61 protein-coding genes and 11 pseudogenes (2 of these 72 cut by a window edge) are annotated in these 56106 nt (G+C 66.6%); 35 read left to right on the forward strand and 37 right to left on the reverse strand.

The window, feature by feature from the left end; translation table 11 throughout:
- Positions 1–233: the 5' portion of a hypothetical protein gene (locus GNX96_RS66970; protein WP_279578958.1), read on the reverse strand. Its footprint begins 76 nt before the window's first position; 233 of the gene's 309 nt are visible here — the first part of the coding sequence; the start codon lies at positions 231–233; the stop codon falls past the left edge of the window.
- A 155-nt stretch (positions 234–388) separates the two neighbouring features.
- Here GNX96_RS66970 and GNX96_RS66975 point away from each other — a divergent pair, with 155 nt between their 5' ends.
- The 4 genes from GNX96_RS66975 to GNX96_RS00910 all read left to right on the forward strand — a co-directional run bounded on the left by GNX96_RS66975 (position 389) and on the right by GNX96_RS00910 (position 2446).
- Entirely contained in the window at positions 389–1120 is a 732-nt protein-coding gene (locus tag GNX96_RS66975) for a M1 family aminopeptidase (RefSeq protein WP_279578959.1), read from the forward strand.
- A 140-nt stretch (positions 1121–1260) separates the two neighbouring features.
- Complete coding sequence (locus tag GNX96_RS00900) at positions 1261–1704, forward strand: hypothetical protein (protein WP_163566634.1); 444 nt, start codon at positions 1261–1263, stop codon at positions 1702–1704.
- 28 nt (positions 1705–1732) lie between these two features.
- Positions 1733–2065, forward strand: coding sequence for a hypothetical protein (locus tag GNX96_RS00905; protein WP_163566635.1), 333 nt, complete (start codon positions 1733–1735; stop codon positions 2063–2065).
- Between the two features lie 69 nt (positions 2066–2134).
- The gene (locus GNX96_RS00910; protein ID WP_163566636.1) at positions 2135–2446 is read left to right on the forward strand and encodes a hypothetical protein; all 312 of its coding nucleotides are present in this window, start codon (positions 2135–2137) and stop codon (positions 2444–2446) included.
- 83 nt (positions 2447–2529) lie between these two features.
- On the opposite strand, the gene GNX96_RS00915 is transcribed toward GNX96_RS00910, so the two are convergent.
- The 6 genes and pseudogenes from GNX96_RS00915 to GNX96_RS47620 all read right to left on the reverse strand — a co-directional run.
- The gene (locus GNX96_RS00915; protein ID WP_163566637.1) at positions 2530–3501 is read right to left on the reverse strand and encodes a DUF222 domain-containing protein; all 972 of its coding nucleotides are present in this window, start codon (positions 3499–3501) and stop codon (positions 2530–2532) included.
- Positions 3502–3526: 25 nt separating this feature from the next.
- Entirely contained in the window at positions 3527–3793 is a 267-nt protein-coding gene (locus GNX96_RS00920; protein WP_163566638.1) for a hypothetical protein, read from the reverse strand.
- A gap of 476 nt (positions 3794–4269) precedes the next feature.
- Positions 4270–4767: a tetratricopeptide repeat protein gene (locus GNX96_RS47610; RefSeq protein ID WP_390623872.1), complete on the reverse strand. Its 498-nt coding sequence runs from the start codon at positions 4765–4767 to the stop codon at positions 4270–4272.
- Positions 4656–5069 (reverse strand): annotated as a pseudogene (locus tag GNX96_RS62060) (tetratricopeptide repeat protein); the annotation flags it as partial. The pseudogene GNX96_RS62060 and the gene GNX96_RS47610, both read right to left, overlap by 112 nt.
- A gap of 620 nt (positions 5070–5689) precedes the next feature.
- Positions 5690–6019 (reverse strand): annotated as a pseudogene (locus GNX96_RS62065) (AfsR/SARP family transcriptional regulator); the annotation flags it as partial.
- 340 nt (positions 6020–6359) lie between these two features.
- Positions 6360–7055: pseudogene (locus GNX96_RS47620) on the reverse strand (AfsR/SARP family transcriptional regulator); the annotation flags it as partial.
- Between the two features lie 353 nt (positions 7056–7408).
- On the opposite strand from GNX96_RS47620, the gene GNX96_RS00945 reads away from it, so the two are divergent.
- A complete protein-coding gene (locus GNX96_RS00945; protein WP_163566640.1) occupies positions 7409–7684 on the forward strand; it encodes a hypothetical protein in 276 nt (91 codons plus the stop codon).
- 366 nt (positions 7685–8050) lie between these two features.
- Here the strand turns inward: GNX96_RS00945 and GNX96_RS47625 are convergent, their stop codons facing one another.
- Entirely contained in the window at positions 8051–8308 is a 258-nt protein-coding gene (locus tag GNX96_RS47625) for a hypothetical protein (RefSeq protein ID WP_279578961.1), read from the reverse strand.
- A gap of 86 nt (positions 8309–8394) precedes the next feature.
- Between GNX96_RS47625 and GNX96_RS00950 the strand changes: the two are divergent.
- From GNX96_RS00950 to GNX96_RS00980, 8 genes and pseudogenes are all read left to right on the forward strand, one after another.
- Positions 8395–9078, forward strand: a pseudogene (locus GNX96_RS00950) (Ca2+-dependent phosphoinositide-specific phospholipase C); the annotation flags it as partial.
- Positions 9079–10566: 1488 nt separating this feature from the next.
- A complete protein-coding gene (locus tag GNX96_RS00955) occupies positions 10567–11277 on the forward strand; it encodes a TetR family transcriptional regulator (RefSeq protein WP_163566641.1) in 711 nt (236 codons plus the stop codon).
- 24 nt (positions 11278–11301) lie between these two features.
- Positions 11302–11733, forward strand: a complete 432-nt coding sequence (locus GNX96_RS47630; RefSeq protein WP_279578962.1) for a hypothetical protein — start codon at positions 11302–11304, stop codon at positions 11731–11733.
- Positions 11618–12472: a cytochrome P450 gene (locus GNX96_RS00960; protein WP_279578963.1), complete on the forward strand. Its 855-nt coding sequence runs from the start codon at positions 11618–11620 to the stop codon at positions 12470–12472. Before GNX96_RS47630 ends, GNX96_RS00960 begins: the two co-directional genes overlap by 116 nt.
- A gap of 75 nt (positions 12473–12547) precedes the next feature.
- A complete protein-coding gene (locus GNX96_RS00965; protein ID WP_163566642.1) occupies positions 12548–13096 on the forward strand; it encodes a hypothetical protein in 549 nt (182 codons plus the stop codon).
- Complete coding sequence (locus GNX96_RS00970; RefSeq protein ID WP_163566643.1) at positions 13087–13356, forward strand: CPBP family intramembrane glutamic endopeptidase; 270 nt, start codon at positions 13087–13089, stop codon at positions 13354–13356. The genes GNX96_RS00965 and GNX96_RS00970 overlap by 10 nt, the downstream gene beginning before the upstream one ends.
- Positions 13357–13439: 83 nt before the next feature.
- Positions 13440–15112 (forward strand): annotated as a pseudogene (locus GNX96_RS00975) (FAD-dependent oxidoreductase).
- A gap of 34 nt (positions 15113–15146) precedes the next feature.
- A pseudogene (locus tag GNX96_RS00980) lies at positions 15147–16590 on the forward strand (ATP-binding protein).
- Between the two features lie 19 nt (positions 16591–16609).
- Here the strand turns inward: GNX96_RS00980 and GNX96_RS00985 are convergent.
- The 8 genes and pseudogenes from GNX96_RS00985 to GNX96_RS01020 form a co-directional block, all read right to left on the reverse strand.
- The gene (locus GNX96_RS00985) at positions 16610–17893 is read right to left on the reverse strand and encodes a lanthionine synthetase C family protein (RefSeq protein ID WP_279578964.1); all 1284 of its coding nucleotides are present in this window, start codon (positions 17891–17893) and stop codon (positions 16610–16612) included.
- Positions 17890–18363: pseudogene (locus GNX96_RS47635) on the reverse strand (thiopeptide-type bacteriocin biosynthesis protein); the annotation flags it as partial. The pseudogene GNX96_RS47635 and the gene GNX96_RS00985, both read right to left, overlap by 4 nt.
- A 68-nt stretch (positions 18364–18431) precedes the next feature.
- Positions 18432–18833 (reverse strand): annotated as a pseudogene (locus GNX96_RS62070) (thiopeptide-type bacteriocin biosynthesis protein); the annotation flags it as partial.
- A gap of 131 nt (positions 18834–18964) precedes the next feature.
- Positions 18965–19687: pseudogene (locus GNX96_RS62075) on the reverse strand (lantibiotic dehydratase); the annotation flags it as partial.
- Positions 19578–21014, reverse strand: a pseudogene (locus tag GNX96_RS01005) (lantibiotic dehydratase family protein); the annotation flags it as partial. The pseudogenes GNX96_RS62075 and GNX96_RS01005, both read right to left, overlap by 110 nt.
- Before the next feature lie 286 nt (positions 21015–21300).
- Complete coding sequence (locus GNX96_RS01010; protein WP_163566649.1) at positions 21301–21597, reverse strand: PASTA domain-containing protein; 297 nt, start codon at positions 21595–21597, stop codon at positions 21301–21303.
- Positions 21570–22553 (reverse strand): protein kinase domain-containing protein, encoded by a 984-nt coding sequence (locus GNX96_RS01015; RefSeq protein ID WP_163566650.1) that lies wholly within the window; start codon positions 22551–22553, stop codon positions 21570–21572. The genes GNX96_RS01010 and GNX96_RS01015 overlap by 28 nt, the downstream gene beginning before the upstream one ends.
- Complete coding sequence (locus GNX96_RS01020; RefSeq protein ID WP_163566651.1) at positions 22550–22978, reverse strand: protein kinase domain-containing protein; 429 nt, start codon at positions 22976–22978, stop codon at positions 22550–22552. The genes GNX96_RS01015 and GNX96_RS01020 overlap by 4 nt, the downstream gene beginning before the upstream one ends.
- 280 nt (positions 22979–23258) lie before the next feature.
- Here GNX96_RS01020 and GNX96_RS01030 point away from each other — a divergent pair, with 280 nt between their 5' ends.
- Positions 23259–24248, forward strand: a complete 990-nt coding sequence (locus tag GNX96_RS01030; RefSeq protein WP_279578966.1) for a hypothetical protein — start codon at positions 23259–23261, stop codon at positions 24246–24248.
- Positions 24249–24357: 109 nt separating this feature from the next.
- On the opposite strand, the gene GNX96_RS47640 is transcribed toward GNX96_RS01030, so the two are convergent.
- Positions 24358–24717, reverse strand: coding sequence for a hypothetical protein (locus GNX96_RS47640; protein WP_279578967.1), 360 nt, complete (start codon positions 24715–24717; stop codon positions 24358–24360).
- Position 24718: 1 nt separating this feature from the next.
- On the opposite strand from GNX96_RS47640, the gene GNX96_RS47645 reads away from it, so the two are divergent.
- The 3 genes from GNX96_RS47645 to GNX96_RS47655 are packed head-to-tail and all read left to right on the forward strand — an operon-like array spanning position 24719 to position 25555.
- Positions 24719–24841 carry a hypothetical protein gene (locus GNX96_RS47645; protein WP_279578968.1) on the forward strand — a complete coding sequence of 41 codons (123 nt, stop codon included), beginning with the start codon at positions 24719–24721 and terminating at the stop codon, positions 24839–24841.
- A 15-nt stretch (positions 24842–24856) separates the two neighbouring features.
- Positions 24857–24991, forward strand: coding sequence for a hypothetical protein (locus GNX96_RS47650; RefSeq protein ID WP_279578969.1), 135 nt, complete (start codon positions 24857–24859; stop codon positions 24989–24991).
- 15 nt (positions 24992–25006) lie between these two features.
- Positions 25007–25555, forward strand: a complete 549-nt coding sequence (locus tag GNX96_RS47655) for a hypothetical protein (RefSeq protein ID WP_279578970.1) — start codon at positions 25007–25009, stop codon at positions 25553–25555.
- Positions 25556–25663: 108 nt separating this feature from the next.
- Here the strand turns inward: GNX96_RS47655 and GNX96_RS01040 are convergent, their stop codons facing one another.
- Complete coding sequence (locus tag GNX96_RS01040; protein WP_279578971.1) at positions 25664–26680, reverse strand: LacI family DNA-binding transcriptional regulator; 1017 nt, start codon at positions 26678–26680, stop codon at positions 25664–25666.
- 223 nt (positions 26681–26903) lie between these two features.
- Here GNX96_RS01040 and GNX96_RS47660 point away from each other — a divergent pair, with 223 nt between their 5' ends.
- The 13 genes from GNX96_RS47660 (at position 26904) to GNX96_RS01080 (ending at position 34473) form a co-directional block, all read left to right on the forward strand.
- Positions 26904–27071: a hypothetical protein gene (locus GNX96_RS47660; RefSeq protein ID WP_279578972.1), complete on the forward strand. Its 168-nt coding sequence runs from the start codon at positions 26904–26906 to the stop codon at positions 27069–27071.
- Complete coding sequence (locus tag GNX96_RS01045) at positions 27025–28203, forward strand: extracellular solute-binding protein (protein ID WP_279578973.1); 1179 nt, start codon at positions 27025–27027, stop codon at positions 28201–28203. The genes GNX96_RS47660 and GNX96_RS01045 overlap by 47 nt, the downstream gene beginning before the upstream one ends.
- 3 nt (positions 28204–28206) lie before the next feature.
- On the forward strand, positions 28207–29157 hold the full coding sequence (locus GNX96_RS01050) for a carbohydrate ABC transporter permease (RefSeq protein ID WP_279578974.1): 951 nt from the start codon (positions 28207–28209) through the stop codon (positions 29155–29157).
- A gap of 41 nt (positions 29158–29198) precedes the next feature.
- Positions 29199–29618, forward strand: coding sequence for a carbohydrate ABC transporter permease (locus GNX96_RS47665; protein ID WP_279578975.1), 420 nt, complete (start codon positions 29199–29201; stop codon positions 29616–29618).
- Positions 29615–30004 (forward strand): carbohydrate ABC transporter permease, encoded by a 390-nt coding sequence (locus tag GNX96_RS47670; RefSeq protein WP_279578976.1) that lies wholly within the window; start codon positions 29615–29617, stop codon positions 30002–30004. Before GNX96_RS47665 ends, GNX96_RS47670 begins: the two co-directional genes overlap by 4 nt.
- A gap of 375 nt (positions 30005–30379) precedes the next feature.
- On the forward strand, positions 30380–30652 hold the full coding sequence (locus tag GNX96_RS47675; RefSeq protein ID WP_279578977.1) for an NAD(P)-binding protein: 273 nt from the start codon (positions 30380–30382) through the stop codon (positions 30650–30652).
- A complete protein-coding gene (locus GNX96_RS01060) occupies positions 30622–31761 on the forward strand; it encodes a Rossmann-fold NAD(P)-binding domain-containing protein (RefSeq protein WP_279578978.1) in 1140 nt (379 codons plus the stop codon). The genes GNX96_RS47675 and GNX96_RS01060 overlap by 31 nt, the downstream gene beginning before the upstream one ends.
- Positions 31746–31946, forward strand: a complete 201-nt coding sequence (locus GNX96_RS47680; RefSeq protein WP_279579050.1) for a hypothetical protein — start codon at positions 31746–31748, stop codon at positions 31944–31946. The genes GNX96_RS01060 and GNX96_RS47680 overlap by 16 nt, the downstream gene beginning before the upstream one ends.
- Positions 31931–32056 carry a GMC oxidoreductase gene (locus GNX96_RS47685; RefSeq protein ID WP_279579044.1) on the forward strand — a complete coding sequence of 42 codons (126 nt, stop codon included), beginning with the start codon at positions 31931–31933 and terminating at the stop codon, positions 32054–32056. Before GNX96_RS47680 ends, GNX96_RS47685 begins: the two co-directional genes overlap by 16 nt.
- Positions 32053–33213: a patatin-like phospholipase family protein gene (locus GNX96_RS01065; RefSeq protein WP_163566654.1), complete on the forward strand. Its 1161-nt coding sequence runs from the start codon at positions 32053–32055 to the stop codon at positions 33211–33213. The genes GNX96_RS47685 and GNX96_RS01065 overlap by 4 nt, the downstream gene beginning before the upstream one ends.
- Positions 33174–33683 (forward strand): hypothetical protein, encoded by a 510-nt coding sequence (locus GNX96_RS01070; protein ID WP_163566655.1) that lies wholly within the window; start codon positions 33174–33176, stop codon positions 33681–33683. The genes GNX96_RS01065 and GNX96_RS01070 overlap by 40 nt, the downstream gene beginning before the upstream one ends.
- Positions 33565–34164 (forward strand): hypothetical protein, encoded by a 600-nt coding sequence (locus GNX96_RS01075; RefSeq protein WP_163566656.1) that lies wholly within the window; start codon positions 33565–33567, stop codon positions 34162–34164. Before GNX96_RS01070 ends, GNX96_RS01075 begins: the two co-directional genes overlap by 119 nt.
- A 66-nt stretch (positions 34165–34230) precedes the next feature.
- Positions 34231–34473, forward strand: coding sequence for a hypothetical protein (locus GNX96_RS01080; protein WP_163566657.1), 243 nt, complete (start codon positions 34231–34233; stop codon positions 34471–34473).
- Here GNX96_RS01080 and GNX96_RS01085 read toward each other — a convergent pair.
- Positions 34442–37210 (reverse strand): helix-turn-helix transcriptional regulator, encoded by a 2769-nt coding sequence (locus tag GNX96_RS01085; RefSeq protein ID WP_163566658.1) that lies wholly within the window; start codon positions 37208–37210, stop codon positions 34442–34444. The genes GNX96_RS01080 and GNX96_RS01085 overlap by 32 nt on opposite strands.
- A gap of 262 nt (positions 37211–37472) precedes the next feature.
- On the opposite strand from GNX96_RS01085, the gene GNX96_RS01090 reads away from it, so the two are divergent.
- On the forward strand, positions 37473–38045 hold the full coding sequence (locus tag GNX96_RS01090) for an RNA polymerase sigma factor (RefSeq protein WP_163566659.1): 573 nt from the start codon (positions 37473–37475) through the stop codon (positions 38043–38045).
- 192 nt (positions 38046–38237) lie between these two features.
- Here the strand turns inward: GNX96_RS01090 and GNX96_RS47690 are convergent, their stop codons facing one another.
- Positions 38238–38630, reverse strand: a complete 393-nt coding sequence (locus tag GNX96_RS47690) for a hypothetical protein (RefSeq protein ID WP_279578979.1) — start codon at positions 38628–38630, stop codon at positions 38238–38240.
- A gap of 166 nt (positions 38631–38796) precedes the next feature.
- Here GNX96_RS47690 and GNX96_RS01100 point away from each other — a divergent pair, with 166 nt between their 5' ends.
- Positions 38797–39009, forward strand: coding sequence for a hypothetical protein (locus GNX96_RS01100; protein ID WP_163566661.1), 213 nt, complete (start codon positions 38797–38799; stop codon positions 39007–39009).
- Positions 39010–39022: 13 nt separating this feature from the next.
- Here the strand turns inward: GNX96_RS01100 and GNX96_RS47695 are convergent, their stop codons facing one another.
- The 4 genes from GNX96_RS47695 to GNX96_RS01120 form a co-directional block, all read right to left on the reverse strand.
- On the reverse strand, positions 39023–39952 hold the full coding sequence (locus GNX96_RS47695) for a hypothetical protein (protein WP_279578980.1): 930 nt from the start codon (positions 39950–39952) through the stop codon (positions 39023–39025).
- Between the two features lie 823 nt (positions 39953–40775).
- Positions 40776–41705: a hypothetical protein gene (locus tag GNX96_RS01110; protein ID WP_163566662.1), complete on the reverse strand. Its 930-nt coding sequence runs from the start codon at positions 41703–41705 to the stop codon at positions 40776–40778.
- A 552-nt stretch (positions 41706–42257) separates the two neighbouring features.
- A complete protein-coding gene (locus GNX96_RS01115) occupies positions 42258–43046 on the reverse strand; it encodes a hypothetical protein (RefSeq protein ID WP_163566663.1) in 789 nt (262 codons plus the stop codon).
- A 101-nt stretch (positions 43047–43147) separates the two neighbouring features.
- On the reverse strand, positions 43148–43468 hold the full coding sequence (locus tag GNX96_RS01120) for a hypothetical protein (RefSeq protein WP_163566664.1): 321 nt from the start codon (positions 43466–43468) through the stop codon (positions 43148–43150).
- Positions 43469–43561: 93 nt separating this feature from the next.
- On the opposite strand from GNX96_RS01120, the gene GNX96_RS01125 reads away from it, so the two are divergent.
- The 3 genes from GNX96_RS01125 (at position 43562) to GNX96_RS01135 (ending at position 45996) form a co-directional block, all read left to right on the forward strand.
- Positions 43562–43969 carry an MGMT family protein gene (locus GNX96_RS01125; protein WP_452124452.1) on the forward strand — a complete coding sequence of 136 codons (408 nt, stop codon included), beginning with the start codon at positions 43562–43564 and terminating at the stop codon, positions 43967–43969.
- Positions 43970–44092: 123 nt separating this feature from the next.
- A complete protein-coding gene (locus tag GNX96_RS47700; RefSeq protein ID WP_279578981.1) occupies positions 44093–44647 on the forward strand; it encodes a hypothetical protein in 555 nt (184 codons plus the stop codon).
- Positions 44648–45099: 452 nt separating this feature from the next.
- Entirely contained in the window at positions 45100–45996 is an 897-nt protein-coding gene (locus GNX96_RS01135) for a LacI family DNA-binding transcriptional regulator (protein WP_279578982.1), read from the forward strand.
- A gap of 133 nt (positions 45997–46129) precedes the next feature.
- On the opposite strand, the pseudogene GNX96_RS01140 reads toward GNX96_RS01135, so the two are convergent.
- The 13 genes and pseudogenes from GNX96_RS01140 to GNX96_RS66985 form a co-directional block, all read right to left on the reverse strand.
- Positions 46130–46776, reverse strand: a pseudogene (locus GNX96_RS01140) (polysaccharide lyase family 7 protein).
- 126 nt (positions 46777–46902) lie between these two features.
- Positions 46903–47907, reverse strand: a complete 1005-nt coding sequence (locus GNX96_RS01145) for a heparinase II/III domain-containing protein (protein WP_279578984.1) — start codon at positions 47905–47907, stop codon at positions 46903–46905.
- Positions 47876–48877: a DUF4962 domain-containing protein gene (locus GNX96_RS01150; RefSeq protein WP_163566666.1), complete on the reverse strand. Its 1002-nt coding sequence runs from the start codon at positions 48875–48877 to the stop codon at positions 47876–47878. Before GNX96_RS01150 ends, GNX96_RS01145 begins: the two co-directional genes overlap by 32 nt.
- 67 nt (positions 48878–48944) lie before the next feature.
- Positions 48945–49958: a heparinase II/III domain-containing protein gene (locus tag GNX96_RS01155; protein WP_279578985.1), complete on the reverse strand. Its 1014-nt coding sequence runs from the start codon at positions 49956–49958 to the stop codon at positions 48945–48947.
- Positions 49959–50118: 160 nt separating this feature from the next.
- Entirely contained in the window at positions 50119–50334 is a 216-nt protein-coding gene (locus GNX96_RS01160; protein ID WP_163566668.1) for a hypothetical protein, read from the reverse strand.
- Positions 50301–51425 (reverse strand): SDR family NAD(P)-dependent oxidoreductase, encoded by a 1125-nt coding sequence (locus GNX96_RS66980; protein WP_279578986.1) that lies wholly within the window; start codon positions 51423–51425, stop codon positions 50301–50303. Before GNX96_RS66980 ends, GNX96_RS01160 begins: the two co-directional genes overlap by 34 nt.
- A 77-nt stretch (positions 51426–51502) precedes the next feature.
- The gene (locus tag GNX96_RS01175; protein ID WP_279578987.1) at positions 51503–52144 is read right to left on the reverse strand and encodes a carbohydrate ABC transporter permease; all 642 of its coding nucleotides are present in this window, start codon (positions 52142–52144) and stop codon (positions 51503–51505) included.
- Positions 52062–52310: an ABC transporter permease family protein gene (locus GNX96_RS47705; protein ID WP_279578988.1), complete on the reverse strand. Its 249-nt coding sequence runs from the start codon at positions 52308–52310 to the stop codon at positions 52062–52064. Before GNX96_RS47705 ends, GNX96_RS01175 begins: the two co-directional genes overlap by 83 nt.
- Positions 52307–53236 carry a carbohydrate ABC transporter permease gene (locus GNX96_RS01180; RefSeq protein ID WP_279578989.1) on the reverse strand — a complete coding sequence of 310 codons (930 nt, stop codon included), beginning with the start codon at positions 53234–53236 and terminating at the stop codon, positions 52307–52309. Before GNX96_RS01180 ends, GNX96_RS47705 begins: the two co-directional genes overlap by 4 nt.
- Complete coding sequence (locus GNX96_RS01185; protein ID WP_163566670.1) at positions 53233–54537, reverse strand: ABC transporter substrate-binding protein; 1305 nt, start codon at positions 54535–54537, stop codon at positions 53233–53235. Before GNX96_RS01185 ends, GNX96_RS01180 begins: the two co-directional genes overlap by 4 nt.
- A 247-nt stretch (positions 54538–54784) precedes the next feature.
- Entirely contained in the window at positions 54785–55051 is a 267-nt protein-coding gene (locus tag GNX96_RS01190) for a hypothetical protein (RefSeq protein ID WP_163566671.1), read from the reverse strand.
- A 43-nt stretch (positions 55052–55094) separates the two neighbouring features.
- Positions 55095–55448: a YciI family protein gene (locus tag GNX96_RS01195; protein ID WP_279579045.1), complete on the reverse strand. Its 354-nt coding sequence runs from the start codon at positions 55446–55448 to the stop codon at positions 55095–55097.
- A 45-nt stretch (positions 55449–55493) separates the two neighbouring features.
- A protein-coding gene (locus GNX96_RS66985) for a sigma factor (RefSeq protein WP_279578990.1) crosses the window boundary here: on the reverse strand, positions 55494–56106 show its 3' end. It continues 1622 nt past the right edge of the window; the window shows 613 of its 2235 coding nt (coding positions 1623–2235); its start codon lies beyond the right edge, outside the window; its stop codon occupies positions 55494–55496.

The following is a 56106-nucleotide window of genomic DNA, read 5'->3' on the forward strand; positions in this document are numbered from 1 at the left end:
GACCGCGTCGCGGTCGACGGCCGGGCCGCGAAATTCACTCGTACCGGGGGAAAAACTGCACATCCGCCGGCTCGCCCGGTGCCGGTCAACACCCGTTTCCAGGTCGACATTCGGTACGCCGGCAATCCCGCACCGGTGCCTGGCCGATGGGGGGACATCGGCTGGGACGAACTCACCAACGGATCTTTGGTGGCCAGCCAGCCCATTGGCGCGCCGTCGTGGTTTCCGTGCAACGACCACCCCAGTGACCGGGCCAGCTATCGGATCGCGGTGACGACGGACTCGCCGTATTCGGTGCAGGTAACGGGAAACCTGGTGTCGCGGCGGCGCGCGCGCGAGCACCACCACGTGGACGTACGAGCGACCGGAGCCGACTCCGTCCTACCTCATGAGTGTCCAAATTGGACAGTACGACGAGGTGTCGCTCGCGACCTCGCCGGTGCGCCAGCGGGCCGCTGTGCCGGCCCGGCTGCGCAAGCCTTTCGGTCGGGATTTTGGCCGACAGGAACAGATCATGAAGACGCTGGAGGGGTATTTCGGGCCGTACCCGTTCGGGGAGTACGTGGTGGTTGTTACCGACGACGCCCTGGACGACCCGATAGAGGCGCAGGGGATGTCGATTTTTGGCGCCAATCACGTGGATGGGCGGCGGACGTACGAACGACTGGCAGTTCACGAGCTGGCGCACCAGTGGTTCGGCAACAGTCTGACGGTGGCCGACTGGCGGCAGATCTGGCTGAACGAGGGCTTTGCCACCTACGCGGAGTGGCTCTGGTCCGAGGCGACCGGCGGCCGGTCCGCGGCGGCTCATGCCGGTGAATGGTACGACCGGCTTTCGGCCGGCCCGAACGACATTCTGGTCGCGGACCCGGGCGTTGACCGGATGTTCGATCCGCAGCTGTACAAACGCGGGGGCCTGACCCTGCACGCGCTGCGCCAGCGGCTCGGCGACGACCGTTTTTTCCCACTCGTACGCGACTGGGCCACCATGCGCCGGCACAGCCCAGTCACCACCGAACAGTTCACCACCTTCACCGAGGCGCATGCGGGCGAGTCACTGACCGACCTCTTCGCCGCCTGGCTGTGGACCAAACCGCTGCCCCTCTTCCCAGCTAGGTGACGAAAGTAAGCTGAGTTGTCAGCCTTTTGTCATGAATTCCTGGCTTTTCGGTAAGAAGTCTTGTCAGTCATGATTTGCCGGGTGAAAATCTGCGTGCCCACTCGGGTGAAATTCCCCGCGTACCTGTGGAGGACCAAGGTATGAAGGCAACGCCCCGCGTTCGTACGGCCGTAGTGGCGGCCCTGCTCGGCACCACCTGCCTGCTCAGCACCGGCATCGCGGCGCAGGCCGCCCCGGCTGGTGACCCCGGCTGCGGCTCGCCCGGCGACGCGCAGCAGGTCGACTACAAGCCGGTGTATTCGACGGTCAATGACGATGTCGCCAACGTCTACCTGTTTTACAGCCCTTCGACCAAATGTGTGATGGGTCGGGTCACCGGCGTGTACGAGCACGGAGAGGCGCCGGAGATCTGGCTCGACCGTGGCAGTCCCTCGAACTACACCGGGATGCTGGGCAAGGCCAGCATCATCTCGCCCAGCAATGTCGCGCAAACCGGCTGGTTCAACGACAACGGCGTGGTGGCGAGGGCCTGTGGTACGTCCGGTCCGGACGATCACGACATCACGTGCACGAAGTGGTACTAGTGTCCTGCCCCTTGGGTAGCCTGGAGATATGCACAACCGGCTGACCCTTCAGGTGCGTACACCGCCGGAGTCCCGTTGGACCGGTGTCGAGCTGCGGGTGCTGGTGGACGGGCGCGACGTGGTCGCCGACGTTTTCGAGGCGGGGCCGAACGGTGACCCGGACGAGCTGCTCGGGCCGCTGGCGCCCGAGCGGCTCTCGCGCGAGGTGCAGCTGGCCGAGGCGGACTGCACGGAGGGCTGCTGCGGCGCGATTTACGTCAGTGTCAAACGCGATGGCGACGACGTGGTCTGGGATGGCTGGCGGAACCCGGACGCGGTCGGCGTCGAGATCGGGCCGTTCCGCTTCGACGCCGAGCAGTAGTACGGCGCCGAGCTGGCCCGGGCCAACGGCGAGCGTGGCTGGGAGTGGCCCGGTCGTACGATCGCGCGCTTGGTTCGACAGGCGCTGGGCGACGACCCGGATGTGTTGGGGGAGTGGAACAGCAGCGTCGATTTCCTGCAGAGCCGGCCGTCCAGCCGGGCGGAGATCGAGCTGGTGTTCACCTCGCCGCCAGCCGAGACAGTCACCGAGTTCTACCGGATTTTCGAGCGAGCGATGGAACACCGGCAGTTCCGCCTCCGGCTGCCCGTTTCCGATGAACCGGTGATGGACCAGGCGCAGGGGATCGTGGATGCTCTCAGCGGGTCGGATCCCCGAGAACGAGCCGAAATCTGTGGCGGCTACGGCAACTCGATCATGTGACGACAGACGTCGGCCCGGGGAGCTGCGATGCGCCGATACCGAAACCTGCTGACAACCTGGGGTTCGTTGGAGAGTTGGTGCCGTTAGAACGGTGGTGGTGGGTATTCGTCGTTGGGTGTGACGTCGTACGTTCGTCCGGTGGGGCTGGTCCACAGGAATCGTCCTGGTGTGGGTTGGGTGACGGTCCAGCCGTGTTCTTTGATGTCGTTGTGGAATTTGCAGGCTGGTCCGGCGCTGTCGTACGCGGTCTTCCCTTCCGGATCGCGGAAAGGGATGGTGTGGTCGAACTCGCAGGTCGCCGCTGGCCTGTTGCAGGCGGGTCCGCAGCATCGCTGGTCGCGGGCGTTCACCAGGTCCCGTAGCGCCTTGGTGGGGCGGTAGCGCGTACGGCCGTGGTCGATCACGACACCGCTGACGGGGTCGGTGAGGATTCGGTACCATTCGCTGTTTTCGTCGCCGGCGAGTTCGCGTGCGCGTTGCGCGGTCATGGGGCCGTAGCCACTCAGGATGGCTGGGTTGTCGTCCAATCCCATGAGGGTGCTGGCGTCGACGCGGAGTTCGATTTTGGTGCGTACGTTGCTCGGCACACCCAGACAAAGGTCGGTAAGAGCGTCGGCGCGGAGCGCGTCCATGGTGCGGGACTCGTCTTTGGCTTTAAGCTTGCGAGCGATCGCGTCGATAAGACGGTAGATCGCCTCCGCTGATTCGGCGGGCAGGAACGCGCCCAGCAGAGCCATCCCGTCTTCGCAGGGTTGTTTTTCTACTCGCCTCTCGGAGACCAGTTTCTTGCGGCGGGCTTCGGCGGCGGCGGGGTCGATTTTGATGACCTCCCGGCGGGCCCGGTCTCGGATCGATCGAGGGGTCTTGGAGTCGGCGCCGGGTAGGACCTTTTCTTCGACTTTGCGGGCGTCTTCGGGTGAGAGGTGGCTGACCTGGTCCGCGAACGTGAACGCTTTACGCAAGTCGAGGTCACCGTGAGACATTCCCGCCATGGTGCCCGGCAGCTCATGGACCAGTTGGTACGCCAAATTCAACCGCTTCTGAGCCGCTGACACGCTCCACGTGAGCGAGGCGGCGATTTCACCGGCCGCGTATTTGGAGAATGGTGCGCCGACGGCGGGGGGGCGGGGCGTTGGTGAAGCGGTCCATGAACCGCATCTGCATCGCCTGCGTATACGAAATCACCTTATCCAAGGTTTCGATCGCGGCCAGCGCGGTGTCCGCGTCGGCTCGGCCGTACCGGTCGAGTTCCTCCAGCATTTGCAGAGGAACCCAGCTGGGTGGCATGGTGCGCCATGGCTGTTTGTTTGGGTCGGTGAATTCCGGTCGCCTTCGTTTTCTGCTCATGACCCGATTTTACCGGCTGCCACCGACAGTCTGGTCGCCGATTTTGTTTCTGTGGATAAGAAATAGGCCAGCGGAATGTCCTTGTTGATAACTCCTATTCAAGACGCGCGCTCTGGCTCGATACCCAACGTTGCTTGTTCGGGCACTGGTAGTATTTTGTTCTGCTTCGTAGGATTTGGTGGCAGGTATGACATGCGCCGGCCCACGTGGCGAGGATGTGCTGGATTTCTCGTATTATGGATCGCCCGGCCCACAGTACGGGATCTGGCGAGCCGTTGGTGCGTAGGTGGTGGCTGGGCGTATGAAACGGGGGGCGACGCCACCGCGCTCGAACCGCGAAACGGTAGCAGAATGTGGTTCTTGCGACCCTCGCGCGCCACCGGATTCGCACCCGTCACGCCCGTCGCCAAGGCTGGGCGTCGAAGAAACCATCGCCTCCTCCATGGCGTTTGTTGTCCACTACGACACGGCCTGGTTCAAGGGACCTGCAGCTTCTTTCGCAGGGTGGCTTGCAGCTCGAAGGCGCGCGGATGATCGCCCAGCTCGGCCATCAGCACCTGGGCATCAGCCAGGAAGCGCGCCGCCAGTTGCGGATGGCGGGCGGCGCCCAGGGTGCGGGCGATCTCGAGCAACGCAAGGGCCTCCCAGCGCTTGCTGTCGAGGGCCCGAAAGAGTCCGAGGGTCCGACGGAAGCACCGGATGGCCTGGGTGTACTGGCCGCTCGCGGCGTAGGCGAGACCCAGGTTGTACAGGCTGGACGCGGTGGCGTCCCGCTCGCCGAATTCCTGGAGATCATCACGTCGGCGCGGCGGTGGTACTCCAGGGTTCCTTGATGGTCGCCGGCTCCGGCGCAGGCCACCCCGAGGTTGTCCAGATTCTGCGCGACACCACGGCGGTAGCCTGACTTCCTGCTGAGCTCGAGTGCGACGAGACCGATCCGCTGACCTTGCTCGTACTCGCCCAGATGCGAGCAGGTGAGCCCCAGGTTCCCCAACGCCATCGCCTCTCCCGGCACGTTGAAGACCTCCCGGAAGCACTCGACGGACTTCTCGTAACAGGCCCGTGCCTGCTCCCAGCCGCCCTGGTCGAGGTGGATGCAGCCGAGCGAGTTGAGGGTGTAGCCGGCGCCGACTCGGTCCTCCACCGAGCGGGCCGCATGCAGCGCCGCCTCCAGGAGCTCAATGCCCTCCCGCCACGGGATCCGGCGGTCCAGGAAGGTGACCATCGAGATAGCGATCCGCCATGCGTGGGAGGCCCAGCCGCGGGCCCCGCCCATCGGGAGACCGAGCACAGCGTGTCGTACTCCCGCTCGAACCAGGCCATCGCCGCACTCTGGTCGCCGAATTCGGGCACCGGCATCGTCGGCTCGTACGGCTCGACGAAGGCGCGCCGCCGGTGCGGGGTCAGCATCCGGTCGGCGGCCACCGTGGCATGCAGATACCAGTCGCAGACCCGGCCGACGGCGCTGTGCAGCTCGGTGAAGCTGTCGTGCTGGCGTGCCTGGTCGGCGGCGTACAGCCGGATCAGGTCGTGCAGCTCGTACCGGTCCGGGCGGCGCTGTTCGACCATGTGCGCGGCGACCAGCCGGTCCAGCGCCTCCTTGGCCTGCCGCACCGGCAGGTCGGCCAGCGCGGCGGCGACCTCGGCGCCGAACTCGTTCGGTGGATGCAGGCCCAGTCGCCGGAACATCCCGGCGGCTACCGGGTCCAGCGCCTGGTACGACCACGCGAGCGCGGCCCGCAGGTCCGTGTGCGGGTCTCCTTCGGAACCCGCGCCGAGGGCGTCCAGCCGCTCCTTCTCGTCGGCCAGCGCGTCAGCCACCGCACCGATCGAGTCGGCGCGTTGCACCCGCTCGGCGACCACTGCCAGGGCCAGCGGCAGACCATCACATAGCCGGGTCAGCTCCGCGGCCGCCGCCGGCTCGGCGTCCACCCGCTCCGGCCCGACGATGGTGCCCAACAGGGCGACCGCCTCCGGCGTGCCAAGGCGCTCCAGCGTGACCCGGTGTGCGCCGTCCCGGATCGACAGCGCGCGCAACTGGTTGCGGCTGGTGACCACTACCAGGCTGCCGGCACTGGGGATCAGTGGCCGGACCTGGGCCGCGTCGCGGGCGTTGTCCAGCAGCACTAGCGCCCGGCGGCCGGCGAGGCTGCTGCGCAGCAGGGCCGAGCGCTCGTCGAGGTCGGCCGGGATCCTTTCGGTGGCCACCCCGAGCGCCCGGAGCACGATTTCCAACGCCGCCGCCGGCTGAACCGGGTCGGCTCGAGTAGCCGCGCAGGTTCAGGTACACCTGCACGTCCGGGTACCGGTCTTTCACGCGGTACGCCCAGTGCACCGCCAGCGTGGTTTTGCCGGTGCCGGGGGCGCCGTCGATGGCCACGATGGTGGTGGTCGGGTGACTGGCTGACTGGCCGTCGGTGAGCAGCTCGTCCAACGCTGCCAGCTCGCGGTCCCGGCCGCTGAACTTGGCGTTGTCGTACGGCAGCTGGTGTGGCCCGGTAGGGAGCTCGCCAGCCGCCGTGGTCTCGGCGGACCCGTTGTCCCGCAGCACGAACAGGTGGGCGCGTTGCAGTTCCTCGCACGGGTCGAGGCCGATCTCCTCGCTCAGCGCCGCCCTGATCTGCTGGTACGTGGTGAGCGCGTCGGCCCGGCGGCCGGCGGCGTGCAGTACCAGGATCAGCCGGCACCACAGAGACTCGCGGAGCGGGTACGTCTGGGTGAGCTTGCGCAGCTCGGTGATCAGGGCGCTGGACGGTCCGCGCGCCAGTTCCAGGTCGATTCGCCGCTCGGTCGCGGTGAGCCACTCCTCGGCCAACGCCGGCACCACGTCGTGGTCCAGCCACGGCGAGTCGATGCCGGTGAACGGCTGGCCACGCCACAGGTTCAGCGCCTCCAGCAACATGCTCAGCTCACCTTCGGCCGAAGCGGTCTGCCGCGAATCCTGGACCAGCTCGCGGAAGCGATGCAGGTCGACCCGCGCCGCCGGGACCCCCAGCCGATAGCCGATCCCGAGGCAGGTCAGGATCGTGTCCGGGCCCAGCACCTGGCGCAGCCGCGCCACGTACGTGGTCAGCGCCGAGCGCGCCTTGGCCGGCTGCCGGTCACCCCAGAGATGCTCGGCAAGGGTCGCGATCGGCACCGGTTCGCCACCGGCCAGCAGGATCAGTGCGAGCAGCGTTCGCAGATGCCCCACAGGCACTGTCAGCTCGCCATCCGTCGACTTGACCTGCCACGGTCCCAGCACTGCGAAATCGATTTCCACGCAAACCCTCTCTCGTATTGCCCAGTCTGCCAGGGCGTGCGATCAACTATCGGGCCGTACGGCCTCCAGCTGATCCGAAATCGCCATGCTTACGATCAAAAGCTATTGGCGGACAAGAGTGCTAATTCCAGGTGGATGCGCGGCGATGCGTTCTGGTGAAATTTGGCAAAAATCTCACCAGAGTGTCGTGCCGAGGTATTCGCCTACGCGGCGACCTGGACTCCTCATCCCATTTGACTGATCGATGACATCGATCTGAGGTCGATCAGTCAGTCTCGTCGATTACGTTCGACAGGCCATCCCATTTTATTGCATCGCGGGATTGTGCCCACTCCTACTCCGAGGGAAGTCTTGTGAACCTCAAAAGCAAACTCATCGTCACCGCCGGTTGTGCTTTCGCCGTGGCCGGTGTCCTTGCCGCGGCGCCGGTCGCGGCTCAGGCGGCATCGTCCCTACCGTCAGTGGTCGCCGCGCCCGCGTCGAACGGCTGGCATGCGGAAGGCCCACCCACCGACGCGCTCACCTGCGAAGAGAACGCCAACTGGTACGAGGACAACGGTGCTCGCGCAACCCGGTGCGACAGTGTCGGCAACGGCCTGTACCAGCTTTGGGCATTGATCGACAACTGATCACCTGGCGATGTTCTGTTGGCCATGGCCAAAATCGGTTTTGTGATGGTCATGCGGCAGACTGAATCTATACACGGCACCGTGATGCCGAGTGTCCGGCAGTCAGTTTCTTTGGCGGCCTTGCCTTCTCCGGCGCAGTGACGCTCGGCGTCGAGTGCCGCACAATGTCCCGCAGTCGGCGTCGAGTGCGGGACATTGTGCCGCGGTCGACGAACCGCCGCCGCGGGTGGGATGCCGGTGAGGCACGCCTGCCAGGTCACGTTGGCCACTTAGTTCAAGTATCTGAAAAGGCCACCCATCTGGACGTCCGCTTTAGTCCACTTCGCCATGTGCACTTCACGGGGACGCAATCTCCTTGGCACAGTGTTATGCGTCGTTACTCTCCCGATGCTCGGCGAAGGGGTCACTCATGCGACTTTCCTCTGCGGTGGCGGCGGTGGCTTTGGCCGCCGCTTCGCTGGTTGCGGTCAGTCCGGCCGTACAGGCGGATTCCCCGAAGATCTCCGAAACGACAGTGGTGGGTGTGCACAACACGTACGACCCCGGCCAGTACGCGTTTCTGGCGCAGGCGTTGGATGCCGGATCGTCGCTGATCGAGCTGGACGTGTGGCCGGATGTTTTCACCCATGAGTGGAAAGTGAGCCACGACAGCCTGACCAGCAACAAAAAACAACTGCGTCAACGCCAGTACGGCGGCGGATCTCTACACCGGTGGGGCGAACAAGGACCTGGAGTCCTGCCTCGACGACATCCGGGTGTGGCTGGACGCACATCCGGGCAAGGGCCCGATCACGATCAAACTGGAGATGAAGACTGGCTTCTCCGCGAACAACGGTCTCGGACCGGCCCAGTTGGACGCGAGTTTCCGGGGACACCTGGCCGGTCACGTGTTCCGGCCGGTGGATCTTCTCGGCGGTTACGCCACCCTTGATGACGCGGCGAAGGCGAACAACTGGCCGACTCGGGCCTCGATGGCCGGCAAGGTTTTCGTGGAGGCCATCCCGGGCACGGTCGAGGAGGGCAACCCGACCGACACACTGCACACCGATGTCGAGGAGGCGCAGTATCTGCAGTCGCTGCAGAGCTCCGGCCATCTCGGCGACGGCCAGGTCTTCCCGACCGAGCACGGCGCGGTGGGCGGCGATCCGCGGGACAAGTACGCGGCGGCGCTGCGGCCGTGGTTTGTCTTCTTCGATGGCGATGCGAGCGGTTGGGTCAATGACACCGGACCGTCGTGGTACGACACCAACCACTACTTCGTGGTGATGACGGACGCGCAGAATGTCGCGCCGGCCATCGATGATCGCAACCCAACTGTCGACCAGGCCACCCAGCGGGTCACCGACCTGGCCCATCAGCACGCGTCGGTCGTCCATCCGACTGGGTCAGCCTGAACACACCGTCCTCCCGTTGGTACTCCCGCGAGGCTGAGTTATGGCGGCAGTTCCTGCCGCGGCGCATCCGGCTGGCGGGGTTGGGATGGAAATCCGTACGGCGTTTTCGTTGTGTCGGCTTGCCGGCGGAGGTCAGGGACCTCAAGGTCAACGGCCGGTGTCTCAAGGTCGGAGGTCTGGGTCAAGGGCGAAGGTCAAGGGGCGAAGGTCAAGGGCGAAGGTCAAGGGCGAAGGTCAAGGGCGAAGGTCAAGGGCGAAGGTCAAGGGCGAAGGTCAAGGGCGAAGGTCAAGGGCGAAGGTCAAGGGCGAAGGTCAAGGGCGAAGGTCAAGGGCGAAGGTCAAGGGCGAAGGTCAAGGGCGAAGGTCAAGGGCGAAGGTCAAGGGCGAAGGTCAAGGTCTGCCCTGCGGGCGGCGCCTCCAGGGAGAACGGGTTTGGGTGCGGGTGGTGCGTTGGGTGGGTGGTTGGGCTGCTTGTTCTCCCGTCGGCGCCTGGGGGCTACCACTTTTCCGGGGCGGCGGCGGAGCTTGGGGGGGTGGTCGCTTGAGGTTTGCCGCCGCCGCCCCGGAAAAGTGGTAGGGCTGTGCCCGCCGACGGGGAGAACAAGCAGCCCACACTCGCGAAAAAGCACATCCCCTCACCCCACTCCATCGACGCCTCGCGCGCCCCACCCACTTTCGCCGACCCTCACGCGACCCCGGCCCTCCACCGACCTCGCTACTCTGCGCTACCACACTTCCCGGATTCGGCTACCTTCCGCGACGTCCGTTGTTGATCTTGGTTAGTTTGCCTACCCAACCCAGACATTTCAGACCGATGTCCGGTTTGAGTAGACCAACTAACCAAGATCAACAACTATCGTCCCAAAGAGTGGGACGAGCGGGTCGCAGGAGTCACAGGGACCCCATCAGTCCCAGCTGTCACAGGCGAGGGGTCGAGTGCGGTACAAAAGCCCGCACTCGACGTCGAGCGGTGCACAAAAGTCCCGCACTCGGCGAGCGATACCCGGGAAACGACTCGGGAAACGCGACAAACAGGGCACAGAACTAAGCAACGTCATCACCAGCAGCGCGAGGTGTCCGGTCTCCCCGTCGGCGGGCGTAGCCCTGCACATTTCCTGGCCCGGCGGCGGCGACCCAAACGCAACCACCCACCCAAGCTCCGCCGCCGGGCCAGGAAATGTGCTGCCCTTGGGCGCCGACGGGGGGAGAACGGACCACCGCAACCCCGCACCCAAACGCCACGCCACCCAGCCAAACAAGCCAACCCGGGATCCACCCTCCCCGGAGGCAACCGCCGCTTTTGACCTTGACCTTCGCCCTCGACCTTGACCTTCGCCCCTGACCTTTGCCCTTGCCGTTGACCTTCGGCGCCTGACCTTCGCCCTTGCGACCTTCCCCCTGCGGGACTGGTTGCTGGCCGGGTTGGTGAGAGCTATTCTGACTCGTGACTGGATTTCGTATCTGGTCATGAGTCAAGGTGGAGGATGGATGGCCGAGCTGGCGGTGCTGGACGAGCGGGCCGTACGGATCCTGGACGCGGCCGCGGAGTTGTTGCTGCGCTGGGGATATCGCAAGATCACCGTCGAGGACATCGCCCGCGAGGCGGGTGTCGGCAAGGGCACTGTCTACCTGCACTGGAAGACAAAACCGGATGTCTTCTACAGCGCCTTCATGCGCGAGGGTCTGGAGTGGGCGCGCGCGCTGCTCGCTCGGATGCGCGAGGACGTCGACTGTGTGCTGCCGGGGCCGATGACCGCGGCGATGTTCCTGCTGGTGATGGAGCGTCCGATCTCCCGGGCCATGTTCACCGGCAACACTGACATGCTGGGGGATCTGATCGACCCGACCAGCTCACGGCCGGCGCAAATCGCGTCCGCGTCCGCGTCGTACGGCCGATACCTGGAACTGTTGCGTGACAACGGTTTCATTCGTACGGACCTGACGACGGAAGAGCTTTTCTACCTCATCGACGCGAGCAGCCTGGGTTTCTACTTCATCCAGGATCCGTCGCCGTTGGTGACCAATCTTTCGCTGCCAGCACGAGCGAAGATGTTGGCCGATGCGGTCGACCGCGCGATCGCGCCGGCCCGCAAGCCGGACCGTCGCCGGCTGCCGCGGCTGCAAGGCGCGGCGCTGGAGGTTTTCCAGCAAATGGAGGACCAGATGTTTGAAGTCCTCGCGAAATCCCAGGTTTCCTAGTTCGAAGAACAGAAGGAGCTCGCCATGCACCAACCACCCTCGGTGGCCGACGGCGGCCGGGAAATGCTCGCCTGGCTACGCGAGATGCGGGACAACGAGCCGGTCAGCGTCGACCAGTACGGCATGTATCACGTCTTTCGGTACGACGACGTGCAAAAGGTCACCACGGATCCGGCGGTTTTCTCCAACGACTTCACCCGGATCATGCCGCAGATCGCCGAAGGCGCGAAGGGCAACCTGCTGGCGGTCGACCCGCCGGTGCACCGCAAACTCCGCCAGTTTGGTGAGTTCTGCTTTCACCCCGAAAATGGTCGCCTCGCTGGAGCCGCGGATCGCCGAGGTGACCAACGAACTGCTGGACGACATCGACGGCACGGGCGTCGATCTGGTGGAAAGCCTCGCCTATCCGCTGCCGGTGATCGTGATCGCCGAGATGCTGGGCGTTCCGGCGAGTGATCGCGGGCTTTTCCGGAAATGGGCGGATGACCTGCTCACCAGCCAGAACATGGATTTCAACGATCCGAAGTTTGTGGAAGAGGCGAAGGAAAAGGTCCGAGACCTGGACGCGTATTTGCTGGAACACATCGTCGCCCGCCGCAAGCAGGGTCGCGACGATCTGTTGAGCAAGCTGGTGGAGGCCGAGATCGACGGTGAGGGGCTCGACGACGGGGAGATCACCAACTTCTCCCGGTTGTTGCTGGTGGCCGGTCACATCACCACCACGATGTTGCTCGGGAACGCGATGCTCTGTTTCCACGACAATCCCGAAGCCGCCGCGGACGTACGCGCGAATCCCACGCTTTTGCCGTCCGCGGTCGAGGAAATCCTGCGCGTACGCTCACCCTTCCTTTTCAGCGCACGGATCACCGCGGTGGACACCGAGCTGGCTGGTACGCCGATCCCGGCCAACAAGATGGTCGCGCCGTGGTTGCTGTCCGCGAACCACGACGAGCGGCAGTTCCCCGACCCCGAACGCTTCGATCCGCACCGCGATCCCAACCGGCAGTCCGGTTTCGGGCACGGCATTCACTTCTGCCTGGGCGCTCCGCTGGCCCGGCTGGAGGCCCGGGTCGCGCTGGCCGCGTTGCTGAACCGCTTCTCCGACATCGAGATCGCGGACCCGGCGGCGGTCGTCTATCGGGAGTCACCCGGCATGTACGGCGTGAAGGTGCTGCCCCTGGAGGTCAGGAGATAGGCGTCCGAAAGATGTAGCGCAGGCTCGGTCCGACGCAGGACGAGACCGCATACCCGCGGATGCGAACCTTTTCGGGTGGATGCGCAGACGGCAAGACGTAGCGGGCCGCAGGTGGTGGCCTGGGTGGCCGGGATCGGGTTGGCGGGCGGGCTGCCGTACGAGGTGGCGTCCGCCTGGTCGCCGTACGCGGGCTTTCTCGCCGGCCTCGCCACCACGGCTCTCTTGCTGCTGCTTTATTCGATAGCGCAAGGAAATCCGCGGCTGGCGCCGGCCGCCGGGGCGTTGGCGATCTTCGCGTCGCTGTCGGTCTTCGGCTGGTTCGGCACGGTCGTCACCGCCATCCCGGCGGTCGCGGACTGGCTGGCCACCGCACCCGTACCGCTGGCGTTCCTGGTGGTCAACGCGACGAAGTTCGGGTCAGTGGTGCCGGCGGCGGTGGTGGCGTACAAACGCGGGTGGACGCGGGACGAGCTGAACCTGCGAATCGGCAACCTGAACGCCCGGGCGGTCGGGCCGCTGCGGTGGCCGGTGGTCGGGCCGGCGGTGATCGTGGTGGTGCTGGCGTTGTTCCTGGTCGGCACGCACGGATACGATACGAAACGGTGGTGCCGTGGGTGCCGGTGATCCTGCTGGGCACCGTGCTGAACGCGGCCGCCGAGGAGTTCCTCTACCGACACACCGCGATCCGCGCGCTGACCGACGCGATGGGAGTGGCCGGCGCGGTGGCGCTGACCTCGGTGGTCTTCGGGCTCGCGCACCTGACCGGCAACCCTGGTGGCTGGACCGGCGTGCTTTTTTACCACTGCGTTCGGCCTGATCTGCGCCCTCGCGATGGTGCGTACGCGCGGATTTGGCTGGAACCTGCTCATCCACGTCTGTGGTGACATAGGAGTGGTGCTGGCGCTGTCCCTGACGACTCAGCGATAAGCGGAACCACCAGGGCAACGAACCTGCGAGGATTGTTCGCATGAGCAGTAAGCCCATTCTGATGACTGTTGACGACGACCCGGCCGTATCCCGGGCGGTGGCTCGCGATTTGCGCCGAAAGTACGGATCTGACTACCGCGTGATGCGCGCTGACTCTGGCGCGGACGCGCTGGAGGCCCTGCGTGAGATCAAGCTGCGCGGGGACGCGGTGGCGGCGATCCTCGCTGACTACCGGATGCCGCAGATGGACGGCATCGCCTTCCTGGAACAGGCGATGGACCTCTTCCCACGGGCCCGCCGCGCGCTGCTGACCGCGTACGCGGACACCGACGCGGCCATCCAGGCGATCAACGTGGTCGACGTCGACCACTACCTGCTCAAGCCGTGGGAGCCACCGGAGGAGAAGCTCTATCCGGTGGTCGACGCGCTGGTCGAGCTCTGGCGGGCCACCGGCGACCGGGCGGTCGAGGAGACCAAGGTGGTCGGGCACCGTTGGTCGGCGCCGTCGTACGAGGTCCGCGAGTTCCTGGCCCGCAACTCGGTGCCCTACAAGTGGTATTCGGTGGATGACGCGGAGGGTTGCCGGCTGCTGGAGGCGTGCGGCGCCGACCCGGTCGACATCCCGGTGGTGATCACCGCGGACGGCCGGTCGTTGCGCAATCCGACCGGCGCCGAGATCGCCGAGGCCGTCGGCCTGTCGACGCAGCCCGCGTCGGCGTTCTACGACCTGGTCGTGATCGGCGGCGGCCCGGCCGGCCTCGGCGCCTCTGTCTATGGCGCGTCCGAAGGTCTGCGTACGGTCCTGGTCGAGCGGCAGGCGACCGGCGGCCAGGCCGGACAAAGCTCCCGAATCGAGAACTACCTGGGCTTCCCGGATGGTGTTTCCGGTGCTCAGCTCACCGATCGGGCCCGCAGGCAGGCGCAGAAGTTCGGCGCCGAGGTGTTGACCGCGCGCGATGTCGTCGCCTTGGAGGAACGCGGGTCGGCCCGGGTCGTACGGTTCGGGGACGGCACCGAAATCGCCGCGCACGCCGTCGTACTCGCCACCGGGGTGTCCTATAGAGCACTAGACGCTCCTGGCGCCGAGAACCTGACCGGCCGCGGGGTCTACTACGGATCCGCGACGACCGAGGCGGCCGACACCCGCGGCGAGGACGTCTACATCGTCGGCGGCGCCAACTCGGCTGGGCAGGCGGCGGTCTTCTTCTCAAAGTACGCGAAAACCGTGAACCTGCTGGTCAGGGGCAAGTCGCTGGAAGCGTCCATGTCCCACTACCTGATCCAGCAGCTGAAGGCCATCGACAACGTGCACGTACGACTGCGGACCTCAGTCGAGGAAGCACACGGCACCGATCACCTCGAAGAGCTGACCCTCCGGGACGCGAATACCGATACCACCGAGCGGGTGGCCGCGGACCACGTGTTCGTCTTTTTATCGGCGCGGCGCCGCGTACGGACTGGATCGGCGACGCGCTCGTCCGCGACTCGCACGGCTTCGTGCTGACCGGTCCGGACCTGCTGGTCGAGGGCAAGCGGCCGGTCGGCTGGCCGATGGACCGCGATCCGTTCTACTTGGAGTCTTCGCTGCCGGGCGTGTTCGTGGCCGGGGATGTTCGGGCGCAGTCGGTCAAGCGGGTCGCGTCCGCCGTCGGCGAGGGGTGCGATGCGATGGCGGTCACTCTTGTGCATCAGTATCTGGTCGACGGGCGTTGATCCCGGTGCGACGTATTCTCGAGGTGGAGGCGTCATGAGTACACCGGCACTGTCGCACGAAGAGCTGCGCAGCCTGTTCCTGTTCGAGGGGTTGGCCGACGAGCAGCTGGACTGGATCGCCGAGAACGGCCGGGTCGAGGAATTCCCGTCCGGCGGCGTGGTGGCCCGCGAAGGCGAGCCGGCGACCTGCTTCTACGTTCTGCTGCATGGCACGCTGCGGATGACGCGGATGGTGCGCGGCGACGAGCTGGAAATCAACCGGACCGACCAGCGTGGGGTCTATTGCGGCGCGATCCAGATCGCGGTGCAGCAGGGCAACGAGTCGTACGGTTCCTCGGTTTACGCAATTGCCGACACGACTTTCCTCGCGTTGCCGGCGGCCGAGTTCTCGGTCCAGTTCCGGACCTGGTTCCCGATGGCGACGCACCTGCTGCAGGGCGTGCTTTTGGGGCGGCGCAACACCGACTTCGTGATCGGCCAGCGGGAGCGGCTGCTCGCGCTCGGCGCGCTGTCCGCCGGTTTGACGCATGAGCTCAACAATCCGGCCGCCGCTGCCGTACGAGCGACCGCCTCGTTGCGTGAGCGGGTCGCCGGAATGCGCGCCAAACTGGCCAAACTCGCCCGCGGCGACATCAACCCGGATCTCCTTGAGCAGCTGCTGGACATCCAGGAGACCCTGGTCAAGCAGGTCGGCAACGCGCCGAAACTGTCCGCCGTGCAGTCCGCGGACCGCGAGGACGAACTGACCGACTGGTTCGACGACCACGATATTGACCAGAGCTGGGACCTGGCCGCGGTTTTCGCGCAGGCCGGCATCACGCCGGTCGAGCTGGATTCGCTGCTTTCCGCGGTGGGCGACGAATTCCTCGACGGCGCGCTGCGATGGTTGGGCTATGCGGTGGAAACCGAGTCGCTGATGGGCGAGATCGAGGACGCCACCACCCGCATCTCGACCTTGGTGGGCGCGGCGAAACAGTATTCCCAAATGGACCGTGCGCCGTACCAGTGGATCGACGTGCACGACGGCCTTGACTCCACTTTGGTGATGCTGAGCGGAAAACTCCGGGACAAGGATGGCAACAAAGTCATCAAGGTCGTCAAGGAATACGACCGAACCCTGCCGCAGATCCCGGCGTACGCCGGCGAGCTGAACCAGGTCTGGACGAACCTGATCGACAACGCGATCTCTGCGATGCATGGCCACGGAACGCTGACTATCCGTACGGCGCTGAAAAAAAGACCAGGCGTTGGTGGAGGTCTGCGACACCGGTCCGGGTGTGCCGCACGAGCTTAAGCAGCGGATTTTCGAGCCTTTCTTCACCACCAAGGGCGTCGGCGAGGGGACCGGGCTGGGCCTGGACATCATCTCGTTCCGGATCGTGGTGAACCGGCACCACGGCGACCTGCGGGTCAAGTCGGTGCCAGGGGACACCCGCTTCCAGGTTCGGCTGCCGCTGACGGAGCAGCCCGACGCCTGAGGTCCGCGCGTCGTCCTGACTACGTCAGCAGAAGGGCCGCGTCCCAGCCGCTGGGCGCGGCCCCGCCGCTGACAAATCCCTGTAGCGCCAAACCGACTCCGGCCGCTCCCTCCAGGAACCCGGGGCGGTCCACCCCGGCCACCGGCGGGAGTCCGAATGTCAGCTTTTCCTCGTACGCGTCACAAATCAGGTCTACCAGCGGGCGACACTCGGTTTCCGGGAAACCCATGACCGTGGCGACCCGCAGCAGCCCAGCCCAGCCGTGGCACAGCCCGTAGTCGGTGACCCTGCCAACGGAAGTCCTCAGCGCCGCGGTCAGCGCCCGATCCGCCCACTCGCGCCATCTCGGGCTTTCGGCCGCAGCCGCGGCCAGTGATCGCGCACGTGCGATGCCCGCGGCGCCATAACACCACACGTCTCGGGACCGCGGCACGGCCGAACCGGAACGAAAATCAGCGAGAGACAACGTGTGCGGCCAGTACGGCCCGGCCGTGTCGACGGTCTGCCAGCGGTCCAGCAGGGCGACGATCCGGTCGATGGCTTCGTCCTGCCGTGGCACCCGTACGTCGTGCAGCCAGCTGATCGACAGCAGCGCGAGCGGTCCGGCGATCCCATGCGCGAGCCCGAAATTGAGGTGTTCGGCGCCGCCATCGAGCTGGCGGTGCCGGTCATGGCTGACCCACCAGGCGGGCACCAGGTGGCCGCCGACCCGCACGTCGGTCATCGCGACCGCGACCAGTGCCTCGATGAGTTCGGTCAGCGCCGCGAAGGTGACCGGGTCACCGGTTTCCTCGTACCGGCTGAGCAGATACCGACCGATCCCGCTGAACCCGGAAATCACGTCGTACGTCCACGTCTGGATCGGCCCCCCGGCCTCGACGCGCGACTGGGCACGGCGCGCCCAGTCGCCCACGCCCGCCGCGATCTGGTCGTCGAACTGGCCCAGCAGTCGAGAATATCCGCCGTATGCCAACGATGCCGCGTGCGCGGCGAAAGCGAGCGAGCCCATTCCGCCGAAAAGTCCGGCGTCGGTGGCCCATTGTGGATCGATCAGGCCGGCGGACAGGTAACTGTGGGTGGGCTGACGGTACTTTGGCTCGGCGACGGCCAGTTCGGCGAACAACAGCGCGATCGCCGGGTTACCGCAGGAAAGCGACAGGGAACTCCACGGCGGCTGCCGTCTTCCCCGTACCACCGGGCCGTTGTCCGCCCGGCTGGCCAGCGCCGCCACGGCGGCCGGATCGGCCAGTTTCGCCGCGATCGCGGCGACCACGCTGGCAGCGCGGTCGGTCGACATCGTCATGTCCCGAGGTGTTTCTGGCGATCCACGTACGTTTGGACTACCCCGCGGGCAACCGCGTAGGACACGTTCTCGCCATCCCGGTCGATGCCGGCCAGCCGGTTGTGGTGGAGATGCAGAATGCTGCTGTACGCCACCTTCAGTCGTACACCTTCGACGTTTTCCCGCAGCCGCCGGCCATAATCGGCCAGCGCGGTGGCGCGGTGCCGCCACGAAGCCAAAAGCTCGGCACCACCGGGCACCTCGGCGAGGCCACGCCACCGGTGTGCGGGATCCAGCAGCCGCAGCGCCTGCGCCCGCCGACCCTGGAAAGCCACGTGCCAGGAACCCTTGGGGTAGGTGTCGAGCAGCCACCGTGGCCATTGCGGGCCGCACAACTGCTCGGCAAGGTCGAGATGGTTGGCGGCCGACAACAGCTCGATGGGGAGGTCGGCCTTGCCGCTGGCGCGCAGTCGGAGCTGGGTGAGCACGCTCTGGGAGTCCGCCGAAAAAAAGCATGCTCGGCCGCCTCGAGCGCGTCCGGTCCGCCGTAGCGGTCGACTTCGGGCCGATAGGTGTCAAGGACAACGTCGCCGATCATCCCGGCCGCGGTCAGCCGGGTCGTCCAGTCGTGGACCGCGGTGGTCAGCTGGGTGCGCAGCATTTCCGGCTCGCCGTGAAAACGGACTCTGAGATGTGGCTTTTTGTCCTGATAACGAAGAAAGAACCAGCGATCGGTGATATTTTCCGCGCTGGCAAGCAACGCCGGCAGGTGCTCGCTGAGCAGGTCGTCGTGTCGCGCGCTGTCGGCGTAGATCCGCATCGACAGCCACTCGCCGCCTGGCTGGTGCACTGGTCGGGCCTTGGTAGGGCAGGGCAGGAGTACGAGGCTGGTGGCGGCGGTCCGGTCGCCGTACGGGCGCGCAGCGGAACGACGATCTCCGTGCTGTGCCCCTGAGCCCATCCGCTGTCGTACGTGCCACCAGCCGGCTCTTCCTGGAGCACCAGCGTCGGATGCTTACGCACGTCGTCCCGCAGCAGCGCCACTTCCAGCGGCGACCTGAGATCCAACCGCAGCCGGCGGTCGGCTCTGACGGCGTAGACAATGTCGGGGATTCCCCAGTGCGCCCGCCAGCGTTCAAACCGGCTGGGCCAGTTCGTCTGGTCAGTGCGAAGGCGGTGGTCCAGCAGCCACCGCGCCGGGGTGAGGATCGTTCGTCCGTACCGAATTCTGGGCAGATACGGCAGGTGCTCGGCCGCACCCCAGCTCCAGAGCTGCCACGGTGGCGTGGTGTACGCGCCAATCTCGACCAACAGGCGTACGACATTGGGCAGGTGGTTGGCGATATTGACGGCGTGCAACGGCAACGGCGCCACCTCTTCGCCGGTACGAGCCGACAACACGAAAAGGCGGTGGTCAGTGGCGCCTACCACAAAATCGTCGATATCGAACATCCCTGGCTCACTGGGGTCGGCGAAAACACCCGCGGCGGCGAGGTGGTCTGTCACTCGCGGCACCTGCGTGAGGTTGCCGAGCCTTGCGCCCACCACTGCACTGAGCAGTTGGGCTGGCACCGCGTGGCGTACCTGCTCGGCGACCAACTCGGCGAGTGCTGGCCGCAGGACCGGCACGACCGGCAGCAGTCGGCCGAACATCGCGGCGAGCCCGGTGAAGTTCATCCCGGACAGCGCCCGGCCGGAAATCGCCGGCCAGCAGACGTTCGGGCGATCCGGCGAGCAGCTGCGCGCACGCCTGGATCGGGCGCATGGGATCCTGCTCCGCGCCGGATCGGGAGAGCTGGTCGAGGAGATCGTCATCCAGCAGCACTTCGCGTTCACCGTGTGCGGCCGCCAGCTGTGCGACCGCGAACAGAGCGCGATCGCGATGCTCGTTGTCCTTCGTACGAAAGGAAATGGGTGCCGGTCCGGGCGGCAGTAGGTAACCGGCCGGTGGCCCAATGCCGCGCTGCGGATCCAGCAGCTCTTTGACTGGCACCAGGGTTTGCTTTCCATAATGAGAAAGAAACTCGGCGCGATAGTCGGCGAGCGGGTCCACCGGTGCCTGCCCGACCGGTGCGATCCGCCAGCCGACCTCGGCCGCGCGGGCCAGTTCGGTGGCCACGTCGACCGGCAACGTGAGGTCCGCGTCTATCGCCAGATCGACCTGGATCGCCCGATCCGTGGTGTGCAGACGATCCATGGCCGCGGTCGCGGTACGCCACCGTGCCAGGCCCGCGCCCACCGGTGTGCTGGCGTAATTGGCCAACGCTCGCTCGATCCCGGCCAGCGCCTGGCGGCCGGGATGGTCGGGGATCGGTGCCAGCACGTCAAGAACGTGCCGGATCGGGTCGTCGGCGGTGGAGGGTGGCCGCAGGTCCGTCAACAGGAAACCGGATTCCACCAGCTGGGTGAGCATCGAGACGACGACAGACTCGGTCACCCCTGGGAAATCACCGAGAACTCGCGCGACGAGCTCACCGAATCCGCGGGGCGTACGGGCTGTCTCCATCGCCAGTTGGACCGGGCGGGTGTCGCGTACCGTCTGCTCCCGCCCGTCGGGAAGCCCGTAGTCACCGTCGTCGAGAACATAGGGCAACACCAGCCGGTCGTGTCGAACGAAAGCCAGGTTGTTGCGAACGAGCCGCAGGTGCGCGAGAACGGCGGGGTCCCGCTCCCATGGCCGGATGACCGCGAGCACCCGCCCCATGTCGGCACGTACGTGTTTTCGATGCACTGTGCCGATCCGGACCTGGGCCGGGTCGGCGAACCGGACGGCCGCGACGCCCGCCATCAAGCCGAAAGGGGTCGACCGGTAGGTCATCCGGGCCACGTACCTGGTCGCGGACAAGGCGGCCCGACGCAACCGCTTCGCGGGAACTGGGGTGCCCTCGGCGACCTTGTCAAGAACGCCGGCCAGCCCACGGCTGGACACCGAGATCGCCTCCCGTACGACCGGATCCGCCGCCACTTGAGCCAAGAACGAGGTCAGCTCCGCCGGCTCGTCCCATGACCGGGGTGGTGGTAGCGGCGAAGACGCGGACTGCAGCGATAGCCGCGCCAGCGCGAAGGTGGCCGGTCGCTGGGTTTGTAGCGGTGGTCCAGCGGCCGGCCGGTTGGTCAGTTGCAGGCCGGACTCGCGGTGCATTCGAACGTACACACATTCGTGCACAGGTCAGTGTGGTCGGCCTTAGGGCCGAATCCGACGGGCTCCACTCGGTCCGTACTTGGTCGTCCAGGCGGACATCCAGATCGAAGTCAGTAAGCAATGAAGTGCTCCCTTCGCTGAGGATTACGGTACGAACGTGAAGCCGGGCGGCGATCCGATGCGCTTGTACCGCTCAACTCGGCAGCACGCTCGGCCGAAGTATGACTGCTCGTCGGTGCCACCAGCCTGCATTTCGACTGGCCTCGAAAGGCCGACTTGGCCAACCTCAGTTGGTGGGGTCGCCGCCGTCGGTGCCATCGCCGCCGCTATTGCCGTTGTTGTTGTCGCCGTTCGAGTTATTGCCGTCTTGGCACAGGAAGGGCGCCCACCGCCGCATAGCCGGCGTGCAGAGCGGATTCTGGACCGGCTGGGGTCCTTTGCTGACGACGACCTTCACGGCGGCGCCGCGGCGCAGTGGGGTGCCGGCGACCGGGTCGGTGGAGACGACATTGCCGGCCGGCACGTTCTCGTCGTACGCGGTGCTCGTCTGCGGGGTCAGGGTGGCGGTTCGGATCGCCTGCACGGCGGTGTCCTTTGGCTGGCCGACCACCGCGGGCACGCCATGCCGCTCTGGCCCTTTGGACAGCACGAGCGTGATCGGCGTGTGTTTTTGGGCACCTGGGCGCCATCGGCTGGCTGCTGGCTGAGCACCTGGCCGGCCGGCGCCGTCTCGTTGTAGAGCGCCGGGCCGTACTGCAAGCCCAGGTGGGCCGTCCGGATCTTCGCCTCGGCCTGCGCCTGGGCGAGCCCGACCACGCCAGGCACCTGCGTGTAGCCGCTGGCCGCGGACCACCAGCCGATACCGATCGCCACCACCAGGACGGTGGCCAGGACCGCGCCGATCAGGACCGCGCGCGCCGGCCACCGGGACCGCTCGCGAGGCAGGTCGGCGAGGTCCGGCACCGGCTCGGAGTCCTCGACCCGGCGAGGCAGGAAACGGCGCTCGACGCCGGGCTGATCAGGTGGTGCGTAAAGCAGCGTGTCGTGTCGGCCCTGCGGGGTCGGCACAGGCGAGACGGGCGCGGTGGCGAGCAGGTCCATAGGGACCGTGGTCGCCATCGGGCCTGCGCTCGCCGCCCGCAGGTCCGCCAACATCGCGGCGGCGTCCACCGGCCGCTCGTCCGGGTCGCGGCGGGTCGCTCGTACGGCCAACTGGTCAAGCGCCGGCGGGATGTCCGGCATCCGGTCCGCCGGCGCTGGCATTTCGCTGTGAACGTGCTGATAAGCCACCTGGACCGGTGAGTCGCCCTGGAACGGCGGAGCGCCGGTCAGCATCTCGAAAAGTACGATCCCGGCCGCGTACACGTCGGCTCGCGGGTCGGAGCTGCCGACCGTGACGATCTCGGGCGCCACATACGCGACCGTGGCCATCATGACGCCCTTGGTGGTGGCCCGGCTGGACTCGGCGATCCGGGCCAGCCCGAAGTCCGCCACCTTTACCGTGCCGTCGTTGCCAATCAGCACGTTCTCGGGTTTCACGTCCCGGGCACCATGCCGATCCGGTGCGCGGCGGCCAAACCGGCCAGCAGCGGGTCGAGGACGCCGGCCGCCTCAGCGGGGGACAGTCGGGCGCGGGACGCCAACACCTCCCGGAGCGTACGACCTTGGACGTACTCCATGACCAGGTAAGCGAGGCCGTGGTGGCTGCCCTGGTCGTACACGGCGACGACATTCGGGTGGGACAGCCGCGCGATGCTGAGCGCTTCTCTGACGAATCGGTCCACAAAGGACGGATCGGACGCGTACGCCGGGTGCATGACCTTGAGTGCGACCGTACGCTCCAGTCGCTGATCGACGGCGAGATAGACGGTCGCCATTCCGCCGCGGGCGATCAGCCCACGGATCTGATAGCGCTCACCCAGCACCGCCCCGGGCCGGATGTCGGCAACCACGGCGTCGTCCACGGGACTCACGCGCGTCAGCATACGGGCCACACACACGGTAGTGGCGTGATACCGCCTCTCATGCCGGGATTGTCAAGGCAGGACACGATCTACCAGGAAACACTGTCAAGCCTCTATACATCCGTCGCTGACTGTGGGAGATTTCCTCACCGCACGTGCGGACACATCGGGGGAAAACCGGCGTCCAACACCAAAGTGGGGCAAAACATGTCAGAACGTCGAGCATTGCTGGTTGGCACTCTGCCCGGCGGCACCGCCGATGAAGCCATGAGGTCCGCTGTTGAGCGGCTCGGACCACACCTCAGCCAGCTGCCGGACGGCGAGACCGGGGACCGGCGGGCGGATCTGGGTGGTCGGCCTGATCATGGCCTTCGAAGGGCACCCCGACCTGGAGATCGCCCACGAAGGCGACTGGTCGGACTACAAGCACCAGCGGAATTTCCGCGTACGCAAAGGACACCAGCTGCGTGGCGACAAGCTCGACCTGGAATATCTGAAGTGGTACGAGCTCAACCGGCCGGTCTTCGACAAGGTCAAGGACGACGCGAAGTTGTCCGATCTTTCCTTCCAGGTGGGCATTCCCGGCGACCTGGACATGACGATGTTCACCATGGGCCCGACCCGGATGCTGGGCAAGCGCGAGCCGTTCAGCGAGGCGACCGTACGTGACATCACCCAGATCCACGCCGCCGCTGGCGGGGATGTGGTCTTCCAGCTCGAACTGCCGGCCGAGACGGTGTTCGTGGCCAAAGCCGGACCGCTCGGCGGCGTCGTCGCCGGCAAGCTCGCCGCCGGCATCAACCGCCTGGTCAAGGCTTCGCCGGCGGGCGCCCGCTTCGGCATTCACCTCTGCCTCGGCGACCTCGGCCACAAGGCGCTCAGCGGGCTCAGTTCGGCCCGCCCGCTGGTCCGGTTCGCGAACGCCATCGCCGACGGCTGGCCCGCCGGCCGTACGCTCGAATACGTGCACGCCCCGCTGGCCGCCGGCGACGAACCGCCCAGCGTCGATCCCGCTTTCTACGCTCCGCTCACCGGCCTTGAGCTGCCCGCCGGAACCCGGTTCGTGGCTGGCTTTTTGCACGAGGAAAGGACAATCCAGGAGCAGCGCAAGCTTCTGGACGTCATCGAGGCGGCCGTCGGGCACGAGGTCGACGTAGCAGCCTCCTGCGGCCTCGGCCGCCGAACCCCGGAAGCCGGCTTCGCCACCATGGACCAAGCCCGCGCCCTCTGCGAAAAACCGCCTGATTCGACCCTGGCCACGCTTGGGTGATCCCCGGTAGTTGGCCGCCGCAGCGAGGGGTGAGTTTTCGCCGAGTGCGGGATTTTGTCCCGATCTCGGCGTTGAGTGCGGGACATTGTTCAGCGCTCGACGACCCGGGTTAGGCGGTGAGGGAGGTGCGGGCTGGCGGGACGATCGCCACTGGGCCGAGTTTTCGCAGGCCGACCCAGTCCTGGTGGAAGGTGCTGCCGGGGGCGACCTGGTCGCGGGTTTGCGGATCTCGCGGGTCGACGGGGCACATCAGGCCTCGGCGTGCGGCGTTGGCCAGCCGTGTCGGGCGGTTCGCGGAGCCTGCGCAGACCGAGGCGAGGACGTCGGCGACCGGTTTGCGGCGGTGGTCGACGGTGAACAGACCCAAGTCGTACTCGCGGTGCGGGAAGTCCAGAAGTGCCGGGTCGATGTCGTGCGAGCACCACCAGGTGATGCCGCAGAGAGCCGGATTGTCGACGACGGCGTCCACGGTGGCCTGCGCGAAGGCGGCGGCGGAGGCGGCTGGGATGTCGGGTTCGGCGGCGCCGACTTCCTGGAGCCAGACCCGGCGGTCCGCGGTGGTCGCCGCCGCCGCGGCGAGCTCGACGAGGTAGTCGGCGTGGGTGGTGGTGGCGGGTCCCAGCGGGGCGTCTATTCCGGCGACGCCGTTGAAAGTCCACGAGTGGACGGTCGTGATGTCGCCGAGGTCGACGGCCGCGGCCGGGCTGAACGGGTGCGTGGGCGAATACCAGATGTCGTCGTAGAACGAGGTCAGACAGGTGAGCCGCGGTGCGACGGCGCGTACGCCCGCGACCAGGTCGGCGGTGAAGCCGAAAGTCGCGTCCCAGGGTGGTCGGATTGGCCGGCCAGAGGTTGTTCACCTCATTACCCAGGGTGACCGCGAAGACGTTCGGGCGAGTGCTGACCGCTGCCGCCACCGTCCGGGTGTAGTCGGCGAGGCCGGCGCGCACGGTGGGGTCGGTGAAGACGCTGGCCTGATGCCACGTCAGCACCCACGACGGCAGGAAGTCGAAGCTCGACAAGTGCCCTTGCAGCAGGTCGACGGCCACCCGAAGGTCGAACTCGGCGGCACAGTCGATCACCGTCAACAGGTCATCGATCGCACGTTGCCGAATCAGCCCGCGATTGGGCTGAATCCACGGCCAGATGGGAAAAACCCGGACGTGGTCGAGACCGATCGAGGCGAGGTCGGCGAAGTCGCGGCGGGCCGCGTCCGGGTCGAAGTCCAGCCAGCTGTAGAACCACCCGGACGACGGTACGTAGTTGGCGCCCATCCAGAGCGAACGACCGGCTGTACCGCCGCCTGACAGACCATCGGACGGCACGTGGTGACACCCTTCTGCCTTCCGGCCGGCACCGTGCGCGGCCGCCGGTAGACTAAAGCGATTTAGTGACGCCGGCAAGAGCCGGCCGGGTTAAACGGCGGGAGCGGCCGTGCTTTCGCGAGCGACCAGGTTCGGCGTGGGCAGCTTCAGGCCGGTCGTCGAGGCGCCGTCGATGACGTCCAGGAGCGTACGGGCGAGCAGCTCACCCAGCGCGAAAGTGTCGCGTGAGAGGGCGGTCAGCGCCGGATGCATGAGCCGGGCCAGCAACGAGTCGTCGAAGGAGACGATGGACAGGTCTTCCGGGATCCGCAGGCCCATCTCCAGCGCGACGCCGAGGCCGGCGACGGCCATGATGTCGCTGTCGTAGACGATCGCGCTCGGCCGTGGCCGGTTCGACAGCAGTCGGCGGGTGGCAGCGGCTCCTTCGGCATCGCTGAAATCCGTCGGCCAGGACCGCGCGCCTTCCAGATCCAGCCGCGCAGCGGCGTCCCGCAACGCGCGGATTCGGCGCTGGGTATGCCAAAGTTCGGGCAGGCCCGCGACGTGCGCGATCCGCCGGTGGCCGAGCGCGGCGAGGTAGTCGACGATGTGCAGCATCGCTTCCCGGTCGTCGGTCCAGACACTCGGTAGGTTGCCGTGCTTGCCCGGTCCGCCGAGCACCACCACCGGCAGCCGCGAACGTTCGAGCTCTTCGACCCGCGGATCCTGTGAGCGCAGGTCGAACAAAACCACTCCGTCGACGCGGTTTTCGGACTGCCAGCGCCGATAAATGGCCGCCTCGGCGGCGATGTCCTCGACCACCAGCAGTTGCAGTCCGGTGCCGCGCACCGAAAGTCCGGCCTGCAGGCCGGAAACGATCTGCGCGAAGAACGGCTCGACGCCCAGCGTTCGGGCCGGTCGCGCGGAAACCAGCCCGACCATGCCGGCCCGGGCACCGCGCAACGCGCGGGCGGGCGCTGTGCGGCCGCCAGCCCATCTCCTCGGCGATCGGAGGATGCGCTGCCGGGTCGCGTCGCTGACGGGGGGGCGGCCGTTGAGCGCGAACGAAACCGCGCCCTTGGAGACGCCGGACTGCCGGGCGATGTCGCCGATGGTCGGCCGGGTCATGGCCACCTCCCTTCGCGCGCTTCGGGTCGTACGGGTGCGCGTACGCGCCGGGTCATCCTACGAGGCGTAGGCCTTCTCCGGCGGGTCGACGGGCCCGCGAGGCCTGGCCGGATCTTTCCCCGAGGTGCTTGACAGCCCGACGTGACCCGGCGCATAGTTCCGCAACTAGATCAGTTTAGTAACCGTCCGTGGGCGGGGCTGCCGGTCAGAGGAGACAGGGTCGATGCGCAGCAGGAACAGGTGGGTCTCGGTGGTGGCCGCCACGGCGGCCGCGGTGCTGGCGCTGTCGGCCTGCGGGCTTGGTGGCAACAGCGGTGGTGGCGGCGCCAACCAGGTGGTGCCCAGTGGGGGTCCGCTCAAGGGCGAGATCACCTATCACGTGGTCTCTTAAAAACGACAAGTTCACCCCCTATTTCACCGCCCTGATCAAGGCTTTCCAGGCGCAGCACCCGGGTACGAAGATTAACTGGATCGACCAGCCAGGCGACGGCTACGAGGCCAAGGTGTCCAGCCAGGTCAGCAGCGGCAGCCTGCCGGACGTGGTCAACCTGCCGCCGGAATTCGCTTACCAGGTCGTCCAGGCCGGGGGTCTTTTGGACCTTTCGAAGAACATCCCGACGCTGACCCAGGACTACGTCAAAAGTGGCCTGAACGCGTACACGTATCCGGGTGTTTCCGGCACGTACGGCCTGCCCTGGTATCTCGGCACCGACGTGAACTTCTGGAACACGGCCCTGTTGCAGAAGGACGGCCTGAATCCGGCCAACCTGCCCAAAACCTTCGACGAGTTGGTCGCGCAAGCCAAGATCATGCACGACAAGTCCGGCGGCAGGGACTACTTGATGAGCCGGCCGCCCGGCATCCTGGACATCTACAACTCCGGTACGGCGATGATGTCCGCGGACGGCAAGAAGTTCGTCTTCAACACGCCCGCCGCCGAGGCCATCGTCGACAAATACACGGCCGCTTTCAAGGCCGGCTACCTGCCGGCGGACGTGCTCACCAAGTCATACGAGGGAAACTCGGCGCTGTTCGTCAAGCAGGTGGTCGGCTGGACGACCGGCACCGGAAACTACATTCAGGGCACCGCGCAGACGAACCCGACGCTGGCCAAGCAGATCATCCCGTCGCCGGCGATCGGCACCCCGCCGCTGTACGTGCAGGGAATTTCGGTTTCGGCGAAAAGCAAGAACCTGCCGCTGGCGCTGGCTTTCGCCCAGTTCTCCACCAACAACGACAACCAGGTCAACTTCATCAAGCTGGCGCAGGGATTTCTGCCCGGCACCACGGCGGCGGGATCCAGCCCGGTGTACAGCAAGAGCGACGGCACCCCGCAAGGTGACGCGGCGGTGATCGCGTACGCGTCGCTGAAAACCGCGGTGAATGTCAAGCCGGCGGCGTGGACCGACGCGATGGACACCTACCTCGCGCAGCAGATCGCGCTCGCGATGACCGGCAAGCAGACCTCCAAGCAGGCATTGGACAACGCGGTCGCGAAGAGCAACCAGCTGCTCGGGCCCTGAGCGTTGAGCACGCTCCGGCAGGACCGGCCGGCGACCGCGCGTCGCCGGCCTTCGCCGAGTGTGCCGGCGCGCCGGCGGATCCGGTTCCAGCGCTGGTTCAGCCCGTGGCTGTTGGTGGTGCCCGCATTGCTCTGGCTGGCTGTTTTCAGTCTGTGGCCAGCGATCAACACCGGTGTGCTGTCGTTCACCAACGTTCGTACGCTCACTGGCGGCGAGTTCGTCGGGTTGACCAACTACGCCCAGATGTTCCAGGATCCGCAGCTGCGGGACGCGATCGTCAACACCGTCCTCTACATGCTCGTTTGCCTGCCGTTGCTGGTGTTCCTGCCGTTGTTGCTGGCCTTGCTGGTGGAGCGGCAGCTGCCTTTCATCACGTTTTTCCGTACGGTGCTGTATTTTCCGGTGATCGCGTCCGCGGTCGTGGTCGCGTTGATCTGGCAGTGGCTGCTGGACGAACGAGGGGTGGTCAACGGACTGGCGCAGCAGCTCAACCTCACGCATGCGGCTGTTCCCTTCCTGACCGACCGCTGGCTGCTGCTGTTCAGCGCCATTGGCCTCACGGTGTGGAAGGGCGTCGGCTACTACATGATTATTTACCTGTCGGCGCTGGGAAATGTCCGCCAGGAACTGCATGAGGCGGCCGCGGTGGACGGCGCCGGCCTGATCCGTCGGTTCTGGACCGTCACCGTTCCGGGCGTACGCGGCACGATGGTGCTGGTCGCGGTGCTGATCTCGGTGAACGCGATGCGTATCTTCACCGAGCTCTACATCCTGGGTGGCTCCACCGGTGGGGTCGGCGGCCAGGACGTTTCGGTGGTGATGCTGATCCAGGGCGCCGGGTCCGGTGCCAACGGCCAACTCGGGTACGCGTCCGCCCTGAGTGTGCTGCTTTTCGTCATCACCGTGGGCCCGATGATCGCGCTGGCTCGGCTCAACAGGTCGGCCGACCAGTGAGCGCCCGCAGGTCTTTTGGATCGCTGACACCGCTCGGTCTGGTGGCGCGGTATGTCACGTTGCTCGGCGTGCTGGCCATCACGATCGGCCCGCTGCTATGGGAATTGGCCACCTCACTGAAAAGCAAGGCCGAGGACGTGTACGCGGCGACGCCTTCGTTTGTGCCGCAGCACCCGACTTTCGCGAACTATGCCGAGGTTGCCCGGACGATCCCGGTCTGGCAGTTCGCCACCAACTCGCTGATCGTCGCCGCGCTGTGCGTGGTTGGCAACCTGATCGGCGCGACCATCGCCGGCTTCGCGTTGGCTCGGCTCAAATTCCGCGGCCGGCGGCTGGTTTTCGGACTGTTCCTGTCGACTTTGGTGCTGCCCGGCGAAGTGACGATCATTTCGCAGTTCCAAACGGTGGTGAACCTCGGTGTTGGCAACACCTTGCTGGGGGGGTCGCGTTGCCGTCGATGATCGGCGCCTTGAACGTTTTGTTGATGCGCAACGCCTTTATGGCCATCCCGCTGGAGATCGACGAAGCGGCGTTGCTGGACGGGGCGAATGTCTGGCAGCGGCTGCTCTATATCGGCCTGCCGAGCGTACGCGGAATCATGAGTGTGGTCGCGATTCTTTCGTTCATCGGCGCCTGGGACGACTTTCTCTGGCCGCTGTTGGTGTTGCAGAGCCCGGACAAGTTGACACTGACGGTCGGGCTGGCGTACCTGCACAGCACCTTCTCGGCCGATCCCCGGACCATCGCCGCCGGCGCGATGATCGCCTTGCTGCCGATTGTGGTGTTGTTCGTCTCGTTGCAGCGATTCTTCTTCCGAGGCGTCGGCGAAGGAGCCGTCAAAGGCTGACCGCGCTCTCCACTCCACCGACTGGGCGCTGACAGCCACTATCGGGACGCTGGCGCTGTGACGAGGCACACCAGCATCTGTGGCCCCAGAAACCCGAGGAATCTGTGGAACCCGGTAAGGCGCATGCATCAGCGATGGCTGGTAACGATTGGACCTTTTTGTTCCAGCACTTACACGGAATGCAATCAAACGATTACACAGAATAGTCATGACCCTGCCCTTCAGGGCGGTCAAGGGGCGCTGAAAGTACCGCTGGGCGGGCCTTTTCGGGTCAGCGGGGCCGTCTCTCAGTCATTCTGAAAGCAAATCCGGGCCGCGATGTATCAGGCCATCCGGTCGGGCCGTCCTCATAGGAGAGCGCTGGAGGGGATGGAGATGGCTGACGCGCGGGGGTGGGTCGACGCGGTCGTGGTCGGCTCCGGGTTCGGCGGTGCGGCGGCGGCGGCCTGCCGGCTGGCCGAGGCCGGCCGGTCGGTGTGTGTGCTGGAACGCGGCAAGACGTATCCGCCCGGCTCGTTCCCGCGTCGGCCGGACCAATGGCCGCCAACTTCTGGGATCCCAGCGAGGGATTGCAGGGCATCTTCGACATCTGGTCCTTCCGGCACCTGGAGTCCGTGGTGGCCAGCGGGGTCGGCGGCGGCTCGCTGATCTACGCGAACGTCATGTTGCGCAAGGACGAGCACTGGTTCGTACGCGATCAGGGCCCGGCTGGCGGGTACGAGTCGTGGCCGGTCACCCGCGAGGACCTGGAGCCCTGGTACGACCGGGCCGAGAAAATGATGGGCGCGACCGGAAATCCGTATCCGTACACCGACCGGACGGCGAAGACGCAGGCGATGCGGCGGGCCGCGAGTCGGCTGGGAATGGACTGGTTTCGGCCGCCGCTCGCGATCGCTTTCGCCGGCGACGGCAAGCGGCCCGGCGAGCCGATCCCGGACTCCGCCGACAACATTCACGGCGTGGCGCGGCTTTCCTGCCGGTTGTGCGGCGAATGTGACATCGGCTGCAACGACGGCGCCAAGAACAGTCTCGACTTCACCTACCTCACCGCTGCCGTACGAGCCGGCGCACAGTTGCAGGATCGCAGCGAGGTCAAGGAAATCCTGCCGATTGACGGTGGCTACGAGGTGCGGTACGTCCGGCACCACGCGGACAACGAAGGTATTCGGCGGGGCACCGGGGTGCCACCGAAAACCGTGCTGCGCTGCCGGACCCTGGTACTGGGCGCCGGCACCTTCGGATCGACTTTCCTGTTGCTCCGCAACCGGAAAGCTTTCCCGGGCCTCAGCCCGGCGCTGGGCACCCGGTTCTGTGGCAATGGTGACCTGCTTGGATTTGTTTTGGACAGCCCGGACAAACTGAACGCCTCGTACGGGCCGGTGATCACCAGCACCATGCGGGTGCCGGACGAGCTGGACGGTGGCACCGGCCGCGGCTATTACATCCAGGACGGCGGTTATCCGGGTTTTGTTGACTGGCTGGTGGAAGCGGCGACGCTGACCGGTCCGGCGAAGCGAGCCGCCCGGTTCGCCGTCCGCACTGATGCAAGTTCGCCGGCGGACCGCCGGCCAGCGAGATCGGCAACCAGCTGGCCGCACTGGTCGGACAGGGCAAGTCGTCTTCCGGCGCGTTGCCGCTGCTGGGCATGGGCCGCGATGTCCCGGATGGCCGATTGCGGCTGGAGAACGGATATCTGGAGCTGGACTGGTGTGACGAGAGCTCCCGGGAGTATTTCGCGACCGTGCAGGCGTCGATGACGGCGATCGCGCAGGAGCTTGGCGGCCGGTTCATGATCAACCCTTCCCGGCACCTGCACCGCATTATTTCCCCGCATCCGCTCGGCGGGGTGCCGATGGGCAGTAATCCGGACCAGGGGGTGTGGTGGACGCGCACGGCGAGGCGTACGGGCATCCCGGCCTTTTCGTGGTGGATGGCTCGGTGATGCCGGGCCCGGTCGGTGCGAACCCGTCGCTGACGATCGCGGCGCTGGCCGAGCGGTTCACCGAACGCATTCTGGAGCGGCTCGACCAGCGGCTGGCGGTGGCCCGGTGACCGCGCCACCGTCGCCGCGGCGAGCACTGATTATGGCTGGCGGCGGCCTGAAAGTGGCTTACCAGGCCGGAGTTTTACAGGTCTGGCTGGATGAAGCAGAGCTGGATTTCGATCTGGCCGACGGCGCCAGCGGTGGTGTCCTCAACCTGGCAATGTGGTGCCAGGGCATGACCGGCACCCAGATCGCCGACAACTGGCGGGCATATCACCCTCTGCGGGCCGGCACGCCGAACGTGCGTGGGTGGCTGCGCGGACCGTACGCGCCCTCGCTTTTGACCCTCTCGGGAATGAAAAACCGGGTCCTGCCGGGGTTTGGGTTGGACTGGCACGCGATCCGGTCCACCAGACGAGAGGCGACTTTCAATCTTTTCAACGTCAGCCGGCAGGAACACCAGGTGCTGCCGGCCGCGCGAATGACCGATGATTTGCTGCTTTCCGGGATCGCACTGCCGATGTGGTTCCCGCCGGTACGGGTCGACGGCGACACGTACATAGACTCGGTTTTCGCCACCGACGCGAACCTGGAGGAAACCGTCCGCCGCGGGGCCACCGAGTTGTGGGTGATCTGGACGGTGAGTACGCGCGGGCAGTGGCGTCCCGGTTTCGTGTCGGAATACTTCACCATGATCGAGGCGGCGGCGAACAGCCGGCTGCGCGCCTCGCTGGACCGGATCGAGCGCAGCAATGCGGCGCTGACTGCTGGGAAACCGTCCGAGTTCGGCCATAAAGTCACCGTGCACCTGTTGGCCGCTGAGGTGCCGCTGCACTATTTGTTGAATTTCCGCAAGGCGAGTTTCGCCGAGGCGGTCGATCTGGGGGTACGGGATGCCCGCGCTTGGTGCGCCAAGCGCGGGATTCCGGTCCGTACGAAGGAGTTCCTGCCGCAACCGGCAGCGGTCGACTCGGTCAGCTTCCATGAGGTGATGACCGGCACGATCAGCCGCAACCGGGCGCCGGCCGGGCAATCCGCCAAGATGACGTGGAATTGGACGTGGTGGTCAAGGACACCGCCCGTTTCGTGGCTGATTCAGCGCACGTCGCGGCCGTTTTCGGGGTCGTACGCTGTGCTGCTCTTGGTGGGGAACTGCCTATTCGGCAAGGAAGTTTCAACATCCTGGTGGACGCCGGGTCGACCGCGCCGCAGCCGACCAAACTGATGGTCTACGACCTGGAAGTGACCGACGCGAAAGGCCGCGCTTTGGCCATTCACGGGGTGAAAACCGTCCGCCACGATGCCACTCTGGACCTTTGGCCGGACACCACCACGTTGGCCACCGAGGTCCGGCACGACCATCGGCTGATCGCCGCTGGCACGTTGCGGATCAGCGTCCCCGGGCTGCTCCGCCAGCTTGCCTCTTTCCGGGCCACCGCGTCCACACCCACCGAGCAAGCCGAGGCGCTGGGCCGGTTCGGCACGTTCTTTTTAGGCCATTTATGGGAAGTCTACCGGCGGCGAGCCGCCGCGCCGATCCCGTTGCCGCGCGCTGGCTGCGCAAGACGGCGGCCAGGTGACCGGCAGATGGACCGTGCTGGCCCGCCGGCACGGGGTCTCGCTGCGGGTGTGCGGGCAGGGCCCGCCGGTGGTGGTGATCCCGGGCATGGAAGGCAGCGGGGAAAGCTGCCTTGATGTGGTACTTCCGGTCGTACGGACCGGAATCAGAGTCCCTGTGGAGGCGCCGGGTGGGCTCGGGGGCGCCTTCGCAGGGACGCCTGGACGGTCTCCGGACGCCGAGACGGGGGCGTCCGGAGGCCGCGTTATCCTGGTCGACTATTCGGCTGAGCGGCACCGGTTGTTGGGGCAGTTGGTCGGTACGATCGCGGGCCTCCTTCGGCAGGTGTTGCCTCCCGATGAGCCGGTGGTGTGGTGGGGTCAGTCATTCGGCAATCTGCTGATCGCGCTGGTGCGGCAGCGGCTCGACCTGGCACGGGGGGCGGGCGGTGCTGGTGAGCCCTTTTACCGGTCTTCCGGCCGTACGCGTACGCATCGGTCATGTTGCGATGGCGCTCACTCCGTCGAGCGTTTACGCGAGTACGGCTCGACCCACCGGGCGGTTGCTTTTCGGTCCGGATCCCGACGATGCCGGCGGGCCTTTTTTTCGGTGCGCTAGCGGCGATGCATCCGCTCACAGTGCGGCGGCGGCGAATGGGCTGGTTGGCCGGTCAGGATTTCGCGAGTGCTTTTCTGGCTCTCCGCGATCCACTCGGGGTCTGGCTGGGCGATCGGGACCGGTTGGTCGATTTACCGCGACAGCTGGCATTCATTTTTTTCCGCGCTGGCGCGCCGGCCGGGTGACCGGTTGACCGTGGTCGGCGGTTGCGGTCACGTCGTACTTCCGTTGCAGGCTATGGAAAGCGTACGCACCGGCGTGCGGGACTGGTTGAACCTCAACCCGCCGTCGGACGCCCGTCAGCAATAGCGCGGGCCAACTGGCCACGAGAGCGCAGTCCGAGTTTGCGATAGGTGTTCGACAGGTGATATTCGATGGTTTTGGGCGAGAGAAACAATTGTGCGGCCGCCTCGGCGTTGCTCGCGCCATCGGCGACCACCATCGCGACCTGCAGCTCCTGAGGGGTGAGTTGCCCGGAAGGCGACTCCCGGCGCGGGCGGGCGGTCGCGCCGCTGGCCCGGAGTTCGCCGTGCGCGCGATCGCTCCACGGCTTGGCGCCCAGGCGGTCGAACTGCTCGGCGGCGGTTTCCAGCGCTTCCCGGGCGGCCGCCCGGCGGCGCTGGCGGCGCAGCATTTCCCCGTAACAGAGCCAAGTCCGGGCCGCATCGAAGGGCTGCGCGGCGCGGCCGTGCCATTCGAGTGCTTCGGCGAAGGCCTTGTCGGCGTCGTCCGGCGAGGCGGCGAGCAGGCCGCGGCAGCGGGCCGCGATGGCCACTTCGGTCGGGCGGGCGGTGCTGGCGGCCTCGGCGGCGAGGATCTGGTACGGCGCGTCGGCGCGGTCCGGCTGGCCGGCTCGTACCAACGCCTCCACCAGATCGCCGGCCCAGTTGAGCAGCACCGGGTCGCCGAGCTCGTGTTCGGCGCAGAACCGGCCGACCTCGGCGAAGTGTGCGGTCGCCTCGACGGCGCGGCCTTCGGCCAGCTCCAGCAGCAGCCCCAGCGCGCTCGCGACGCGTGCGTTGATGACAGTCGCGCCCGCGGTGGACTGGATCGCCCGCTCGGCGTGCTGCCGGCACTCCTGCCCGCGGCCCATCCCAGCCTCGATGGTGGCGAGCGTGACCAGGCTGTTGGGCACCTCGGTCTGCCAGCCGCTCTGCTCCGACAGCACCAGGGCATCGTGCGCGTACGAATAGGCGGCCGCCCAGTCGCCGGCCCGGAACTCCAACACCGCGAGCCGGGACAGCTGGAAGGGCAGCAGTCCGGCGGCGCTGGCCTGGCGGGCCGATCGTACGGCGTATTCCAGCAGCCGGCGGGCGTGCGCGGGCTCCTCCAGCGACTCCCAGCCCTGCGCGGCGACCAGCAGCAAGTGCTCGCTGCTGAGCGGATCCCAGTCCATAAGGCCGGGCTCGCAGCGGATCAACAGCTCCCTGGCCTCGTCGCCGTGCCCACTGATCGCGCGGGTCAGGGCGTAGACGAGCAGGACCGGGACAGCGACCAGATCGGGCTGGTCGGTGACCTGTTCGGCGGCCCAGCCGGCCACCTCGGACGCCATTCGTTGCTCGCCCATCATCGCTGTCACCAGCGCAACGTGAGCGCTCATAAGGGCCGCCCAGATGGGTTCTTGCGGAGCGATCCGGCGAGCCTCGGCGAGGGTCAGGTCGCGGGCCAGCGCGGGCTGGCCGCCCCACATGCCGATCCGGCCCCAGAGCGCCCGTGCCTCGGTCTGCAGGTGCGGGTCGTCGGTCTCCTCCTGGGCGCTGCTGATCAGCGCTTGACCGAGGTCGATCTGGCCGGACGGCAGGCTCTGGTACGCGGCTTGGATGAGCCGCCGGGCCCGAGTCAGTCCGGGCGGGGTGAGCCGGGCAGCCCGCCGGTAGAGGTCCATCGCGGTGGCGTAGCTGCGTCGCTCGACGGCGCCGGCCGCGGCCGCGTCCAGGTCCGCGGCGGTCTGCTCGTCCGGGCCGATGGACGCGGCTGCGAGATGCCACCCACGACGTTCGGCCGCGCGCGTACCACCCAGGTGCCGGAAAGCCTCGGCGAGCGCGCGATGGGCGGCCCGCCGGTCGGCCGGCGACGCCGACTGGTAGAGCGCCGAGCGAACCAGTGGATGCCGGAAGCTGATGCCCCGCTCGTCGATCAGCACCAGCCCGCTGGTCTCGGCCGGCTCGAGGTCGGTCGCGGACAGTCCTTCCAGGTCCAGCGCGGGCAACAGCACGTCCTCGGCGACCGAGGGCTGCGAGCCGACCGCGGCCAGCACGAGCAGGGCGCGCTGGGTGGACTGCGGTTGGGCGGTGATCTGGCTGCCGTACGCGAGCTCGAGTCGGCGGCTGATCGGCAGCGGTTGTACGGGCGAGACTTCCGGGCCGATCTTGGGAAACTCCAGCAGCGCGAGCGGATTGCCGGCGGATTCCTGGATTCGCTGGGCGAGCAGCGTACGGCTCCAGCCGGTGCTGTGGGCGTCCACCAGCTCCCAGGCGGCCGGCTCCGGCAGCGGTGGCAGCACCAGCTCCGGGATGGTGCCAAGCCAGCGCCGCAGCGGGGAGGCAGCGTCCTCAGGGGAGCGCGCGGCGAGGATGACGGCGATCCGCTCGGCCTTCAACCGGCGGGCCGCGAAGATGATCGCCTCCATCGACGGCAGGTCCAGCCAGTGCACGTCGTCCACCACCACCAACACCGGCCGCTCGTCGGCCGCGGCAGCCAGCAGGGTGAGGGTGGCCGCCGCGACGGTCAACCGGTCACCGCCGGCCGCCACCGGACCCCAGTTCAGCGCGCCCGCGAGGGCGTTCGACTGCGACTCCGGCAGCTGCGGCAGCAACTCGGTCAGCGGATCGAGCAGCCACGACAGGGCCGCGAAGGACAGCTCGGTCTCGGCCTCGTGGCCGGCCACTCGCAGTATCGAGAAGTCGGTCGCCGCCTCGACCGCGAAATCCACCATCCGGGTCTTGCCGATGCCGATTTCGCCGCGTATCAACAGCACGCCGGCCTGCCCCTGGACAGCGGCATCCAGCAGCGTACGGATGTCCGAACACTGCGTCGCGCGCCCCACCAACACACGAGAAGCGTAGAGGGGTCAGGCATCGAGCAGTAGTGACTGTCCGGACATTGGCTGCCCGTACGGGCAGATCTCGGTGAAAGCCCTGGACAGGCCGTCTGTCCGAGCCGGCCGATGGCCACAATTCGGGGCACACGAACGCATTTGGCTGCCCCGGGTGTTGCGGCCCAGGGGCACCCTGGGGTTTTCCCGGATCCACCGGCATCGGGGCGCTGGCAGGGTCTGCGGTGACACCGGCCGCGAGAGGTGACAAGCGATGCGTCCCGCCACTAAGAACCTGACCAGACACGCCAGAAGTGACGGCCAACTGGTGTCCGAGGCCGTCGCCGGAGACACCGTGAGCTGGGAAGAGCTGGTCCGCCGGTTCAGCGTCCGGCTGCACCGGATCGCCGGCACGTACGGCCTGGACAACGCGAGCGCCGCCGATGTGGTCCAGACGACCTGGCTGCGTGCTTTCGAGCGGCTGCACATGCTTCGTGACCCGGCCGCGGTCGGCGGCTGGCTCGTCACCATCACGCGGCGGGAGAGCGTGAGCGTGGTCCGTGGCCGCAGCCGGGAACGGCTGGTCGACACGTACGACAGCATCGACGCGCCGGACGACGGTCGTACGCCCGAAGACGAGATCGCCGCACTCGACCAGAACGCGCAGGTCAGGGCCGCGTTGCAGCGGTTGCCGCAGCGGGACCGCAAGCTGCTCACGATGCTGATGGCCTCTCGTACGCCCAGCTACACGGCCGCTTCGGCGGCGCTGAACATGCCGGTCGGCAGCATCGGGCCGACCCGGGCCCGCTCGCTCGCCGCGCTGCGCCGCGAGCTGGTGCACTCATGACCGACCAATCATCGAAACTTCGGGGAGAGACGATGACGACTTTCGCGGCCGCGGCCGAGCTGTTTTCGCCAGTATCGCTGGCATCTTCGCCGGCCCGGGTGTGCACCGCGGCCCGCTCCCGACCGGCCGGGAGGGCGCAGCTGTGGTGGCTGGGGGAGTCCATCGCCGGCCGCGGTACCGCGAACGCGCCGCTCAGCGCGATCCCGACACCCCATGGTCAGCTGCCCCCGCCGTACAAACCCTCGGCCGGTTTCGGGTGCTGCCCAGCGGGCAGGCCACACCAGCCGTGGAGTGGCAGTCGAAAAAGGCCCGTGACCTGCTGAAACTGCTGATCGCGCGCGGCGCGGCCGGGCGATCCCGCGGGAGGCCCTGATCGACGCGCTGTGGCCCGGCGACGACCTGGGCCGATGCGCCAACCGGCTGTCCGTCGCGCTGTCCACCATCCGCGCGGTGCTGGATCCGGACCATCGGCACCCGGCGAACCACTTCGTCAGCACCGGCAAGCACAGCGTCGCGGTCGCGAACATTCGGGTGGACGTCGAGGAATTCCTGGCCGCCGCCCGGCACGCGCTGAACGTCGACCACCCCACCGAACTCGTCCGTACCCGGATGTTCCGCCGCGCGCCGCCGCGCTCTACACCGGCGAGTTTCTGGAGCAGGACCAGCACTGCGACTGGGCCGTTGGCCTGCGCGAGGAAGCCAAGACGACTTATGTCGAACTTTTGCGTACCCTCGCCGAAACCGCGACAGTGTGTCCCGCTCGTACGACAACGCCATCCACTATCACCTGCGGATTTTGGAGCGGGACCAGTACGACGAGCAGGCGCATCTGGGATTGGTCGGAGTGCTCAAGATTTCCGGCCGGCACGGCGAAGCCCGCCGCCGGTATCGGTTCTATCTCGATCGCATGGACGAAATCGCCATCCCGCCCATGCCTTTCCCGGCCGGGGCACTGGGGCATTAGGTCCTGGTACCTGTTAGGGGCCATTGCGGCGAAAGGCTCGCCGCGCGAGCACGATCAGTGGCAGCGCGACAATCGCGGCAAGACACCAGACCGCGCCGACGACAAACCACACCCCAGCATCTGTCGGACCGCCGTCTCCGCTGGCCACCCCGAGGGTCGACAAACCGCCCGCACAGACCAAAACAGCGGTCACCACGGCCAGGATGACGAGCGTTATCTTCTCCAGCACACTGGGTTTTTTCTCCGGCGGGCGGGCCGGGCTTGCCGGTCCAGTGGGATAGGCCGTCGGCGAAGTCACCCCGGGGACCGGGGTGCCCTGCGGCTCGGGCCGCGGAACGTCTTGGGCCGCCCGGGCCGGCAGCGGCACGACCACCTGCGGCGGCACCCGTGAATCGAGATAGGCCCATGCCCGTACGTCCGGATAGAAAAGTGTCGGCTCCAGATTAACTGACATGCCGTCCAGACCAACCAACCGGCGACCGCCGTCCGGCCGGCTCAGCATCGCCGCGCATTCGTTGTAGAGCACGGTAACCGTGCCATTCGGTGTGTCCAGGCTGACGCCCTGGTCGCCAATGATCAAGGCCGTCTGGGAGTCCTCCCAGGACGGCAGCCGTTGACCGGTCACCGTGCCGCCTGACCACATCGGAGCCGGCGCGAAGCCGGCCCAGTCAGCGCTCCTGCGCGCCGGCACCTGCAGCAGTGCCGCGCTGGCGGCCTCCACCGCGACCTCATGGACATCTTGCGTGGTCACCGCGTGTATTTCCGACGCAGTGCCGTTCGGCTGCCCGGTCAGCAAATTCGCGGCGTAACTGGGCAGGGCATGCGCATCGGCGTCCGGGTGGTTGAACGTCTCCAGTCGCTTTCCGCGCACTGCCTCGACATCGGCCGGATCGATGACACCGAGCCGAAGTTTGGCGAGAACGTCGAGGAAACCGCCGAGCACCGCATCCTGCTTGTCGGGTAGGGCGTCGGCGAGCGCGGTGATCGTCGCGTACCCGTCACCGCGTCGGCTGTAGGAGCCTGTGTAGTGGTGTACGAGAAGCCACCTTCCTGGCGAAGGCTACGAAAAAGCTCGCGTTCCAGCACACCGGAATAAATGGTGGCAGCGCCTCGGTGTCGGACCGTCGCCTCCATGACGACCGCCTTTGAGCCCTCCGCGTAAAAAGCCGGAGTGGCCGGCAGGGCTGAAGTCGCCGCGGGCACCGGCATCCGGCGCCCCTCGGGCAATGTCAGCCGCAGTCCCGCCGGCACGTGGTCACTCGTCATCCACAGCACCGCGTTCTCGCGGGTGAACCACGTACGAGTCCAGTCGAGAACGTCTTGCGGGCCGATCCGGTGCAGGCCCCATTCCGGGTAGCTGAGCAGTCCGTGTCCGGCCGCGCCATATCGCCACACCGGCATCGACTCATTGACCGAACGAGACGCGCTGCTTTCTTCGGTGCGAAGAATCGCCTTTTCGGTTTCCAGTCGACTCATGGGCAGGTCCGCGAGCGCGGCGCACACCGCATGGAGAAAGCCGACCACCTCCGATTCGCTGCCCTGAATCAGAAAATGCGTGTTCACCGCGCCGGTGGTGCCGTTGAAGTGATAGTCCGTCGGCGCGTGACCATGCAAGGCCAGGTGCTCGATCAGGTGGGTGATTCCGGTACGGGCCAACGTCTCGTCGGCCCGCCCCACCCGGAAGATCAGTCCCGCCGCCATCGGTCCTGGCATCGGCGACAGGAGCGTGGGCACACCGTCGACCTCGGTCTGTCGGTACATGTGTCTCAGGCTCCCGTCGCGGCGGCACGAGCGCGTGCGAACGCGGCCGCTTCGTCGGCGTAGTTGCTCCATGGATAACTCGCCAGATTGCCGATCGCGTGAAAATGCCGTGCCGCGCGTTGATAATCCGCCACTTCAGTGAAGTAAAAGGCAAAAAGGTTGTGTGCGGCCACCCACCCGTACTGCGGCCGATAAGCGGGGTGGTCGACGGAGCGATCGGCGGCGGCGCAGACCTCGCCATATGCCTCCCGCAAGTAACGTTCGCTCTCGGCGTCGCCGTCAATCTTGAACCAGCGTTCGATGTGCGCCTCGACAATCACCGCCGGGGTGAGATCGCCCAACGGGGCACTCGACACGCATTCCCTGGCGAACGCGAACATCGCTTCCCAAGTGCCGCTCCACTTCGTACACAGCAACTGCACCATCCGGCGCTGTGCGAGGAAGTTGTGCGGATCATGCTTGGCGAGCTGAGCGTACCGGCGAAGCGATTCACTCTTGCCGAGTTCAAGTCCCATCGACGTGGTCAGCCGGGCCTGCCAGGCGGCCACGTTGTCCGGCCGGGCCGCGGTGGCGTCGATCAGCAACTGTTCTGCCTTGCAGAGGTAGTCGCGCAGCGCGGCGAACTGCTCTCGACTGACCTTCTTGGCGCTTAGGGACGTACGAACGTCCCATCCCATGGTGATATATCGAATTCCCAGGAGGGTGTGGGCAAGTCCAGGTGTTCGCTCCTGTGGAACCTGTTCGGCCAGGAAATCCTCGGAGCCCTCGACCGCGTCAACGTTCGCGGCGAGAAAGCTGCGCGAACGGTGGTCCGGAAGGCTCGCGAAAAACGCCAAAACGCCCGGCCAGTCAGCCGCTTGGACAATCGACCGCAAATGGCCCACCGCGGGATACGCCGCCGCCGCGTCGAAATCAGGTTCCCCGTGTCTACTCACGGCCGGGAAGTTTAGCCCGACCGCCTTGCCGCCATCTGCGCCCAGACCACCGTCCGAGTGCTGTTGTTGACCTTGGCCAGTTAGCCCACCGGATGGGGCATTTGCCCGCTCTGGGAGGGCAAACTGGCCAAGATCAACAAAAGGTAGCGATACAACGACACCTCAGCTGGCCCTCTTGTCCGCGTCCAGAACCTCTCGCGTTACCGCCAGTATTGCCGGTGGAGAGCAGTTCTTGCGCTCGTGTTTAGTTACCCGCTGGCGAGGCTAACCGCGCTCAGCTGTCAAAGGAGGGCGGGGCGGCGCCGCGTCCGAAGCCCCAGGTCTGTCCGAGCCGGGGTTTTGGCGGCGTCGCCGGGCGTCGACGGAAGCTGGCCAGAGCTGGCGTGGGGTCTACGCAGGCGGTGATGGCAAGACAAGGCGTGGCGAAGGCGCAGTCCCGGCAGTGTGGGCGGGGGGGTGGGGTAAGCGGCGAGGTCGGCGGCGGACATGGCCAGGGCCTCTTCGCCGATGAGGGGCGGCCGGCGGCGGCGATTTCGGGGCGGGTACGGCGAATCAGGGGCGGCGGCGGAGCGGGCCGGCGGTGCGTTGATCCACCCGGCTGGCACCGGAGGTGGGCAGTCCGCGGGCGTAGAGCCGGCGGTGCTGCGGGATCGATCGACCCCCGCCGCTGGGTTCGTGCTGGGCGACTCGCGGTGGCTCCAGCGCATCGATTTCCGGACTTTCCCGCTGCTGCTCGGAAACCGCCGTTCGGATTTCGTTGTGAATGGTGCCGGCGATCTCCATGCCGAGGTACGCCTGCTCCCACGCCCAGCAGCCGGCCACCGCCTCCTCGTCCAACACCAGCGCCTCCAGGTCCTGCCAGTCCGGCACGACCTGATGGCGTACGACCCAATAAATGTCGGTGGCGTCGACGGCGAGCAGATCGACCCGACCGGCGTAGCTGACTCGCCGGCCGTCCGCGGTCAGCAGGCCGCGGTTGGGCACCGACGGATCGGCGACCATGCCGTCCACGTCGTGGTCGATCTTGATCGGCGCGAAGTCGTCGAGCGTTGGCGCCCATTTGATGTACTGCCGAAGAATGTCCGTGCCAGTGGCGGACCCTGGCGCCTCGCCCATGGAGCGCTCGAATCCCTTGTACACCAACGGAAGGACGATCTGGCGCGGCCAGTCCCAGGTGCCCGGATAGTAGTAGACGGCCAACGCGTCCTTGATCGCGTTTTGCAGGCTGACCTGCGCCGGGTCCGCCGGTTCCAGGTCGCGGCGGTGCGCCGAGCCGAAGTCCCACTGTCGCCGGCAGCGTTTGAAGGCCGCTCGGTCGGTGGCGGTGACCACGAAATCCATCGGCCACCCACCGATCAGCGCCGCTGGTGGCGTTCGGCGGAGACGGTGTCGCCCGGGGTTGTGAACTCGTCGCGATCCATGGCATTTCCTCGCCGAACAATCTACTCCCGGCTCGGCCGCCTGTCGACGAGAACGGTCCGGTGGCTGACGGTCGGGTCGATTTCCAGCAGCATCGCCTGTGCCTCCGGCTCGACCACGGCGACGGTGAAGGTCTCGCCGGCGAAGGAGGTGATCGCGTCGAAGGAATCCCAGAATGTGTGCACGGTCAGTTCGACGATGTCGTCGTGGTCCCTGGACAGCAGGTACGCGCCGCCGAAGCCGGCCAGCTTGCGCAGCTCCGGCAACAGAGTCTGGTCGAAATAGGTGTGGTAGTCGCGGGCGCCGGCTTCGGTGGCGCGCGCTGACCAGGTCCTGGTGATCATTCCTGCAGTCTCGTCCCGCTCACCCGGCGAAGTAAAGGTATTCGGTGCGGTACTGTCCTGGTTTTGCTGCTGAATGAATGACAGGAGGAGCGCGTGATCGCGGGTGTGGAGCACGAGGTGGTCGCGCGGGTTCGCGCGGTGATCGCCCGGATCCCGGCCGGACGGGTGGCCACGTACGGCGATGTCGCCACTTTGGCGCAGGCGCCGACGGCCCAGGTGGTCGGCCAGGTGTTGTCGTTGGAGGGCGCCGAACTGCCGTGGCAGCGGGTGCTGCACGCTAGTGGGACCTGCTCGCCGCACCTGCGTGACGACCAGTTGGCGAGGCTGCGGGCCGAAGGCGTGCCGTCGGTGGACGGCAAGGTCGACCTGCGGCGGTATCGCTGGGGGAAGCAGCCGTGCCGGCGCCGGTGGACGAGTCGCAACTGGGTCTGTTCGAGGTCTGACACGTGGAAAACGACGCGGATGGCGTCTTGTTGGACCTCGGCGACGGTACGACGGTGAGGTGCTCACGGTTGCCCGACCGGCTCGGTCGCGGGGCTGTCAGTGCGGAACTATTGCGCCACAACAAGGGAAATGCCGCGACCTTGGGCATCTGGCGGGTGCGCGGGACCGCTCGGCTCCGCGGTGCTGAAGATCTCCAGTCCACCGGTTGACGGGCATGTCGGATTTTGGCCCACGAGCGACGATCCGTCGCACTGGAACTACTGGCGGCGGGAGGCTTTGGCCTACACCAGCGGGTTGACGGCCACCGCGTACGCCGGCACCGGCATCACCACCGCGGACCTGCTGGAGTCGACCGTACGTCCGGACGGCCTGGTGGAGTTCTGGCTGGCCGATGTCAGCGGCACCGACGGCTTTTCGTGGTCGGTCCCACGGATCGCGCGGTTCGCGTACGAGCTGGGGACCGGTCAGGCGCGCTGGGTTGGCCGAGTGCCGGGCACTGACTGGTTGTCGCGGCAATGGCTGGCCCAGTATTTGGTAGAGGGGCCGAGTCTTTCGGTGCGGATCCAGGACAACTTTTGGGACCACCCCAGGGTCACCGGATGGCGAGCGTCGGTACGGGAGCGGCGGCTGGGCTGGCTGTGGCCCAACCGGGAACGGATTTCTCGCCGTCGCGCGGGCCGCTCCGCGTACGCTCTGCCATCTCGATGTCTGGCCAGCGAATCTTCTGGACAGTGAAGGAAAATCCGTCCTGCTGGACTGGTCTTTCGTCGGCGAGGGAGCGGTCGGCGAGGACGTGTCCAACCTGATCGTGGACAGTTTCGCCGATGGGTTGATGGACCCGAGGCTGGTCGCGGAGGTCGCCGAGACGGCTGTCGACGGCTATCTCATCGGCCTGCGGGACGGTGGCTGGTCTGGCTCGCCGGATCAAGTGCGCACTACCATCGCGGCCTGTGGCGCGGCGAAATACAGCTGGCTGCCGCCGGCCATCCTCGGCCGGGTGGTCTCCGACGATCTCGGCACGTCCTCGTATAACCGGGACACGTCGATAGACGAGGTGGTCCAGCGGGTCGCAGGCCTGTTCGAACTGCTCGCCGAGTGGACCACGGTGGCGGACGCCGCCGGTAGGCCCGAACGGTACGCCTGTTGGTGTATCGTTTTACCGGCGCTCGTACTCGGAAGGTGGACCGGTGGCCGTAACGATCCAGGAAGTGGCCAGGGCCGCGAACGTGTCACCCAGCACGGTGTCCAATGTGCTCAACGGCCGGGACAGCCGGATGCTGCCGGAGACCAAGGTGCGGGTCGAGCAGGCGATCGCCCAGCTGGGCTACCGGCCGAACCGGGCGGCCCGGCAGCTGCGTACCGGCCGGATCCAGATGCTCGGGTTGGTGGTGCCGTCGGTGGCCAACCCGTTCTGGGGCACTTTCGCGCAACTGGTGGAAAGTGTGGCACTGCGGTCGGGTTTTCGGGTGCTGCTGTGTAACAGTGAGCGAGATCCGCAACGCGAAGCCGAGTATTTGGAGGAACTCTGGGCCGACGGGGTGAGCAGCGTGCTGCTGTGCTCGTCGCTGCCCTCGATCTCCCACGTGCAGCCTTTTCTGGAGCGCGGCATGACGATCGTCGCTTTCGACCGAACCAGCCAGCTCGGCGATCCACCGTCCCTGACCAATGTCAGCGTCGACAACTCGCTCGGGGCGCAGCTTGCCACCAGCCACCTGCTGGAGCTGGGTCACCGCCGGCTGGCGTTCGTGTCCGGTCGGGTGCACAGCGTCAACCGCAAAGAACGGCTGGACGGTTTTCTGTCCACTGTGGACCGCGCCGGCATTGCCGCGAATGAGGTCCTGGTGTGGAAAGACAGCGGTTCTGGCCGGGCCGGAGATCTTGACGCTGCCGAGGTCGGCCGGGCGGCGGCCCGCGAGCTGTTGAGCCGCCCCTGCCCGCCGACGGCTTTTGTGGCTACTAATGACATGTTCGCGATCGGTGTTTGCGCGGGCGTAAGGGACGCCGGCTTGCGGGTGGGTGCTGACGTCGGTCGGTCGTCGGGTTCGACGACATCATGCTGGCCGATCTCACTTTCCCGGCGCTGACCACGATTCGGCAGCCGCTGCCGGGCATGGCCGGCGACCGTCGACTACTTGCTCGACGGCGCCGCTGGCCAACCGGGACAGTCCGTGCTGATGCGACCCGAACTCATCGTCCGGGCTTCCACCGGTCGATGTGCTACTGGTGAGTCACAGTGACCTGGTAGATGATGACCTCGCCGTAATTCGAGCTGCTGCACGGATCGGAGTTGCCGCAGTTCGCCTGGGTGTAAGCGCCGGCCTTGAAATAGTCGCTGGAACTGCTGTTGGCGATGGTCGTCTGCAGCACACCGTTGTAGTACGCCTGGATTTGGCCGCCGCTGGCCACGAATTTCGCCTCGAACTGGGTGCCCAGCTGGTAGTTGCTGGTGACCAGCTTGTGGTGCGTGGTGTTTCCGTCAGTGACGTAGAGATTCGTGCCCTCAAGCCGGAAAACCGTCACATCGTCGTCGGCGTCGTGGATCTGGCCGGCGACGACCTGCGGCTTGTCGTTTGGCAGGTGGGTGATCGCTTCGTCGATGACCATGGTGTGAGTCCGGAGTCCGCTGACCAGCTCGCGTTTTCGGTCCCGTTGTTGGCCATTTCCCGCAACTCCGACCGCGGATAGCCGGAACCGCTGGTGGTGACACCGTTCACCGCGGCGCGGAACTGCACGCCGTGACAGCCGGAGGTAGGCACGAACCACGGCGACTTCACGTACGTCTTCAGCGCCGGCTGCTTGATTTCGGTCGGGCTGCCCGACGAACCAATGGGCAGGGTTTCCTTCCAGTTGGCCAAACTCAGCACATCTGCTGGATATTGGCAGGTCTGAGGATGATGTCCGGCGCTGGCTGGCCGGCGCGGTGGCGGTCGCGGACACCGCCGCGATGACGGCGCCCAGGACGAGAGTCCGCTGGACGTGGGCTCGGATGGTCATGGCAAGCGCCTTCCTGTGGTGGGGCGGATCCGCCGGACCGTGGCATCGGACCGCGCGACCGCGTCGACGATGGTCATTTCCTGGATGTCCAGTTGGACCTGGAAATCCCACCCGTCGTGCGTCCAGCTCACCAGATCCGGGGAGAGGTGGGCGGCATCGTCGGGTGTCTTTTCCAACGCGGAGCCGGGCAAAAGCAAGCTGACGAAACGCGCGGACCTGACCGGGCCCAGTTCTCGGCGCAGCGTGTGCAGCGTGCGGCCGACAGTGAGGCTCGGAGTGCTGGCGGTGGGGTTCGCACGTACGACAGTGTGGTCCGGCCGGATGATTCCCTGCTGAAACGTGGATAGCACGAGCGCGCCGGATCCATTGCGTACGACGAATCGGCCGTCCGACAGCGCGATCGTGGGCTGGTCGCTGTGCAGCAACCAGGTCCAGGTGCGTTCGCTCTCGGCGGCCAGGTCGTCGATGACGAGCAGACTTCCAGTCGGGCTGAACAAAATTTGGCGGGTCGCTCGTACCACTCCCAGCTCCGGTGGATACATCGCCGCGACCTCACCGACCGCGTGCACCCACCCTTGTTCGGTTTGTACGTCATAAACCCGCGCCAGGTGGCTTTCGGGCAGGTCGCGGTAGACGTGATAGCGGCCATCGCCGGCATAGCCGGTGCCGTCGACCAGCACGACATTGTGGTTCGACGTCAGTTTTTCGTTGGCATAGCCGTCTTCGACGACCAGCGGCGAGCCGTGTCCATTGAGGACGAACGTGTTGGCGTCTGGATGGTGGTGGCCGGCGTTGAGCGTTTCCCAGCCGCGCTCGGCCCACAGCCAGTGGCTTGTTTCCCAAGCGCTGTGGCCGCCGCCGGGGGAAGCTTTGAACGACAACGAAACGGCGTTGTCGTCCCAGCTCGTCCGGGCGGTGACCAAGCCCAGGTCCGGAAAGTACGCCGACAACGGCAGTTTGTCCGGCGGCTCAGCCGGCACGGTCGGGTCGTACCAGAGCAATTCCAGATAGCCCTCCCGCGCGGACGCCTGGCTTCACCCCACTCTCGTGCCACTCGCGACCAAGGAAATGTTCCCGCACGTGCTCGGCCAGCCACTGCGCCTGCGGGATGCGATAGGCGCTCGCGAGTTTGTGGTAGAGCGCGAGGCTGTGGCCGCTGCGCCGGTCATGGCAGTCGCCGTGGTCGACGATGTGTTCCCAGCCAGGCAAACTTTGGTGCAGCCGGTAGAAAAATGTTCGGCGCAGGAAGGCGCAGGACTCGAAGAGGTCGACGCCGTCCTGGTCCGCGATCAAATCGAAAGCGATGGCGAGCCACGGCACGCCATAGCGCCAGTAGACAATTCCTTCGCTGTCCGACCCGTCGGCCGGCAACATCTTGGAAACTGTACGGAAGTTGTCCACCGCCCGCGCTGACCAGTCTTTCGCGGCCGGATGTTCGTCGCGCAACGCATAACCAGCGGTGAGCAGCCCGGCATAGCAGATCCAGTTGTGGTTTTGCCAGTACGAGGACGACCACCATTGACCCTCGGTTTCCACCGCGTACCGGTAGATGCGGTCCGCCTGCAGGATCAGCTTTTCCCGCAGGGCAGTTATTTCGGGCGCTGGCAGGGCATCGCGCAGCCAGTCGTACGCGAGGCCAAGCCCATGCAGCAGCAGCCAGCCGGCGTCCAGGTCGTGGTCGGGCAGATGGGCCCGGCCCCAGTGCGGGTACGACACGGCCGCGGCGATCCAGCGGCGAGCTTGTGCGAGGAACTGCGGCTGGTCCGTCAACCGGTACGCCAGCGCGAAACCTGCCGAGGCCGGGCCAAGATAGGTGATGGATGCTTCCGGGTGCTCTTTCGGCGGATTCTCGGTGGTGTAATAGTCACACTGGTCAAGCAACCGGTGGAACTGGGCGGCTCGCGGGTCCCGGATTTCGGTGCGCAGCCTCGCCAGCCGGCCGTCGCCGAGCAGCAACTGGGGATCGGTCATCAGTCCCACTCTCTGTCCGCGACCGGCCAACGGACCGTGCCACCGTCAGAATGTCCGATGTGGACGATCAATCGACCGTCGGTCTGTTCGACCCGGAGCCCGGTGGCGGTTCGGGAATAGGCCGATACGAACACCGCTTGTCGGCCGAAAACTCGCCACCGCAGGTGCGGACGGGTCCGCTGCGGATCGGATCGTCCGCTGGGCCCAGGTCCGGGCCGGTGCCCAGCGCCGCCGCCGGGATGCTGGCGTGGTGTCCGGTCAGTCCGCCGTCGCCAGGCCACCAGGTTTGGTAGCCGATGGCGGTGTGTCGCACCTGGGTGTCCACATCGGACCGCAGGTGCAGGACGAAGTCGCGGTCCCGGTCAGCCGCCACTCGTACGACGTCGACCAGGTGTTCCGGGTCGGCCCGTACGTGCCGCTCGAACCGAACACCGGGATAGACCTCCGCGCTGGCACCGACCACAGTGGACGGTCCGGGCCGCCAGTAGAGCAGCTGGCCAGTCGCCTCGCGCTGGTCCGCCCCATCCACCGTGAGGGTAGGATGCGCGGCCGTGCGGCGGTAGTAGTCGCGCCTCAGTGAATGGGCGTAGGGCGGCACGCCGTACGCAGGCTGCCAACCGGCAGTCGGACCGTAAAGATAGAGCGCGAGTTTGCCCAGGTGGCCATGCGATCCGCCGTGCGGCCCGAAATCCAGGATCGCCCGGTAGCCGGTGCCGCTGAGCACGGCGTAGCCGGCGTCGGGAAACAGCCGGCTGGATCGGCCGGTTTTGGTCAGGTCGCCCAGATCATCACCGCCCAACCATCCGGCGGCTTCGGCTTCGCGCCAACTCTCCCCACTTTTTGGCCGAAGAAAGACCAAGCTGGGGGAGTGCGGGAGTTGTGCCGCCAACAGGCATAGCTCGGCTATCTCGTCGTCCCAGCGCGCGCCGCCGTACGGCGTGTCCTGCAAGGCCGGCAGCTGGCCGTTTTTGGTGGCCAGCACGGCGACCACCTCGATCATGTCGTGGAGGCGATGGGACAGTCCCGGTGGCAACGTCTCATGTGGACAGTCACGGATGGCCAGCAAATACGCTCGAAGCACGAAAACGTGATAGTACGTGCTGCCTTCCCATTCCCACCCGTCGCCGTTGATCGCCGCCGCGCGTGTTCCCCGATGCCATAGGGCCCGGCCACCCAGTCGGCGGCCTCGTCGGCTTCGCCCAACAGAGCCAAAGCGTGACTCACGGACGCGCCCGCCGCGTTCAGCCAAGCTGTGTAGTTATGCCGAAAATCGCCCCGCTCGACCAGCAGTTGACGAGCCGAACGAGCACTTTCCCTGATGTCGCGGAGAAGTTCCGCCGCAGGCAGGAGCCGCTCGCGGTCGACGGTGCCGGTGCCGGGGTGTGCACGGCATGGGCCAGCGAGGTGCCCCAGATCGCTTCGGTCAGTGCCTGCTGGAAAAGTCGGCCGGACAGCATCCCACCCCTGAGCGTCGGGATGGGTGGTCGCGCCGAGCCGTGCGTAAAGGTCCGCGTAGCGGTTCAGGCCGTCGATGGCGAGGTCGGCGGCCTCCCGGTCGCCGGCACGGGCCCGCACCCGCGAGCCGCCGCAGTGACCGGGCCGCCGCCTGGTGCGCGAGAACCGCCCAGGCGCCGGTGTACGGCTCGCCGGTCAGCACACAGCCGTACGAGCAAGGGAAGGAATCGTTGTGTGCGGGCAGAAGTTCCACGCCGTGCACTGGGCACACGTACTCGTGCCACCAGCCGCCGGCCCGGTCTGGGATGGTCAGGTGGCGGCCAACGGCGCTCACCTGACCCACTGCGCTCCGGTCAGGTCGAGGGTCGCGCCGGACACGAATCCAGCCGCCGGCGAGCTCAGATAGACCACCGCGGCAGCGACATCCTCGGGCGTCCCGCCACGGCCGACCGGAATGCCCGCGACCATCGCCTTTTGCGCGTCCGCAGGCGTGAACGTGTCGTGGAAGGCAGTGCCGGCAATGAAGCCCGGGGCTACCGCGTTGACCGTGACGCCCTGTGGACCGACTTCTTTGGCCAGCGCCTTGGTAAACCCGACAACACCCGCCTTCGCGGCCGCGTACGCCCGTCGCGCCGGCGCCGCCGCCGTTGTGGGCGGCCAGGCTCGCCATCGTGACGATCCGGCCGCGGCTTGCGATCAGACTGGGCAGTGCCGCCCGGCAGGTCAGGAAGGTGGAGGTCAGGTTCACGTCGAGCACCTGCTGCCAGTGGTCGTCGGTCATCTCGGCGACCAGCGCGCGGCCCACCAGGTGGCCGGCGTTGGTGACCAGAATATCCAGTCCACCAAGGAAATCGGTCGCATCGGAGACCAGGGTGCTGACCTCGGCGGAATCGCGTACGTCCGCTTGGAAGGTCTTGGCCCGGCGGCCGGCGGAAATGATCCGCGCGGCGGTGTCCTCGGCGCCGTCCTCGGACTGTCCATAGTGGATCGCCACGTCGGCGCCGGCGTCGGCCAGCGCCACCGCGATCGCTCGTCCGATGCCATGGCCAGCGCCGGTCACCAGCGCACGGGAGGCGGTCAGGTCAGCAGTCACTCGCAGTCTCCTTCACTTGAGGCCGGTGGTGGCCAGGCCGCGGACGAAATAGCGCTGCGTCAGCAGGAAAAGCACGATCATCGGCAGGCTGGCAGGGGTGGTGTGCCGGCCATCAGCAGGTTCCACTGGGTGCCGCCGCTCTCGCCGGCCTGTTTCAGCACGGTCAGGCCGACCTGGATCACCCGCAGGTCGTCGTGGGTGGTGACCAGCAGCGGCCAGAGAAAGTTGTTGAACGATTCCTGGAAAGTTAGTAGCGCCACCGTGACGAAGGCGGGTTTGACCAGCGGGCTGGCGATCTGCCCCCAGATCCGCCACTCGCCGAGCCCGTCGATGCGGGCCGCCTCCTCCAGTTCGTGCGGGATGGACAGGTAGAACTGCCGAAAGAGGAAAACCGCGAACGGGGTGACCGCGCCCGGCACGATGAGTGCCCACCAGGTGTTGATCCAGCCGGAGCCGCCCTCGCCGAGGATGTTGTTCCCGCCGAACAGCGGCATCAGCTTCACGATCAGGAACTGCGGCACGATCTTGGTGTAGGTGGGGATCATCAACATCGCCACGAAACCGAGGAAGACCACCTGTCGGCCGCGGAATCGGTACGGGCGAGGGCATAACCGGCCAGTGACGCCAATATCAGGTTCACACCACGACGTGGCCCATCGCGATGATAATGCTGTTCCGGAAATAGAGATCGAAAGGAGCCGCCTGCATGGCGCTGGCATAGTTTCCGAGCTGCCAGCTCGATGGCAGCCACTGGGTCGGATATGCGGCCACCTCCTTGCTGGTTTTCAGAGAGGTGACGGCCATCCACAGAAACGGCAGGATCATCCCGGTCGCCGTAAGAACAAGCAGTGCATGGGTGGCGATCCGCAGCGGTCTAATCCTCATCGCGGCCTCCGGTGAGTGTGCGGTTGAGCAGCGTCAGCCCGAAGAGGAACACGAACAACACCACCGATTTCGCGCAGGCCAATCCCATTTGGAAGTTGACGAAGGCGCTTTTGTACACCTCGTACGTCATCATCGTGGTGGCGTTGGCGGGTCCGCCCTCGGTCAGCACGTACACCTGGTCGAAGACCTGAAAGGCGCTGATCACCGAGACGACGGCGGCGAAAAAACGTCGCTGGCCGCAGCATCGGGAGCGTGATGCGGCGGAATCGCTGCCACCCGTTCGCGCCGTCGAGCGCGGCCGCTTCGTACAGGTCCGCCGGGATGTTCTGCAGGGCGGCCAAATAGATCAGCATTTTGATCCCGATGCCCTGCCAGATGCCGACCACGATAACCGACGGCAGCGCGAACCCGGGATCGGCCAACCAGGCCGGGCCGGTGATGCCGAGCAACGCCAGCACCTTGTTGGCCAGCCCGTTCTGCGGGTCGTAGATCTGCAGCCACACCATCGCGACCGCCACGGTTGCGGTGACCTGTGGGAGAAAATACGCGGCGCGATACCAGGAGCGCGCCTGGATCTGCAGGTTGAGCAGAACCGCGAGGAAAACCGCGATCGCCATCGCCACCGGCACGGTGAAGAACGTGTAGACCGCGGTGTGCACGATGGAGGCTTGGAAAACCGGATCGGCGAACGCCGTCACGTAATTGCCGAGCCCGACGAACCGCAGTGGCTCCAGCACGCTGTAGTTGGTCACTGACAACACAAAAGTGGCCACTACCGGGACGGCGATCCAGATCAGCGCGTGCAGGCCCGCCGGCGCGACCATCAACCAGGCTGCCCGACGCTGGGTGGCGCTCACGCTGCCGCGCCGGCGGGGCCGGTCGACGGCGTCCCGGCGAATTTTCGGAAGCACTTGAAGCGCGGTCACCGAACCGCTATTTCTGGGCCGCGTTGGCGATCGCGGCGGTGGCTGTTTTCGCCAACGCGTCCAATGCCTGTTTCGGCGACTGCTGCCCGAGCAATGCGGCTTGTACGGCCGCTTTGAACTCGCTGCGGATCTGCAGCCAGGCCGGCGTCCCGCCCTCGTGCCGAGCGTATTTCAGGTTGGACAGGGCGAACTGGACCAGCGGATCGCCCTTCACGTACGGCGAGTCCAAAACTGGACAGTTGTGCCGGCACGTTCCCGCGTTGTTGGCTCGCGGCCAGCGAAACGTCGGCGCTGCCGAGATAGCGGGCCAGTGCCTGGGCGGCCCAGGGGTGCTGCGACTGCGCCGAGACGCTCACCAGGGTGCCGCCGGCGAAAATCGACGGCTTGCTTTGGTCGAACAGGAAAGGCGCGAGCTGGTCCTTGGTTTCGGGATGGGTCTTGAGAATCGTCGGCCACCAGTTGTTATGAGCCACCGCCATCGCGGCTCGTCCGTCCGCGATCGGAAGCGATGTGGTTGTGGTGGAAGAGAAACCGGCGTCGATAACCTTGTCTTTGCGCTGCAGGTCGGTTAGCCACTGCAACGCGGCTACCCCGCGTTCGTCCTGGAAAGTCGGCTTCCCGGCGGTGAACAGCGCCCCGCCGAAGGCGAACAGGACGGTCTCGAACATCTGCCGGGTGTCCAGGCTGAGGAAGTCCAGGCCGGTACGGTTCAGCCGGCCGCCCTGCCGATCGGTGAGCTGCACGGCGTACTGCCGGATTTCGTCCAGTGTGGATGGCGGTTGGGTCAGGCCGGCCTTGCCGAGGAGGTCCTTGCGGTAGAGGCCCATCCGGCTGTCCAGCATCACCGGCAGCGCGTAGAGCTTGCCGCCATATCGGCAGGAATCCAGGATGTCGGCCGCGTACGTGCCAGTGCTGGGAGCCGGTGTGAGCTCGCGGAGCACGTTACGGGCCGCGAACGGCTCGACCCAGCCGACCCCCAGCATGAGCACGTCCGGCGGCGCGCCGCCGGCCAGCCCAGTGGTGATCTTGGCGTCGAGCTTGTCGTAGGTGGTGTAGTCGACGGACACGGTGACCTTGGGATACTGCTGCCGAAACTTGGGCAACAGCACTGACTCCAACAGATGTTTCCCATCCGTACCGTCGAAGATCGGCGTGAGCAGGGCGATCGAGCCCTCGGCCGGGCCGGTCTCGGCCGACCCCGGCTGGGATCCGGCTCCGCAGCCGGCCAGCCCCAGCGCGGTGAGCCCAGCTCCCGCGGTCAGCAGGCTCCGGCGCGAAAACCCCACGGGCGTCCGGTCCATGGGCTCCGCCTTTCGCCGCCAGCCAGCGCCGCCGGTGCATCGATTTACCGCATGTTGGGTCCTGAGGCTAGGAGCCGCCGCACTCCCTGTCAATGGCTGTTCGACGGCAGGAAGATGCCAGCCGACCAACGACCCACGGCCGCCTCGCGGGGTCGCCACGACTGACCGGGCCACCGCTGTCGGCACCTTCGGGGACTGCGGGTTAATGTCGTTACACCGGGCCGAAACGGACACTTCGCTGGGTGTGTCAGCTCGCAGCTGCGGGAGGCACGGTCGCCCGCTGGCCATCTCCGGGCGCTGAGCAACTGCTGCCCGGCACAGCCACCGCGGGTGCGCGGACTCGGTGCGGTTCAGTGCTGGGCTCGGTGCTGAAGCACGGGCTCGTCGGAATTTTGCTGGTCTCGTAAGAGATCTTGGTGAGAGTGCCACGGTCGTGCAGCTTCATCGACTGCGGCACAATGTCCCGCACTCGGCGTCGACTGCGGGACATTGTGCCGCACTCGACACCGAGCATCGCGCGAACCCGACTTTGCCGAGGCCCTGCGGTGTCCGTCGTGTCACATGGTGATTTCCTCGTTGGCCATCACGCGGCGGACTTCGATGGGGGAGAAGGCGGCCTCCGGGAGGCGGGCGGCGATCTCGGCGGCGCGGTCGATGCTGGCGCAGTCGATCAGGTAATAGCCGGCGAGGACTTCCTTCGCCTCGGTGAACGGTCCGTCGGTCACCGCCGGAACGCCGGCGGCGGACACCCTTACCGTACGGGCGCCGATCGCGGTCAGCCCTTCGCTGCCGAGGTATTCGTCGGCCGCTGTCAGGTCTTTGATCACGTCCTGGTGCGCGGCCATCACCTGGTCGGCGCCGAGCTTGGACATCTCGCCCCACGTGCGGTCGTTTCCGTAGATGAGCAGCATGTATTTCACGTGGGTTCCTTTCGGTGCGGGACTTTCCCGACCAGTTTAAGGAGGTGGCATCCCGTCGTACCGGCCGGCAAAGGTTTTCGCTTGTCGCTCGGTGAACTCCGTCGACAAGGCGGGTTGTTCAGCCCGCTGAATTTCGCCGTCCAGTCGCCGACTCGTCAGAAACGAGTGAGTCGCATTCGTATCGGGCACCGTCAGCTGGCCGGGAAATGTCGCTGGTGCGCCGGTGTCCGCTATTCGTGGCATCGTCGCCGCGAGAGTGGCCGCCACCGCGGCGGCGCAAGTGATCAACATCGCCGCGAGAAACAGCAGTCGCCGCAAGGTTTGCTGCAGCCGCCACTGCGGGCGCGGTGGCGGCACGAACGGCACGGCGGTGGTTCGTCGATCTTGCGTCGGCGATTCGACGGGGCCGCCGAAATGACGGACGAATCCGGTTCCGACCGGTGGGATCGGTGCCAACGCGGAGCGAGAATGCAATTGCTCACTGTTCCGGATTCCTGCCGGCAGGAATCCGGTAGGGGCCTCTTGTTTGCCGTTCTGGGAAAATGTGCGCGGGCGCGGCCAACTGGTGTGTTCGGTCAACACGACCTGATGCAGGTTCTGTAACCGCGGTCCAGGTTCAACGCCGAGTTCAGCGACCAGAGTTCCGCGC

It is taken from the genome of Fodinicola feengrottensis, assembly GCF_010993775.1.
In the GTDB taxonomy this organism is placed as follows: domain Bacteria; phylum Actinomycetota; class Actinomycetes; order Mycobacteriales; family HKI-0501; genus Fodinicola; species Fodinicola feengrottensis.

Coding starts and splice junctions, on each gene's coding strand:
- GNX96_RS01040 (WP_279578971.1), bottom strand. CDS start 26,680: ATGACCCGGCCGACCATCGGCGACATCGCCCGGCAGTCCGGCGTCTCC.
- GNX96_RS01115 (WP_163566663.1), bottom strand. CDS start 43,046: ATGGATTTCGTGGTCACCGCCACCGACCGAGCGGCCTTCAAACGCTGC.
- GNX96_RS01150 (WP_163566666.1), bottom strand. CDS start 48,877: ATGACCGATCCCCAGTTGCTGCTCGGCGACGGCCGGCTGGCGAGGCTG.
- GNX96_RS00955 (WP_163566641.1), top strand. CDS start 10,567: ATGGCCGAGCTGGCGGTGCTGGACGAGCGGGCCGTACGGATCCTGGAC.
- GNX96_RS01195 (WP_279579045.1), bottom strand. CDS start 55,448: ATGCTGCTCATCTACGGAAACGACCGCACGTGGGGCGAGATGTCCAAG.
- GNX96_RS66975 (WP_279578959.1), top strand. CDS start 389: ATGAGTGTCCAAATTGGACAGTACGACGAGGTGTCGCTCGCGACCTCG.
- GNX96_RS00985 (WP_279578964.1), bottom strand. CDS start 17,893: ATGACGATGTCGACCGACCGCGCTGCCAGCGTGGTCGCCGCGATCGCG.
- GNX96_RS00920 (WP_163566638.1), bottom strand. CDS start 3,793: ATGAGCAGAAAACGAAGGCGACCGGAATTCACCGACCCAAACAAACAG.
- GNX96_RS47670 (WP_279578976.1), top strand. CDS start 29,615: ATGATCGGCGCCTTGAACGTTTTGTTGATGCGCAACGCCTTTATGGCC.
- GNX96_RS00900 (WP_163566634.1), top strand. CDS start 1,261: ATGAAGGCAACGCCCCGCGTTCGTACGGCCGTAGTGGCGGCCCTGCTC.
- GNX96_RS47630 (WP_279578962.1), top strand. CDS start 11,302: ATGCACCAACCACCCTCGGTGGCCGACGGCGGCCGGGAAATGCTCGCC.
- GNX96_RS01090 (WP_163566659.1), top strand. CDS start 37,473: ATGCGTCCCGCCACTAAGAACCTGACCAGACACGCCAGAAGTGACGGC.
- GNX96_RS47705 (WP_279578988.1), bottom strand. CDS start 52,310: ATGAGGATTAGACCGCTGCGGATCGCCACCCATGCACTGCTTGTTCTT.
- GNX96_RS47675 (WP_279578977.1), top strand. CDS start 30,380: ATGGCTGACGCGCGGGGGTGGGTCGACGCGGTCGTGGTCGGCTCCGGG.
- GNX96_RS01175 (WP_279578987.1), bottom strand. CDS start 52,144: ATGCCAGCGCCATGCAGGCGGCTCCTTTCGATCTCTATTTCCGGAACA.
- GNX96_RS01160 (WP_163566668.1), bottom strand. CDS start 50,334: ATGCTGTCCGGCCGACTTTTCCAGCAGGCACTGACCGAAGCGATCTGG.
- GNX96_RS01185 (WP_163566670.1), bottom strand. CDS start 54,537: ATGGACCGGACGCCCGTGGGGTTTTCGCGCCGGAGCCTGCTGACCGCG.
- GNX96_RS01120 (WP_163566664.1), bottom strand. CDS start 43,468: ATGATCACCAGGACCTGGTCAGCGCGCGCCACCGAAGCCGGCGCCCGC.
- GNX96_RS00905 (WP_163566635.1), top strand. CDS start 1,733: ATGCACAACCGGCTGACCCTTCAGGTGCGTACACCGCCGGAGTCCCGT.
- GNX96_RS01190 (WP_163566671.1), bottom strand. CDS start 55,051: ATGCTCGGTGTCGAGTGCGGCACAATGTCCCGCAGTCGACGCCGAGTG.
- GNX96_RS47660 (WP_279578972.1), top strand. CDS start 26,904: ATGCGCAGCAGGAACAGGTGGGTCTCGGTGGTGGCCGCCACGGCGGCC.